The organism is Pseudomonas sp. HP_08, assembly GCF_055284095.1.
This window is the reverse complement of record NZ_JBTOQC010000025.1, coordinates 1-44,842: the sequence shown is the minus strand read 5'-3', so window position 1 is coordinate 44,842 and position 44,842 is coordinate 1. Positions and strand designations below refer to the sequence as shown.

Below are 44,842 nucleotides of genomic sequence, written 5' to 3'. Positions count from 1 at the left end.
CGCCACTCCATCGGGCCGCGCCGATGGGCCGTCCCTGGCCCAGCGGCGCTGGCTCGGCATCCATGCCTCGCTCCCCGACTCCGTGTCGCCTGCACTCGGCCTTGCGCCCAAGTCGCGTTCTGCGGCGCCTGTCACATTTGCGTAGAAGATCAAGATCAAGATCAAGATCAAAAGCTCTTGCTCTGCTTTTAATGCGCGACAGCCCCTGGCGCTCTTCCTGAGCCTCAGAACGCTGTAACGACCGTCACCCCCGCCGTTTCAAACCGGTCCATGTTCACCAGGGCATCGATGGACTGTTCCAGGCTGATGGTTTTGCCCACCAGTTTTTCCGGCGCCAGCTTGCCCGAGGTGATCATTTCGATCATCGCGCCGTAGCGGTGCGCCTGCATGCCGTGGCTGCCGACGATTTCCAGTTCATGCCCGATGACTTTGCTCATGGGAATGGCCGGTGTGCTGTGGTCGGCCAGCATCAGGCCCACTTGCACATGCCGGCCACGCCGGCGCAGGTTGCTGATGGAGTTGAAACAGGTGGTCGGGTGCCCCAGCGCGTCGAGTGACACATGCGCGCCGCCCTGGGTGATTTCCTGCACGGCCTCGACCACGCTGGCGACCTGGCTGGCATTGATGGTCGCCACCGCGCCCAATGAACGTGCCAGTGCCAGCTTGTCTTCGGCAATGTCGATGGCGATGACATTGGCGCCGACCGCCTGGGCGATCATCACCGCCGACAGGCCCACGCCACCACAACCGTGCACCGCCACCCACTGCCCGGCGCTGACCCGACCCTGGTCCACCACCGCGCGGAACGAGGTGACAAAGCGGCAGCCCAGGCTGGCTGCGGTCGCGTAATCCATGTTCTCCGGCAGCGCCACCAGGTTCAGGTCCGCCTGATGTATGCCGACGTATTGCGCAAACGAGCCCCAATGGGTGAAGCCCGGCTGGAACTGCGTGTGGCAGACCTGCTGGTTGCCGCTGTTGCATTCAGGGCACGCACCGCAGCCGCCCACGAACGGCACGGTGATGCGGTCGCCCACGTTCCACTTTCTGACGTCCGAGCCTGTGGCGACCACTACGCCCGCCAGTTCATGGCCGGGCACATGCGGCAACTGGATGTCCGGGTCATGACCTTTCCAGCCATGCCAGTCGCTGCGGCACACGCCGGTACCCAGCACCTGAACGACGACGCCGTGACGTTCGGGCGTGGGGTCATCCACGGTCATCAAGCTGGGTGGCTGGGAAAAGGCTTCGTAGACAACAGCTTTCATGGGGGTCACCTCTGTCTGGAAAACGCCCTGAAAATTATGAATGAGCGGTCTGAAATTACTTTGCAGAATGCAATTGACGCTTCACGAAAAATGAAATTAGGCTTCAGGAAACACTTAATACAAGCAGGATTCTTTCATGAGCACCGCCCTGGATAAGCTGGACATTGCAATTGCCGAACGCCTGCAACGCGACGGCAGGCTGTCGAATGTGAAGCTCGCCGAGCAACTGGCGCTCAGCGAGGCGTCCTGCTGGCGCCGGCAAAAGCGCCTTGAAGAAAGCGGCATCATCGAGGGCTATCAGGCGGTATTGAATCGCAAGCAACTAGGCATTGGCGTCATGGCGTTCGTGCAGATCTCCTGCCATGAGCACAGCGAAGAAGCGACAGCGATTTTCGAGCGGATCATCGAGTCGGCCCCGCAAGTGCTCAGTTGCCACAACACCACTGGCGAGGCGGATTATCTGCTGCAAGTGGTCGCCAAGGACCTGGACGGCTACAGCCGCTTTGTCGAGAAAGTGCTGCGCAAGCTGCCGGGTGTTTCCAGCATTCGCTCCAACCTTTCGTTGCGCGAGCTGAAAACAACCAACAGATTGCCGGTGAGAGAATTGCTCAGCATTTAAACCAGGCTCAGGCGCGCTTGCCTATCTTCACCCACGCCATCAACACGGCTGAAGACAGCACGCCGACGGTCATGAAGATATACGCCGCGCCCGGATTGCCGGTCAGGCCGATCAGGTGGCCGACGATCCACGAGCCGACAAAGGCGCCCAGTGCGCCACAAGCGTTGATCAGACCAATTGCGCCGCCGAACACATTGGCCGGCAGGATCTCCGGGATCAGCGCGAAGAACGGTCCATAAGGCGCATACAGTGCGGCGCCGGCCACGGTCAGCAAGGCAAACGACAGCCAGAAATGGCTCGACCCCAGCAGGTACGAGCAGAAGAACGCCAACGCGCCCAACGCCAGCAGCGGCCAGACAAAGTGTTTGCGCTGTTGGGTCTTGTCGGAGGCCCACGACAACAGCAGCATGGTCGCCACCGCCGCGACATACGGCACCGCGCTCAACCAGCCCACCGTGACGATGTCGGCAGCCGCGGCCTGCTTGATGATGGTCGGCAGCCACATGATGAAGCCGTACACGCCGATGCTCCACAGTGCATGCACGCAGCACAGCTGGATCACCACCGGGCTGGTAAAGGCCTGGCGGTAATTGCGCACCGCCTTGATGCCCTTCTGCTCCTCGGCCAGCACGCTGGCCAGACGGCTTTTCTCGGCATCGGTCAGCCAGGTCACCTGGTCGGGTTTGTCGCGTGCCAGGCGCCACCAGACAAAGGCCCACAACACCGCCGGTGCGCCTTCGATGATGAACATTTCACGCCAGCCCCAGGCCTGGATCAGATAGCCCGAGAGCACCGACATCCACAGCACGGTGACCGGGTTGCCCAGCACCAGAAAGGTGTTGGCGCGCGAGCGTTCCTTGCGGGTGAACCAGTTGCTGATGAAGATCAGCATCGCCGGCATCACCGCCGCCTCGACGATGCCCAGCGACACCCGGATGAACATCAGCATCGGGATGTTGGTGACCATGCCGGTGGCCATGGCGCACAGGCCCCAGAGAATCAGGCTCCAGAACACCAGTTTGCGCACGCTGTATTTCTGCGCATAAATCGCCCCCGGCACCTGAAAGAAAAAGTAGCCAAGAAAAAACAGCGCACCGATCAGCGACGAGGTGCTCTTGGTGATGCCCAGGTCCTGCTCGATGCCGGCCGCACTGGCAAACCCATAGTTGGCGCGGTCCAGATACGCCAGGCTGTAGGTGATGAAAATCAGCGGAATCAGGTACAGCCAGCGCTTGGTCGCAAAGCCCTTGGTCAAGGCTGGCGCAGCGGCGTTGTGCTCGGTGGGCGGCGCCGAGGCATGTTTGAGAGAGGCATGTTTGAGAGTCGTCATGGATTACCCCTGTTGTTGTTGTTTTCAGGAATGGGAAAAGAATTCAGACCACGCTGGTCATGCCGCCGTCGACGAGCAGCGTCTGGCCGTTGATGAAGTCGGAAGCCGGGCTGGCGAGAAACACCGCGGCGCCACACAGCTCCTCGACCCGCCCCCAGCGTCCGGCCGGCGTGCGCTTGCACAACCATTCGGAGAACGCCTGGTCGTCGACCAGCGCCTGGTTCATTTCGGTGGCGAAGTAACCGGGGGCCAGGCCGTTGGCCTGAATGCCGTGGCGCGCCCATTCGGCGCACATGCCCTTGGTAAGCATTTTCACCGCGCCCTTGGAGGCGGCATACGGCGCAATCGAGGGCCGCGCCAGCTCGCTCTGCACCGAGCAGATGTTGATGATCTTGCCGCGCCCGCGCTTGAGCATGTGCCGGGCCACGGCCTGGGACACATGGAATACGCCGTCCAGATTGACCTTCATGATGTCGTGCCAGTCGCTGGCAGCAAACTCATCCAGCGGCGCACGGCGCTGGATACCGGCGTTGTTGACCAGAATGTCGATGGCACCGATGCGCGCCTCGAAGGTGTCGATCGCGTCGAATAACTGTGCGCGATCGGTGACATCGAAAGCGGCGATTGCCGTGTTGATGCCCTCCTCGCGCAGTTGCTCGGCCACCTGTTGTGCCTTGTCTGCATTGCGATGATTGATCACCACCGTGGCACCGGCAGCGCCCAGCCCGCGCGCCAGCTCCAGGCCAATGCCGCGACAGGAACCGGTGATCAGGGCACGACGCCCGTGCAATTGAAAACTATCGAGGGTGAATGCCATGCTGTTGTTCTCCACGCCATTGAAGTGGCAATGCCTTTGCCGCCACTTCAACCCAGCGTGGGAATCACGTCCAATCGTCATTGCTGATCCCGTGATCAAAATCCATGATCAGTGTTTTTCAACCCTTCACTGCCGAGCCTCCGAATGGAAATCAAACACCTGCGCTCGTTCGTCGTCCTCGCCCAAGAGCTGCATTTTGGCCGTGCCGCGCAACGGCTGGCGATTGTGCAGCCGGCCTTGAGCATGCAGATCAAGCTGCTGGAAGAGGAACTGGGCGTGCGCCTGTTCGAACGCAACCGGCATTCGGTGGCCTTGACCGCCGTGGGCGTGCTGTTTCTGCCTGAAGCCCAGGCGACCCTGCACCAGGCCGCGCATGCCGCCGATGTGGCCAGGGCCGGTGGGCGTGGTGAAATCGGTCGTGTGCGTTTGGGATTTGTGTCCTCGGTGCTGGCCGAATTGTTGCCGACGCTGATCCGCACCGTGCATGAACGCTTTCCGCGCATCGAACTGGAACTCAAGGACATGCCCGGCCCGGATCAGGCGGCGGCCTTGAAACAGGGTCAACTGGATTTTGGCCTGATGCGCCTGCCGGCCAGTTACCCCGGCATCCAGACGCTGGCGATGCTGCAGGAAAGCGTGGTGATTGCCCTGCCCCACGACCACCCGTTGGCGGCAAGCAGCACCTTGCAGCCCGCAGACCTGGCGCAATGGCCGCTGCTGGTGCTCGCCCGGCGTTATGCGCCGGGGTTTCATGATGAACTTATGCAGGCGCTAAGAAACCATGACGCGCCGCTGATCATCGCCTCCGAACTTGGCGAGTTCACCACCATGCTGGCGCTGGTATCGGCAGGCCTGGGCATTGGCCTGCTGCCCGCCAACGCCGCACGCGCGCTGCCGGGCAACGTGGTCGCCAGGCCCTTGCTGCTCGGCGATTACCGCGCAACGACAGGACTGGCCTGGGTTGAACTGGACAGCGCAGTGAAAATCACGGTGTTCAACTTGCTCAACGAACAAGCCGACTCAGCACAACCGTAGGAGCGAGGCGGATGGCCGCCCCTTCAAGCTCGCGAAAGGGCTTGCACAGGCGACAGATTTTCCGCCTGACACAACGCCTTCGCGAGCTGGCGCTCGCTCCTACGGATCTTGGGCTGGCCTTGATAGTCAGTACGACACAAACTCCGCAGGAACGAGGCGGATGGCCGCCCCCTTAGCTCGCGAAAGGGCCTGCACAGGCGACAGATTTTCCGCCTGACACGACGCCTTCGCGAGCTGGCGCTCGCTCCCACGGATCTTGGGCTGGCCTTGATAGTCAGTACGACAAAAATTCTGTAGGAGCGAGGCGGATGGCCGCCCCCTTAGCTCGCGATTGAGTGCGAAGCGCTCACAAGAATCGGCGAAACGCTGAAACTTCACGACGGCTAACGCAGCCGGTCGTCCGAGTGCTTGCCGCGGTGTCGTCAGGCCTCTTCTGTCTGGCCATCCACCAGCCGCCGAATCCCCAGCGGGTTGGCGTCCTTGAGAGCCTCGGGCAGCAGGTCATCCGGGTAGTTCTGGAAGCACAACGGGCGCAGGAAGCGCTCGATGGCCAGCGAGCCCACCGAGGTGCCGCGCGCGTCGGAGGTCGCAGGATACGGCCCGCCATGCACCATCGCATCGCAGACTTCGACGCCGGTCGGGTAGCCGTTGAGCAGAATACGGCCGACCTTTTCCTGCAACGCTTCCAGCAGCCAGGCATGGCTGGCCAGTTCCTGTTGTTCGCCAATCACCGTGGCGGTGAGCTGGCCGTTGAGGCCATCGAGTGCCTGGCGCAGCATCGCCTGATCGTCGAGTTCGACCACCACCGTGGCCGGGCCGAAGACTTCTTCCTGCAATACCTCATCGCCCTCCAGCAGCAGTCGCGCCTGGGCCTGGAACAATTGCGCGCAGGCTTTATTGCCCTGTTGCGCCTGCCCGGCCAGATGCGTGATGCCCGGATGCTCGTGCAGGCGTTGCAGGCCCTGCTCGTAACTGGCCAGCGTGCCTGCGTTGAGCATGCTTTGCGGCGTCTGATCGGCAAGTTTGGCGCCCAGTTGCGCAATAAAGGCGCTGAACGCTGCGCTGCGCACACCGATGACCAGGCCTGGACTGGTGCAGAACTGGCCACAGCCGAGGGCGACAGAGCCGGCCAATTCAGCGGCAATGCGCTCACCGTGCAGGCTCAGCGCCTCGGGCAACAGGAACACCGGGTTGATGCTCGACATTTCGGCGAACACCGGAATCGGCCGTGGTCGCTGCGCCGCCAGTTGGCTCAAGGCATTGCCGCCCTTGAGCGAGCCGGTAAAACCGACCGCCTGAATCGCCGGATGGCTGACCAGCCATTGGCCGACGCCGCCGCCATAGATCATGTTGAACACGCCCGCCGGCATGCCGGTGCGTTCGGCAGCGCGAAGGATGGCTTCGGCCACCCGTTCGGCGGTTGCCATGTGCCCGCTGTGCGCCTTGAACACCACCGGGCAGCCGGCCGCCAGTGCCGAGGCGGTGTCGCCGCCCGCGGTGGAAAAGGCCAGTGGAAAATTGCTCGCACCGAACACCGCGACCGGGCCAACGCCGATGCGGTACTGGCGCAGGTCTGGCCGGGGCAGTGGCTGGCGTTGCGGCAAGGCGCGGTCGATCCGCGCACCATAAAAATCACCGCGGCGCAGCACCTTGGCAAACAGGCGCATCTGGCCGCTGGTGCGCGCCCGTTCGCCTTGAATGCGCGCAGTGGGCAAGGCAGTTTCAGCGCACACCAGATCGATGAACGTGCTGTCGAGTGCGTCCAGTTCATCGGCGATGCTGTCGAGAAACTGCGCACGCTGCTCGGCCGGCAGGTTACGGAAAATCGGGTAGGCCGTTTGCGCCGCACGCGCGGCGGCGTCGACCTCGGCTTCGGTGGCTTGCACAAAAGGATGAGCCAGCGGCTCGCCGCTGCTGGCCGCCACGCTGTGCAGCAAGACCGAGCCTTGTGCGCTGCGTTGCCCGTCGATGAATTGTCCGCCGATGAAGTTGTGTCCATTATTCGATGACATGAAAACCCCTTTAGCCAGGACGCCGCCCACTGCGGGCGACGTCGACAGGCGTTGATCACTCGATGATGTTGAATTCGCTCAGGTACTCATCGGAGATTTCCAGGCCCAGGCCGGGCGTGTTGTCGTCGAGCTGGATAAAGCCGTTGACCGGTTGCGGCTCGCCCTTGAACACGTAGTAGAACAGCTCGTTGCCGACCTCGACGTCGAACACCGGGAAGAACTCGGCCATCGGCGAAGCGGTGGTCGACATGGTCAGGTGGTAGTTGTGCATCTGCCCGGCATGCGGGATGACCGGCACCGACCAGGCCTCGGCCAAAGCGTTGATCTTGCGCGCAGCGGTAATGCCGCCGACGCGGTTGGTGTCGTACTGGATCACGTCGACGGCGCGGCGCTCCAGCAGGTCCTTGAAGCCATACGAGGTGAACTCGTGCTCACCGCCGGAGATCGGCATGATGCCCATCTTCTTGAGTTCGGCGTAGCCCTCGATGTCGTCGGCAATCACCGGCTCTTCCAGCCAGCGCGGCTCGAATTCGGCCAGTTTCGGCAACATGCGCCGGGCGTATTCCAGGGTCCAGCCCATGTAGCATTCGAGCATGATGTCGACGTCGGGGCCAGCCAGTTCACGCAGCGCACGGACCTGCTCGATGTTGCGGCGCATGCCGGCCGGGCCGTCCTTGGGGCCGTAGCCGAAACGCATTTTCAGCGCGTTGAAACCCTGGTTCAGGTAGCCCTGGGCTTCTTCAAGGAACAGGTCGATATTGTCGTTGGCATACAGCTTGGAGGCGTAGGTCCAGATCTTCTCTTTGGTACGCCCGCCCAGCAGTTTGAACACCGGCTTGTTGACCGCCTTGCCCATGATGTCCCAGACCGCGATGTCGATGGCCGAGATGGCCGCCATGCCGATGCCTTTGCGGCCCCAGGCGTGACTTTGGCGGTACATTTTCTGCCAGATGTATTCGTTGTCGAACGGGTCTTCACCGATGGCGATCGGCGCCAGATAGGTGTCGATGATCTCTTTGGCGACCCGTGGCGCCAGGGCGCAGTTGCCGATGCCGACGATGCCGGTGTCGGTTTCGACTTCCACCACCAGCCAGCCGTGGAAACGGAACGAGCCCATGGCGTCGCCACGCTCGAACAGGATGTCGCTGGCATTGGTGCAAAAATGCGCCTGTGGCGGAACGACCTTGCCTTTCCACTCGAATACACGGGTACGAATCGCTTTGATTTTCATGCGTCAGGTTTCCTTTTCTAGTGCTTGTTTTAAGTCAGCCGACTTGAGCGGGTTGCGGCTGCGGGGAAGAGGTTCCGGCGTCCTGGCGATTGAGCCGCGCCAGCAGGATGGCGCCGATGATGCCGACCGCCGCCAGGGCGAACATGCCGGCCCGTGGATCGGCGAACTGGGTTTCCATGACCGTCTTGAGGTTCGGCGCCACAAAGCCGCCCAGGTTGCCGATGGAGTTGATCAGGGCAATGCCGCCGGCCGCGGCCGCACCGCTGAGGTAGCTGGTGGGAATGGTCCAGAACAGCGGCTGCACGGCGACGAATCCGGCGGCGGCAAAGCAGAACGCCAACACCACCGGCACCATGCTCGAACCCAATGCCGAGGCGGCAATGCCCAGCGCCGCCATGCCGAGCATGCACACCGCCAGGCGCTGATGCTGGCCGGTGCGGTCGGCGTAACGGGTGATCAGGCGAGTGACGATGAGCGCACAGACCCACGGAATCGCGGTGATCAGACCGACGCTCAGGCCGATGTGCCCGTCGAGCAGCCCGGCGATGCGGGTCGGCAGATAAAACACCACGCCGTAGACGCTCATCTGCACGGTGAAATAGGCCAGGCAGAATTTCAGCACGCGACGGTTACGCAACGCGCTGAGGAACGAATGCGGGCTGCTCTGCTGTTTGCGCGCATCTTCTTGGGCCAGCGCGGTTTGCAGCGCCTGTTTTTCCTCGCTGCTCAACCAGCGGGCTTCGGATGGGCGATTGACCAGGTAGAAGTAGGCGACAACCCCGACCACCGAGGCCATCAGGCCCTCGACCACGAACAGCCACTGCCAGTTTTTCAGGCCGAACACACCGTGAAATTCCAGCAGCCAGCCCGACAGCGGGCTGCCGAGCACCAGCGCCAGCGGCAAGCCGAAATAGAACAGGCCCAGCGCCTGACCACGGCTCTGCGCCGGGAACCAGTAGGTGAGGTACAGGATGATGCCGGGGAAGAAACCGGCCTCGGCGACACCGAGCAAAAAGCGCAGTGCGTAGAAGGTGTAGGCGTCGTGGGCAAACATCATCGCCGCCGACACCAGCCCCCAGGTGACCATGATCCGGCACAGCCAGACCTTGGCGCCGAGCTTGTGCAGCATGTAGTTGCTGGGCACCTCGAAGAAGGCATAACCGATAAAGAAGATGCTTGCGCCAAACGCGAACGCCGCATCGCCCAGCCCGGTGTCGGCCAATAGCGCAGCCTTGGCAAAACCCACGTTGGAACGATCAATGAACGCCAGGATGTACATGAGGATCAGGAAGGGCATCAGCCGCAGGCGGCTCTTGCCGATGGCGCGTTCGAGCGCCGGTACAGTAGCGGAGTGTTCCATCAGAAGTGTTCCTTTTGCCGATGTGTCCCTGCGGTGGAGGGACGGGCTTTTTGTAGTTGTTGTCGACGAATCGATGGGCTGATTTAGCCAGTTACGGGGATGAGCGGCTAATCACTTATCCATATCCAGTGATAGCCACAGGTAATGGCTGGGCGGGGATGTTTGCTGAAGGAGTTATAGGAAGGCATAAAAAAACCGCATGACGTGCAGAGCACGGCATGCGGCAAAAGATAGCTGTTTAAAACGGTGTGCAGCCTGATCAGGCGTTGTTGCGCCCCATCCGGCAGGCGATCTCGAAGGCCTGGCGAATCGCGCCAGGGTTGGCCTTGCCCTGCCCTGCGATGTCGAATGCCGTGCCATGCGCCGGCGTGGTGATCGGGATCGGCAGGCCGCCCTGCACCGTGACGCCACGCGAGAAGCCCATCAGTTTGATCGCGATCTGGCCCTGGTCGTGGTACATGGTCACCACCGCGTCGAAGGCGCTGGCATCGCCTTGCACCTTGAGAAAGATGGTATCGCCCGGATACGGCCCGTCGGCGGCGATGCCCTTGGCCTGCGCGGTGCGCACCGCCGGGGCGATGATGTCGATTTCTTCGCGACCGAACGAGCCGTTGTCGCCGTTGTGCGGGTTGAGGCCGCACACGCCGATGCGCGGTTTGCTCAGGCCGTTGCGCTTGAGCGCGGTGTCGATCAGTTCGATGGCTTGCACCACCTTGTCGTGACTGAGCAGGCTTGGCACCGAGGCCAGCGAGACGTGCGAGGTCACCCGCGAAGTCCAGAGGTTGTCCAGCACGTTGAATTCACAGAACGGCCCGTCAAAACCCAGCTGCTCGGCGAACCAGTGCAGCTCGTCGCTGTGGTCCATGCCGGCCATGTGCAACGAGGTCTTGTTCAGTGGCCCGAACAGCACCGCATCGGTGTTTTTCTCGGCGGTCAGTTTCAGGGCAATCTCGAAGGTATCCAGGCAATAGCGGCCGCCCTTGGCGCTGGCTTCGCTGCGCACGAACTCGCCCTCGGTGTCGCCGCGATAGTTGAAGAACAACGGCGTGTCGTCGCTGAAGTCGAGGTTGTCCACCGAGCTGACGTGGCGATAGGGAAACTCGACGCCGGCGATGCGCATGCCGCGCTGCATCTCGGCCTCGTCGCCGATCAGGATGACCTGCGCCTGGCTGCGCGCCTGGGGTTCGGACAGAAGACGAGCGATCAGTTCAGGACCGATGCCGGCCGGGTCTCCCAGGACCATCGCGATGCGGGGCTTGCTCATAATTGACTCCTCAGGGTTTGTTCAGGCCACGCTTGCTCGGTGGCTGTCTGTTCGGTGGCTGTAGGTTCGCAACGGTAGATGCGCCGTGCCGTGCTGTAGAACAGCCGCTGCTGATCGGCGTGCGGCAAATGCCGGACGATCTGTTTGAAGCCGGTGTAGATGTCGTCGAACGAGCCGCACAGGCTGTCGACCGGAAAGTTGCTGGCAAACATGGCCCGCTCGCTGCCGAACATGGCGATGATTTCGCTGACGATCCAGGCGTTGTCTTGCGCGCGCCAGGCCTTGCCGCGCTGGCCCAGGCCGGAAATTTTCACCACCACATTGGGCTGTTCGGCGAATCGCGACATTGCTGCATGCCAGCCTGCCAGGCCTTGTTCGCTACGGTCGGCCGGCAGTCCTGCATGGTTGAGAATCAGCGTGGTCTGTGGGAAATCACGCGCCAGCCGCTCGGCTTCGGGCAGGTTCCACCACGGGGTCTGCAAATCAAAGTTCAGGCCCAGGCCATGCAGCGCGGCAAAGCCGTGGCGCCAGCGTTCGTCACTCATCAGGCTGCGGCACTGGCCGACCTGCGCCGGCGACTCGGGGCCGCCCGGTTTGTGCCGCACACTGCGCACGCTGGGGAACGCCGCCTGCTCGGCCAGCAAGCCGAGCGCTTCGGGGTGGTCGAGCCAGGCTTGCGCGACCACCGCGTCCGGCACGCCATAGCGGCTGCGCAGTTGCTCGACGAAACGGGTTTCGCCCACTGGATCGTTGGGGTCCCATTCGGTTTCGACATACACCGTTTGCACCACATCGTGACCGGCGGCGTCGGCGAAATATTCAGGCGGCAGATAGCGGCGCTTGATGGCCGAGTAATCGCCGTAGCGAAAGGCGATGTTCGCCTCGGGCGCCAGCCAGGGATGGTAGTTGGTCTGCGGGTCCCAGAAGTGGTGATGGGCATCGACGATGGGGCCGCTCCAAAGCTCATTCATCAAGGGCTCAGACATCGCGCACCTCACGCTGGCCGTCCAGGCTGATGAACAAGGTGGCGACCACGAACAGCGCCGCGCAGATGGCGAAGAACGCCAGTGCCGCACCGAAGCCGCCGAAGTGCTGCAGGATCAAGCCGACCAGAATCGGCACAAAGATGCCGCCGATGCTGCCCGCCAGGTTCATCACCCCACCGATCAGGCCGACCCGCGCCGGGGCTGCCAGCAATGACGGGAAGCTCCAGTACAGACTGCCCCACATCAGGAAGAAGGCAGTCACCGCCAGCAGCGCGACCGCCGCAAACGGGTTGCTCAGGGTCGGCAGCAACAACAGTGCGCCCAGGGCGATGACGCCCGAGAAGGTCAGCAGTCCCTTGACCGCCAGGCCGCGCCGCACGCCTTTGCGAATCAGCCCGTCGCACAGGAAACCACCGGCCAGCGAACCCAGCGCGCCGCAGATAAAGATCGCAAAGGTCGCCGCGCCAATGCCCTTGATGTCAAAGCCGCGCGCCTGGGCCAGATAGCTCGGGCCCCAGGTCAGCAGGCCGAAATACACCATCGCCCAACTGGCGCGCCCGATCAGCAAGGCGCTCAGCGAACGCCGCGCAATCCCCAGGCCCTTGACCGGCACCTGCGCGGCCTCGGCCACCGGGATTTCACGGCCGGCATTGATCTTGTCCAGCTCCTGCGTGTTGACTTGCGGGTGCAGCGCAGGGTCGTCACGCAGGTAACGCCAGGCCAGCCACGACAGGGCCAGCGTGGCGATACCGGCGATCACGAAGGCCAGCCGCCAGGAGTCGAGCACCGCAATCAGATAGGCAATGATCAAGCCGCCCAAGGCCACGCCCAGCGGGCTGCCGCTGTCCATCATCACCGCACCGCGGCTGCGCTCGCTCGGCGCCAGCCACAACGAAATCAGCTTGCCGCCCGAAGGGAACAGCGGCGCTTCGGCGGCGCCCAGCGCGACACGGGCAAACAGCAATGACAGGCCGCCCGTGGCAAAGCCGGCCAGCACCTGAAAGGTGCCCCACAGGCCGGTCGACCAGGTGATCACCCGGCGTGGCCCGAAACGGTCGATCATCCAGCCGCCCGGCACCTGCAACAAGGCATAGGCCCAGAAGAAGCTGCTGAGGATCAGGCCCTGCATGCTGGGCGACAGCGAGAATTCCCTGGCGATGGTCGGCATGGCGATCGACAGCGACACGCGGTCGATCAGGTTGACCATGGTCAGCAGGAAAATAATGGCGAAGATGCGCCAGCGCACACTGCTGGCGCGAGCCACCTGGCTGAGCGCCGGGTTGGCTGAGTCTGGCTGGGCACTTGCCGCTGGCAGGTGCACGTCACCGGGACGGATCATGAGGATTACCTCTATGTATTGTTGTTTTTGTAATGCTGCCGGACAGCCGGTTGAGAACACTTGATCTGCGAAACGCTGAAAATTTACGACTGCTGGCGCAGCCGGTCGCGGGTAAACGCGCTCCTACTGGCATGGTGGGATACGCAAAATCTGCGAAACCCTCAAAAGCTTCAGCCACCCTGCATCAGCGCCTGGGCCGTACTATCGAAGCCGCACCGATAACCGTCTAATCAAATATTGAAATACACCGATAGCCTTGGGTTATAGCCCTGACATCACGCTATCAAGCGGTTACCTATAGCCTCTGGTTATCGGTGTATGTTTTGTTTTGACTAGACGCCCCCGCCTGTTCTTCCCACACTCCCTCTCAGGTTTTGCCCGCACCAAGACGGGCAAGCCGCGATCTTTTCATAACAAATACAATAAAAAGAGGTTTCACCATGCGAATCGCATCGACCCCAGGCGTGTGCCGTCTTCTGCTCGGCTGCACCGTGCTTAGCGCCAGCACACTGCCCGCAGTGGCCCTGGCCTGGCAACCGGAAAAGAACCTCGAGATCGTCGTCGCCGGTGGCCCCGGTGGCGGCACTGACCAGCTGGGACGGCTGATTCAGTCGATCATCACCACCCACAAGCTGCTGGACGTCAACACCGTGGTGCTCAACAAGGGCGGCGGCAACGGTGCCGAAGCCTTTCTCGATATGAAAATGTCCAAGGGCGATGCCGACAAGCTGGTGATCGGCACCAACAACGTCTACCTGCTGCCGCTGGTGGCCAAGCTGGGTTATCAATGGCAGGAACTGACGCCCATCGCAGCCCTTGCCGAAGACGACTTCATTCTCTGGACCTACAAGGACGCGGCCTGGAAAGACGGCGCGGCCTTTTATGAAGCGGTCAAGGCCGACCCGTCGAAGATGCGCATGGGCGGCAGCCAGTCCAAGGATGTCGACCAGACCCTGACCCTGCTGCTGAACAAGACCACTTCCAGCAAGCTGGTGTACATCCCCTTTAAAAGCGGCAGTGAAGCGGCCACGCAACTGGCCGGTAAACACATCGCCGCCAACGTCAACAACCCCGCCGAAAGTATCAGCCAATGGCGCGGCGACCAGGTTCAGCCGCTGTGCGTGTTCAGCCAGCAACGCATGCAATACACCACCAAGGTCGCCGGCGACAAAGCCTGGTCGGACATTCCCACCTGCCATGAACAAGGGCTGGGTATAGACCAGTATCGCTTCCCGCGCACAGTCTTCATGCCCGGCGAAATCACCGCCGAGCAACGCGCCTTCTATACCGAGCTGATGCGCAAGGTCAGCGAAGCGCCGGAGTTCAAGGCGTACGTGGCGCAAAACGCGCTGGTACCAACCTTTCTGGAAGGCGAGCAGTTGACCGCCTATATCGAACAGGACACCGCCCGGGTCACGCCTGTGTTCAAGGACGCCGGCTGGCTGCAAAAGTGAGGGGTGGTTTATGTCTGATACATCGCAAACGCCGGCGCTGATCGCTACGCGCTGGGTAGAGCTGGGCCTGGCGCTGTTTACCTTGCTGATCGGTGCCGTGGTCATGTACGGCAGCCTTGAACAAGGTATCGGCTGGGGCGATTCCGGCCCCGAACCTGGTTACTTTCCCTTTTACATTGGCCTGTTACTGGCCGGCGCCAGCCTGGGCAATGCCGTGCTGGCGCTGATTCGCTGGCAGGCTTTGAGCGTGGCTTTCGTCAGCCGCACAGCGTTCGGCCAGGTGCTGTCGGTGTTCATACCGATTGCCGCCTTCGTGGCGGCGATGCCATTCACCGGTATTTACCTGGCATCGCTGGTGTTCATCGGCTGGTTCATGTGGCGTGACCGCCTGCGCGCCAAACCTTACGGCCCGTTGACCATTGCTGCAGTGGCGGGCGGTGCGGTTCTGGCCAGTTACCTGATTTTTGCCTTGTGGTTCAAGGTTCCACTGGATGCCGGCCCACTGGGCGACTGGCTGGCCATGGCCAGGAGAGCACTGCAATGAGTGAGTTCGATTCGTTGATGCAAGGCATGAGCGTGATCATGACGCCCGGACATATCGGGTTGATGGTCATCGGCGTGCTGCTGGGCATTCTGGTCGGCGTCTTGCCCGGCCTCGGTGCCCCCAACGGCGTGGCGCTGCTGTTGCCACTGACCTTCACCATGTCGCCGGTGTCGGCGATCATCCTGTTGTCGTGCATGTACTGGGGCGCGTTGTTCGGCGGTTCGATCACCTCGATTCTGTTCAACATTCCCGGCGAGCCGTCCTCGGTGGCGACCACCTTCGACGGCTATCCCATGGCCCGCGAAGGCCGCGCCGCCGAAGCACTGACGGCCGCCTTCAGCTCGGCACTGATCGGCGCCCTGGCTGGTGTGTTGCTGCTGACCTTCCTGTCGACGCGCATTGCCGAATTCGCCATGTCGTTCAGTTCGCCGGAGTTCTTTGCGGTTTACCTGCTGGCCTTCTGCACCTTTATCGGCATGAGCAAGAACCCGCCGCTCAAGACCGTGGTAGCGATGATGCTCGGCTTTGCCATGGCCGCGGTGGGCATGGACACGGTGTCGGGCAACCTGCGCCTGACCTTCGACCAGCCGATGCTGATGACCGGTATCAGTTTTGAAGTGGCGGTCATCGGCCTGTTCGGCATCGGCGAGATTCTCTGCACGGTCGAGGAGGGCCTGGTGTTTCGTGGCGAACATGCGCGCATTACACCAATGACCATCCTGCGTACCTGGGCCAAGCTGCCGCGCTACTGGCTGACGATTGTGCGCAGCACGCTGGTCGGCTGCTGGATGGGCATCACGCCCGGCGGGCCGACGGCGGCATCGTTCATGAGCTACAGCCTGGCGCGGCGCTTCTCGAAAAACCGCGACAACTTCGGCAAGGGCGAAGTCGAGGGCGTGATTGCCCCGGAAACCGCCGACCACGCCGCCGGCACCAGCGCCTTGCTGCCGATGCTGACCCTTGGCATTCCGGGTTCGGCCACCGCCGCGGTGATGCTGGGCGGCCTGATGATCTGGGGCCTGCACCCCGGCCCTACCCTGTTCGTGGAGCAACACGATTTTGTCTGGGGCCTGATCGCCAGCATGTACCTGGGCAACGTCGTCAGCCTGATCGTGGTACTGGCCACCGTGCCGTTGTTCGCCTCGATCCTGCGCATTCCGTTCTCGATCATCGCGCCGATCATCATCATGGTCTGCGCCATTGGTGCCTACTCGGTGCACAACTCGATGTTCGACATCGTGCTGATGCTGGGCTTCGGTGCCTTGGGGTATCTGTTCAAGAAGCTTGGCTACCCGATTGCACCGCTGGTGCTCGCCGCCGTACTAGGCGACAAGGCTGAAGATGCGTTTCGCCAGTCGATGCTGTTCTCCGACGGCCAGCTGGGTATTTTCTGGTCCAACCCACTGGTCGGCGGGCTGACCACGGCGGCGCTGCTGATGCTGTTCTGGCCACTGATTTCCAGGGCCATACGCGGTGCTTTTGGCTGGCGTGCAAGCCGCGCCAGCAAGCGTCAGTCAGTGCATTGAGCGTCAGTGCTGGCAGAGCCTGGCATTTCTTGTCAGGCTCTGCGCACCTTTCGCTGCGAGCCAGGCCGATGACCCAGATTCCCGCTGCCCATGTAATCCACAGTCGCCTGCGCCTGCGACAACTGCGGCTGATGCTCACGCTGCAAGAGCTGGGTTCCTTGCGCCGGGCCGCCGACCACATCGGCATGACCCAGCCGGCCGCCACCAAAATGCTGCACGAGGCCGAAGACCTGCTGGGCGTCGAGCTGTTCGAACGCCTGCCACGCGGCATGCGCCCCACGCCGTTTGGCGAGACGGTGATTTACTACGCGCGCATGGTGTTTGCCGAGCTGACCGGCATGCGTGAAGAACTGGTGGCGCTGGAGTCCGGCAACCTTGGCCGGGTCGCGGTCGGCGCCATTCCAGCGCTGGCCTCGGGTCTGCTGACCCGCACCATCGCCAACCTCAAGTCCAGCCACCCGCGGCTGTCGATGAGCATTCAGGTCGACACCAGCGATGTGCTGGTGCAGGCCTTGTTGCAGGACCAACTGGACGTGGTGCTGGGCCGCATCCCCAGCGGCGCACGGGCCGAAGAGCTGATTTTCGACAGCCTGGGCGAAGAGGAACTGTGCGTGATCGCAGGCAAACAGCACCCACTGGCCAGCGCCAGGAGCCTGAGCTGGGCCGAGCTGCAAAACATGACCTGGGTGCTGCAACAACACCCCAGCCCGATGCGCTCGATCATCAATCAGGTGTTCCACAATGCCCGCGTCGACATTCCGGTGAGCATCGTGGAAACCACCTCGATCATGACCCTGCTGTCGCTGATCCAGCAGACCGACATGCTTGGGGTCACGCCGGTGTCGGTGGTCGAGGATTACCCCGGCCGTGAGTTGCTGGCCATCCTGCCGATCAATTTTGAAGCCCGCCTGCCGCCGTATGGGCTGATCACCCGCCGCCATCGCATTCAGTCGTCGGCGATGCAGGCGTTCATTCAATCGGTGAAGGCCGAACAGGCACTGGTCAAGCGTTAAACACGGCCCAGCATCAAGTCCAGGTTCTGCACCGCCGCCCCTGCCGCGCCCTTGCCGAGGTTGTCGAACACCGCCGCCAGCAGCACCTGTTCACCGTTTTCAAAGACCATCAATTGCAGGTCATCGGTGCCGTTCATGCGTTGCGGGTCCAGCGCCGTCATGGCCTTGGCCTGCTGCATCGACACGACCTGCACATGATTGGTGTCGGCGTAATGCTGCTTCAGAGCAGCGTGTAACCGCTGCGCATCGACCCCCGTTGGCAGCAAGCGCAGCTGCAAGGGGATGGTCAGCACGATGCCCTGGCGAAACGAGCCGTAGGCCGGCACGAACAAAGGCCGTTCGCTCAGGCCGCTGTGCTGCCGGATCTCCGGCACATGCTTGTGCGCAAGCCCCAGCCCGTAGACCTGAAAGGCCGCCACCGTCGAGCCGTTGCTGCCCTCGTGCGCCTCCACCGCCGCGCGCCCGCCACCGGAGTAGCCCGACACAGCATGAATGCTGATCGGGTAATCCCGTGGCAGCAAACCCGCCTCCAACAAAGGCCGCAACAGGCCCACGGCACCGGTGGGATAACAACCGGGATTGCTGACCCGCCGCGCACTGGCAATGCGTTGCGCCTGCTGCGGGCTCATTTCTGCGAACCCGTAGGTCCAGTCGTGATGGGTACGGTGTGCCGAGCTGGCATCGATCACCCGCACGGCCGGGTTTTCGATACTCGCCACCGCCTCGCGGGCGGCGTCGTCCGGCAGACACAACAGCGCGATGTCACAGGCATTGATGGCCTGGGCGCGGTGTCTGGGGTCTTTGCGTTGTTCTGGGGCCAGGGTGAGGATCTGGAAGTCGGTACGGCCTTGCAGGCGTTGCTGGATTTGCAGGCCGGTGGTGCCTTGGTCGCCGTCGATGAAGATCAGAGGGGTGGTCATAGAGAAGTGCTCGTCCGTAGAAATCAATGACGAAGATCTTCGATGCCGCAGCAAGATAGTTAAAGTTGAATTTTAAAATGGTTATATTCAGCTTTTCTGAACAAGGAGCGTGTGATGCGCGAAATCAGCCTGGACCGTTTGCGCACTCTGGTCGCCATCGCCGACCTGGGCTCGTTCGCCGAGGCCGCTCGCGTCCTGAACCTGGCGCCACCCACGGTCAGCCTGCACATCGCTGATCTGGAGGCACGGGTCGGCGGTCTGCTGCTGTCACGCACCCGTGGCCGGGTGCAGCCGACGGCCATTGGTGAAACCCTGATCGAGCGCGCCAGGCGCCTGCTGGCCGATGCCGAGCAGGCACTGGAGGATGTGCAGCGTCAGGTCCAAGGCCTGCAAGGACGGGTGCGACTCGGCGCCTCGACCGGTGCCATCGCACAGTTACTGCCGCGGGCACTGGAAACGCTGGGCCAGGACCATCCGGCCATCGATGTACAGGTCGCGGTACTGACCTCGCAGGAAACACTGAAAAAGCTGGTCGACGGCACGCTGGACATCGGCCTGGTCGCGCTGCCACAAGCGCCGATCAAGGGCTTGAGCATCGAGCCGTGGCGGCGTGACCCGGTGATGGCTTTTCTGCCGGCGCGCTGGGAGTGCCCGGACCTGATCACCCCCGGCTGGCTGGCCGCTCAGGCGCTGATTCTGAACGACAACACCACCCGGCTTTCGCGCCTGACCTCCGAGTGGTTCGCCAGCGACGGACAGAATCCTGCGCCGCGCATTCAGCTCAATTACAACGACGCGATCAAAAGCCTGGTGGCCGCCGGCTACGGCGCGACGCTGCTGCCGCACGAAGCGTCCACGCCCTTGCCCGACACAAGGATCGTGATGCGTCCCTTGCAGCCGCTGATGTGGCGCCAGTTGGGCATCGCCCACCGCAGTGGCGAGGTCGAACGCTCTACCCGGCACGTGCTGGATGTGTTGTGGGGCTTGAGTGCCGATTGAGGCCGCCGGCTGACTGTTATTTTCAAGGAGGTTAATTCGTCTTTAAATCACACCCCTCAGCGAAGGCACTGTGCATGACCACGCCCTACGACCTCATTCAGTCCGCCACCCGCCAGCACCAGCAGCAGCACCAATGCGGCGCCTACACCTTCGACGACGGCCCGGGCCTGGTGGCGCTGGTGCAACAGCAACGCCCGCTGCGCGTGCTGGAGCTGGGCACCGCGCTGGGCTTTACCGCCTGCTGCCTGGCCTCGGCCACCGAACAGACCCGCGTCGATACCCTGGAACGCGACCCGGAACACGTGGCACTGGCCCGCGAGCAGGTACGCAGCGTGGGGCTGGGCGAACGGGTCACGGTGCATCAGGGTGATTTTCTCGAGACCCTCGCGCAGTTGAGCGAGCCTTATGATTTGGCGTTTTTCGATGGCTTTGCGCCGGATACGCAACTGTTGGCAGAGCTGCGCCGGTTGCTGCGCGATCAGGGAGTATTGGTGTGCGCCAACCTGGGACTGGCGCGGGATGGGCAGCGTCAGGCGTTGCAGGCAGAGCTGAGTGATGGTGCTCGCTGGAAGGCGGTGAGCAGTCTGGAAGATGGCGGGACGCAGGTGTTCAGGAAGGTTTGACTAAATAAGCGCAGATTAAACGGGTCACAGTGCTTTACTGCAACAGTGCTGCTGACCCTGGCTGGAAGTGAGGAAATGCAGCGACTAGTAAACCAAGCCTATCGCTGAGAAAAACAGAGGCCAAAAAAACACAGCCTCTCAAATAAAATTGAATCCTGCACTCGCACCAAGCTTATGAATTTCCGCAATCGTTTGTTCGGACAAGTACCCGTCCTGAACAAACTCCACTTTAGCAACAGGCAGATTGAAATTAAACTCCAAAAACTCAGGCTTGATTATTTGCTTGACTCGCAAAATGTGTTCCACGCCCCCCAGTCTTAAAAGCAAGGCCGGGATCATTTCGCATAAGTCGATCTGCACGGAAAAGCACATCTCATATATGACATACGACCTGGTCAAACGTGTACGCCCCCCGGCCTAACAAAATCACCTTTGTTTCCAACGTCATCAGTGCCTACCCCTATTAAAGCAATCACCGTCTCAGCATCCTCATCAAAGCCTCTAAAGGTCAGAGACACGGTCTTTATAGCCAATGCATCCATTATTGCTCCTCATTCTGACCACGGAGAATCACGACTAACCTCCAATGTGATACTGAAGACCGCCACACACATTTTTCTTAACGCGAGCGAACACGATCTTCACACACAACTCGCTCAGGCAGCCCATCCTTAAACCTGAAATATTCCACACAGACGCGCCCTTCAACAACTATCGTTCTTCGTGCTATATCACTGGCCAAAAAAATCTCTGAAACATCCGTAGACCCATCGCCATCCCAATCCATTTCAGCCCATGTATAGCCTTGAGCCCAGCTTGAATACAACCAGAAAACCATATACAAACCAGACAATGTGCCAAGCACCGCCACTATGACTGCCCCGCACTTTAATATACCCATCACATACTCCAACCGCCAGACCCTGAACTTTTATCGATGCGCACCTTGGGTATTGCCTCTTGCTACCACCATCGAAAATCCATACCAGCCAGCTCGTAAGATTGAGTCTATTGCTACCAGAAGCGTACACTGGCTGCCAGGTTTCCACCATGGGTTTTCTGTTAAAATCCCTGGTGCGGACTATCGTAAGGCTATTCAAAAAAAGACAGGACTTATGGGAAAATGAAAAACATTCAAGTCATCGATGGTGCTGAAAACTGTGTGTATGACATTTTTGCAGCGACCGAAGAAGAGTTTTATCTAATTTTCCCACACGATACAGACATCGCATTCATTGACGAGGTTTATGAGAATGGCTCTCCATCAATGCTTGATGCCGCGTTCCTGGCGATCTGGAAAAGGCCAATAAAAAAGACCGACGCACATGGTATACATGGGATTCTTTTCTATGAACTGGAAGAAAAAAAGAAATACTACCCTGAACGCAAGGATCGAGAGGCCGTTAATCCGGATGGCTCGTTGCTCAGGTAGTACATCACTCCTGACAAGGGCAGTGGGCGCAATACAAACATCGACAATTTCTGAGAGCACGCTTGAAGCAAAGAGGCACACGGCATGAATATTATTTTACTGGCCATGATAGTGTGGGGCATTGGGCTGTCAGCGTTCATGGCCTTTTTCCCCAAGAAAGTCTTGGATTATGCAGCAGCGAACCGAATGTGGTGCTGGTATTTTAAAGCAGTATTTGGGTATACACCTGAAAAACTGAGAAGTGCTGAATTTGTTTTACGCGCTCAGGTACAAGGGCGCATTATCTTGTTTGTTACGACGATAATTTTTTTGATCAGCTTCCGGCAGCTCACCGGTTTTTGAAGATGTAAACCGCTATGAATATTCGGAAGAACTCTTCGGTCCCTCGTGAAAGATCAGCGTGGTCGCAACACAATTTTCAGCCCTGTGAAACCTATATTCTCAGACAATACCAGGGCTTGCTACATACCCAAGAACCCCCTGCGTTTTTTGAATTCTACTTTTTAAAAACGAATCCACAATATCTTTACCCGTAAAAATTAGCGGCTTACGTATAGAACCCCCCATCACTTATCATTCATATAACCAGCTATTGTTTTAGAATTGAAGAAACTGAAGAATAATAAACTTCACCTCTCGACTTAAAAAAAGAGTAGCACGGAGTCTTTCCTTACAAAAAACATAGCCATCTGCATATGTCATATTTAAAAAGCGCCACCCACTGGATTCAAGTTCCGTCTTATAGTGAGCCAAAACCTCATCAGAAACCAACGATGATGCGTAATGCTTCGAAATAATTTCTGAAAAACCTTTATACCCCTTAAAATCAATGACAAGTGCAGCACCTTGCTCCGGCAATATTTTATTTGACTCTGAACGCAGTACAGACAATGGAATATAACTACCTCTGGGGAAGCTCAACCCTTTGAACCAATACACCATCCCACAGAAAAATAGCACCACATACAGCACCTTAAGCCCTAACATTATTTTCAGGACCAAGATTGCCCCCTTATAACCCAGCCTAAAACTAACATTTATTGCTACAACTGCCTGAGTCATGGATACGTATCCTGCTACCCCATAATAGAAACCTGCCGACACACCATACAACCCAGCAAATTTATTTACTCTCTCAACCCCATCTATTTGGAGACATGTAATATTCAGTAGAAAATTTTACTCTACCCCAGCTATAAGCTGGGTAACTTCTGCCAAGACACATCCCGAACCCGAAAAAACAGTAAAAAACTGTGGAGCACATATACCACTTGGAATCTACTCGCCTGGCCCAGCATCTATGCGCCTGCACCATACTGTAAATTTCTACCCTTCTTTTGTGTAAGGGTAGGCCGCTATTATCACAGCCAAGTCGAGCAAGCTTAAAAGCCGAAAAAAATCGCTATCATGACTTAGCTCCTAACAATAGGACCAGTGCTATGGCTTGGCCCTGTCCCCATACAAACCATCCATAGATACAAAATATGGTGTGTTGGCTGACAAGGTCAATCAACAGATTCAGATGTTTGAACCGGTGCAGAACGCGCCCGGATTGGCGTTGATCGTGGTTTTTCCCAGTCTGCATTTGGTTGATGCACGTCTAAATCGATTGGTCAGAGACGGCGGTGAGACGTGAGGGCTGGGTCAGAATTTTTTCTACTCCAATAATCGTCACCTTGAAGATGGTGGGACATGGGTTCGTAAGGCTTGGGCATTTCTCCATAAATTGCCATATCCAGCAATAAAATAGGCAAGCTGAAACGTTTGACCTACTGGCTATTCGCTTGTATTTGGAGATAATCCCACACAATCAAGCAGGGCAAGAGCGCCTCCCGCGCTTCACTGTGCAGGTGTGTATGAACTCTCCTATCCAGCGTTTCAAAGGCGACGGTTTCTTGCTTGGGCTGTCGCTTTGTCTTGTCCTGAGCGTGTGCGTCACGGCCACATTGATCTGGCTGCCCAACCCGATGCCCGCCCATGGCTATGTAGAAGTTGCCTTGATCGCCCAGACGCTGCTGTTGTTTGCACTCTGTACCTCGACGCGCCACCGTCGGCAACAGTCGCAAGCGCAGTTCAATGAGTTGATTGCACGGAAAAAGCAGATCAGTTTCCTGAACGCTCGATTAACCAATCTGATCAATGCCGCGACCCAGGTCGCGGTGATCACCACCGACACACAAGGCCGGATCCAGTTGTTCAGCGACGGCGCCCAGGCGTTGTTTGGTTTTAGCCGTGAAGAAATGCTCGGCTGCAATAACGTCGAGAGGCTGCATGTCAAAGAGCAGATCGATGCGCGCCGGCAACCGCTGACCGATCCTGCACTGCTGGCGCTAAGCGACAAGCACCTGGTTTGCAGACTCTCAAGCGACGAGAACGGAATCAGTAAAGCCACCGAATGGACTTATCGACGCAAGGACGGTAGCCAGTTCACCGGAGAGTTGCGCCACGCCCGGTTCAGTGATGCCAACAGTGGCGACGTCGAACACATCAGCGTGATCATCGATGTCAGCGAACGTATCGAGTTGCTCAATCGCCTCAAGGAAAGCAAGGCGCTGTTGACGCTGCTGACGCAAAACATTCCGAACATGCTGTACCAGTACCACTTGCGAGCACCGGGCGACGGTTACTTTTCATTTTGCAGCCCTGGCATCGAAGATCTTTTCGAGCTGAAGGCTGACGATGTGATGGGCGTCAACTTTGTCGGCAACCCGTTGTTTCAGCGTATTCATCCCGAAGACCTGCCGCTGATCCGCGACGTGACAATAAAGTCGGTCACCACCGGCGAAGGCTGGATGTGTGATTTCCGTGTAGTGCTGCCCACCAAAGGCCTGCGCTGGCTGCGCGGCGATGCCCATGCCGAGCGTCAGCCGGATCAGACGTTCGTCTGGTATGGCTCGTTCAGCGACATTACCGAACTCAAGGACCGCGAAGAAAAACTGCGCATTCAGGCCATCACCGATGAATTGACCGGTATCTATAACCGCCGTCACTTCGTTACTTCGCTGCAACAGAAGGTTGACACCGCAGAGCGCTACGCCGCCCCGTTCTCGTTGATTCTGTTCGACCTGGATCACTTCAAATCCATCAATGACCGATTCGGCCATGAGGTGGGCGATAACGTGCTGAAGCAGGTCTGCGCCTTGATTGGCCTGCGCCTGCGCAGTAGCGATGTGTTCTGTCGAATCGGCGGCGAAGAACTGGCGATTCTGGGTCCGTTCACTTCACACGAAAGCGCCGAGCAATTGGCCAATGCACTGTGTGAGTCGCTGGCCAATCACGAGATTGCGGTTGCCGGGCGTGTCACCGCCAGTTTCGGCGTCGCCAGCTGGACGCCCGGCCTGAGCGCAGAAGCGTTACTGCGTCGTGCAGACCTTGCCAGTTACAGCGCCAAGCAGAATGGGCGTAACCGGGTTGTCAGCGCTCAGGATGAGGGCCGGGATGAGGTGGCTTTGCAGGTGGCTGGGCAGTGATGCGCGCAATAGAGCCCTGCTGACTGTTCCGGGCACTCGTTGACTTCAGGCTCACCGCGAGGACACAGCGAACAGGCTCATCGTCAGAGGGGCCTTGTTTGAGGCCGTGCTCTCATGGCTGGGTGCCGGGTGTTTTTCCTAAAGATCCCGCCCCATCGTCCGATACCGTCTGGTTACCCTCTCAATTGCGCAACGTGCCAATACCGCACGCAGGCTATTTGGCATTCATCACAGGAGCGCAGGTAATGGGACGTCTCTCCAACACCCTCGAGCAGAGCAAGGTGGCCGCATGAGCGGAGAATTCATTCATTTTCTGGTGCCGTCGCCGGACAGTGCGCTGGAACTGACCTTTTTTACCCTGATCGTGGGCGGCATGCTGGCGTCCTTGATCAGCGCTGAAATATCCGGGCGTATTTCCACCTGGGAGCGCAACTGGAAAGGCGGCGCCAAAAAAGGTGCGCTTGACCTGGAGCATGGCTCGATCAGTGAACTGAGCCACGCCCTGGCCTCGCTGCCCGAGCGCATCGTCGGCAATATGCCGGGGCTGCTGCTGATTTTCGGCCTGCTGGGCACTTTTCTAGGCCTGGGCATGGCGCTGGACAAGGCCTCGGGCGTGCTGCAAGGCAGCGCCGATTCGCTCAATGCCATGAGCGATTCGCTGTCGCAACTGACCGGGATGATGAAAGACCTGGGCTCGAAGTTCAAAACCTCGACCTGGGGCATCATCGCCTTCATCGTGCTCAAGCTCTGGGAGGCGTCGCGCTGGTCCGCCGACAGCCGCCGCACCGACTGGTGCGTGCGGCAAATGAAGCAGGCCATGGACCACAACCGCACCGCGCTGCGTGAGCACAGCGACGCACGCGATCGCCAGGCCCGCGAAGCGCTGGAGCGGGTCGGTGAGCGGCTGGTGCAGGCGATCAATGCGCAATCGCAGTTGCTGGCCGGGGAATTCAAGGGACTCAAGCTGCTGAACATGCAGATGGCCAAGCAGACCCAAGGCCAGCATGAAGCGCTGGTCGAGCAATTCACCGCGCTGAGCAACCAGATCGGCGAAGGCAATCATTCTCTGGCCAGTCTCGATCGACAGGCAGCGGCCTCCGGGCAGCAGCTTGAGCAGCTCACGATTCTGGCCGGGCAGCAGAATCCGCAAGCGCAGGAACAGCATGATCTGCTGATCAGTCATCTGGCGACACTGGCCACCCTGACCGAAGAGAGCAACCTGTCGCTGGACAGCCTCGACCACCGTGCCGAACGTGCCACGCTGCAGCTGGATGAATTGCAGTCGCTGGAGCGGCAACTGGCGCAACAGGCCCAGGGGCATCACGGCATTCTGATCAAGCAGTTAATGACCCTCGGCACCCAGGCCGGCGATGGCAACCGCTCACTGGCCAGCCTGGATGAGCGCACCGAGCAGGTGGTGCAGCAATGGCATGCGGCGACGGCGCAATTGCAGGAATCGGTCGATACGATTGCAGGCAGCGTGAATGGGCTCGCCGATAAAATCGAGACGCTTAACCTGCGTGACCCGGCATGAAAGACAAACCCAATGAATGGGTGTCCATCTCGGACCTGATGGCCGGGGTCATGGCGGTGATCATGCTGATGCTGGTGGTCTCGGTGTTGCAGAACAAGGTGGGTGAAGCCGCCAGCAAAGCCGAGCAACAGGCCACTGAGGCCGCGCGCAGCCAGGGCTTGAACGCCTTGCTGACGGAGATGAAGGCCGATCTTGAACGCACCGGCGAAGCCACGCTGGTCGAGATCGACATTGCCAACCGCCGCCTGACCTTGCCCGATGACGCCTTCGCCCGTGGCAGTGCCTGCATCACCCCGGCCACCCGCGCGGTGCTAGGCAAGCTGAGCGTGCGCATCGCGGCGTTCATTCAGGACTCGGCGCAGGCACAGGTGCTGGTCGAGGGCCATACCGATAACCTGCCGGTGGCGCGTCCGGTCACCGACTTTGCGCGCTTTTGCACGGTGTACGACGACAACTACACGCTGTCGGCGGCCCGTGCCCGCGAAGCACGCAAGCTGCTGGTGCAGACGCTCGATGCACAGCAGGCGATGCGCGTGGTGGTGGCCGGCTACGGCGACTCGCGGCCAAAACCGGGCATCGATCCAGGCAGCGCCTTGAACCGCCGGGTCGAGATTCAACTGGTCATGGCCAGACCCACCACGTATTGACGCAGCCCCTGATCGGTGGTCATATGCCGCCCCAGTTTCAGGTGCCCCATGCCGCCGTGCATGGGGTGAAACGGGAAGCCGGTGCGTCACCTCAAGTGATTAGTCCGGCGCTGCCCCCGCAACGGTAAGCGAGCGAACCCTTCGACAGACCACTGTGCGTCAGCATGGGAAGGTGAAGGTTTCATGATCCTCGCAAGCCCGGAGACCGGCCTGAAGCCCACGTGTGAGGCTCCACTATCACACTCGCTTGGCAATTCCCGCGGTGGGCGGGCGCAGGCCGGTACTCGTGCGCCTGTGCGTGCGATTCCCTATGCGTTATTCCCTCCGGGTTCATTCTTTCCTGATCGAGTTGGAATAGCATGTCCCGTTTCTCCCCTTTGCACCTGCAACGCTCGCTGCAACTGAGCCTGCTGCCCCTGCTGACTTTTTCTGCCGCCGCCCCAGGCGCAGAGTCGGCGCTTACCTTGCCGGCCACCAGCGTCAACGAGGTCGCCGAACACACCACCAGCCCCCTGAACACACCACAGGCCACCGGCTCGCGGCTTGCCCTGACGTCCTTGCAGACCCCGGCCAGCGTCAGCCGCATCGACAGCAAGACCATCGAACAGCGCAATAACCAGAGCGTGCAGGAAGCGGTCAGCCGCGCACCGGGCATTTCCAGCATCGCTGCACCCGGCAATGGCAACACCGCGCTGTCGGCGCGAGGCTTCACCGGCCATGAGTCGGTGATGACCCTGTTCGACGGCTCGCGGCTGTACACCGGTTTCGGCACCCAGACCTTTCCGGTCGACACCTGGATGGTCGATCACATCGATGTGCTCAACGGTCCGGCGTCGGTCTTGTACGGTGAAGGCGCCACGGGCGCGACGATCAATGTGGTGTCGAAAAAACCCTTCGACGGCGCGATCCGCAATCGCCTGCGCGTCGGCTATGGCTCGTACGATCGCCAGCAGACCGCGCTGGACAGCGGCGGCTCGCTGAGCGACAGCCTGAGTTATCGCCTGACCCTCAACCAGCAGCAAAGCAACGGCTGGGTCGACCATGGCGACTCGCGCAGCAATGCCATCAGTACCGCGCTGCGCTGGCAAGCCACGGACAGCCTGAGTTTTACCTTCGCCCACGAGCGCGGCGACAGCGAGCCAGCGGCGTATTTCGGCACGCCGCTGATCGATGGCCGCTACCGTGACAGCCTGCGTGACGAGAACTACAACATCCGCAACGCCGTTCAGCGCTACAACGACGAGTGGACCCGGCTCAACACCGACTGGCAGATCAACGATGCCGTCAGTGCCAGCAACCAGTTGTACTGGATCAAGAGCCGCCGTCACTGGCGCAATGCCGAGGCCTACACCTGGGACAGCAGTCGCAATCGGTTACTGCGCAGCGACTACCTGGAAATCAAACACGACCAGGAACAGATCGGCGACCGCCAGACCTTCACCTTCCAGCATTCGCTGTTCGGCCTGGACAGCCGCACCGTGGTCGGCACCGAGTACAACAAGATCCGTTTCGAGGTCGGCAATAACTCGCCGTACAACGATGTCGGCGGCGACTTCATCGACCCGTGGCAACCGGCGCCGGCGTATTTCCAGAGCCAGTCGCCCTACCAGCCGCTGGCCGATACCCAGACCCGCACCTTCGCCCTGTTTGCTGAAAACCGCCTGCAATTGTCCGAGCGCTGGTCGCTGGTGACCGGCATTCGCCGCGACCAGAATCACCTTGATCGCAGCGACCAACGCGCCGGCACCCGCAGCGATCGCAGCCTGAGCGGCGGCAACTGGCGCGCCGGCCTGGTGTTCGCAGTCACCGATCAACTGTCGCTGTATGGCCAGTATTCGACCAGCGAAGACGGGATCAGCAACCTGATCACCCTCAACCCGACCCAGCAACAGATGGACCTGACCGAGGCGAAGCAGACCGAGTTCGGCTTGAAGCAGCAGTTCTGGGACGGCCGTGGCGAGTGGACGCTGGCGGCCTATCACATCGTCAAGAAAAAGGTACTGACCCTCGACCCGGTCACGCGCCTGAGCCAACAAGTTGGTCAGCAGTCTTCCGATGGCCTGGAAGCCAGCCTCGACCTGCAACTGGGGCATGGCTGGCAGGTCGCCGCCAACGCCTCGGTGGTGCGTGCCGAATACGATGACTTCAATGAAGTGGTCAATGGCCAGGTGGTTTCGCGGGCCGGCAATCGCCCCAGCGATGTGCCAAGGCGTACCGCCAACCTGTGGCTGAACAAGGCCGTCACCGAGCAACTGGACGCCGGCGTCGGCCTGCGTTACGTCGATGCCCGCTATGCCAACACCGCCAATACCGCTCAGGTGCCGGGCTACACGGTGGTCGATGCCAACCTCGACTGGCAGGTGCTGCCCGATGTCAGCCTGGGCCTGCAACTGTACAACCTGTTCGACCGGCGTTATGCGGCCACCGCGCAGAACACCGCTCAGCAATGGCTAATGGGCCAGCCGCGCTCGTTGTTCGTCACCGCCGACTACAGCTTCTGATGCTGACCCTCGACGGTCTTGAATGGGGTTCGACCCGCCAGTTTCGCCTGGCGGGTATCGACCTGCAGGTCGGCAACAACGAGTTTGTCGGCCTGATCGGTCCCAACGGCAGCGGCAAGACCAGCCTGCTGCACTGCGCCTGGCGCTTCAGCCAGCCGAGTGCCGGGCACGTACGGCTGGATGGTCAGGATCTGTGGCAACAGTCAGCGCGCTGGAGCGCCCGGCGCATTGCCGTGGTGCAGCAGGAATTTCCCCAGGACTTCGGCCTGCGCGTGCTCGACGTGGTGAATCTGGGGCGCGCGCCGCACAAGGGCCTGTTCGACGGTGAAACTGCCGCCGACCAGAGCCTCGTCAGCGAGGCGCTGCAACGCACCGGCCTGCATGCGCATGGCGAGCGCCTGTTCGCCAGCCTGTCGGGCGGTGAAAAGCAGCGCGTGCTGCTGGCCCGGGCGCTGGTGCAGCAGCCCGAGCTGCTGATTCTCGACGAGCCGACCAATCACCTCGACCCGCGTTATCAACTGGAGCTGCTGCAACTGTTGCGGCGCCTCAAGCTCGCCACGCTGGCCAGTTTTCATGACCTCAATCTGGCGGCGGCCTTCTGCGACCGGCTGTATGTGTTGAAGGACGGTCGACTGGTCGCCAGCGGCACGCCCACCGAGGTGCTGACTGCGTCGTTGTTGCTGGAAGTGTTCGGCGTCGAAGCGCTGGTCGATACCCATCCGCTGGCCCCTCATCCACGTATTACCTGGATAACCCGATGATTCGAGCGTCTCTTTCCTCATTGAAAAATCACAACCGCAGGAGCGAGCGTGAAGCTCGCGAATACTGCTGGTCAGACGATAAAAATACGTGGGTCATGCGGGCCTCTTCGCGAGCTTTACGCTCGCTCCTACGGTTGTGTTGTCTGGTGGCGCTGGCGGGCGGCAGTGTTGCCCAGGCCAGCGATTACCCGCTGACGGTGCGCAGTTGCGAGCGTGAGGTGACGTTCAATAAAGCGCCGCAGCGTGTGGTCAGCCACGACCTGAACATGACCGACATGCTGTTGGCGCTGGGCCTGCGCGAGCGCATGGCCGGCTTTACCGGCATCAGCGGCTGGAAAACCATCGAGCCCGGGCTGCGGGCGAAACTGGCCGGTTTGCCGGAGATCGCCCCGCGTCATCCTTCGGTCGAGAACCTGCTGGATGTCGGCGCCGACCTGTACTTCGCCGGCTGGAACTACGGCATGCGCGTCGGTGGTCCGGTTACCCCGCAAACCCTGGCGCCGTTCGGCATTGCGGTGTACGAGTTGAGCGAATCGTGCTCGTTCGTCATGAACCAGCGTGAAGCCAGTTTTGGCGATCTGTACAACGATCTGGGCAATCTGGGGCGGATCTTTTCTGTCGAGGATCGCGCGCAGGCGTTGATCGAGCAGACGCAACAGCGGGTGCAACAGGTACAGGCCGCGCTGGGCGCTGACCCCACGCGCCCGCGAGTGTTTCTCTATGACAGCGGCGAAGACCGGCCGATGACCTCAGGCAGGCTGGGCATGCCCCAGGCGCTGATCCAAGGCGCCGGCGGGCATAACGTGATGGATGATGTGCAAGGCAGCTGGATCACGGTCAATTGGGAAAGCGTGGTCGAGCGCAACCCGCAGGTGATCGTGATCGTCGACTACGGCCCGACCTCGTGGCAGGCCAAACGCGACTTTCTGCTCCAGCAGCCGGCGCTGCAAAGCGTCGAGGCCATCAAGCACAAACGCTTTGCGGTGCTGAGTTATATCCAGGCCACGCCTTCGCTGCATAACGCCCAGGCGCTGGAAAATCTTGCCCGTGCGCTGCATCCGCAAGCGTTTGCCGAGGCGAGCCGGTGATCGGTGTAACCCGCTATCGGCTGTTGATTGTTTTGCTGCTGGCATTGCTGGTGCTGTCGTGCCTGCTGGCGCTGGGTTTCGGCCCCGCCCGCCTGTCGCCGACACAAGTGGGCGGTATCGTGCTCAAGCAACTGGGCTTTGCCGTCAGCGCTTCGTGGAGCCTGGGTCAGGAGCAGATCGTCTGGCTGATCCGTGCCCCGCGCGTGGTGCTCGGCGCACTGGTTGGCGCCGGGCTGGCGATGGTCGGCACGGCCTTGCAGGCGGTGACGCGCAACCCGCTGGCCGACCCGCATTTGCTGGGCGTCAGTTCCGGCGCCGCCCTGGGCGCGGTGTTGGTGGTGATGTACCTGGGCCATTTTGCCGGTGCCTTGAGCCTGCCGCTGGCGGCGTTCATCGGGGCGCTGGGCAGCATGGTGCTGGTGCTGGGCCTGGCCAGCCGGCAAGGTCGGCTGGAAAGTGATCGGCTGCTGCTGGCCGGCGTCGCGGTGTCGTTTGTGCTGATGGCGGTGGCCAACCTGCTGCTGTACATCGGCGACCCGCATGCGGCGGGTTCGGTGATGTTCTGGATGCTCGGCGGCCTGGGCCTGGCGCGCTGGGACATGCTCGCTTTGCCGGCCGTGTGCGTGCTCGCCGGCGGGTGTGCGTTGCACACCCTCGCCCGCCCGCTGAATGCCTTGATGAGCGGCGAACAGACCGCCGTGAGCCTGGGCTTCGATACCCGCACGGTGCGCTGGCAGGTGTTTATCTGCACCTCCTTGCTGACCGGCGTGCTGGTGTCGTTGTCCGGCGCCATCGGCTTTGTCGGGCTGATGCTGCCGCACATCGCGCGCTATCTGGTGGGCGCCGAGCACCGGCGCCTGATCCCGGTCAGCGCCCTGCTCGGCGCGCTGTTTCTGGTCTGGGTCGATGTCGCGGCGCGCACCCTGATCGCACCGCAGGACCTGCCGATCGGGATTGCCACGGCGGCGCTGGGCGGGGTGTTTTTCGTGCTGTTGTTGCGCAAGCGGTGAGTGAGGCGGCACAGTGCCCGCCGTATGACACGACAACAGGAATGGAGGCATCCATGGAGTTCGAGATTCTCACCCGCGTCATGTTGCAGATCGGCATCGCCAGCCTGGGCTATGTGGCGGGCCGGCTGTTGCAAATCAAGGCCCAGGACCTGGCCACGCTGCTGATTTATGTGATTTCACCGGTGGCCATTTTCCAGGCCATTTACCTGTCGCCCGCCGACTGGTCGTACCTGAGCTATTCGCTGGTCACCTACCTGGTGGCCTCCAGCGCCGGCGTGCTGGCGTTGCTCAGTGCCCGGTTGTTCTGGAAGGACGCCCGCGCCAACCTGCTGGGCTTTGCCGGCGGCACCGGCAATACCGGTTATTTCGCCCTGCCGATCATCTTTGCCCTGTTTGCCCCGCCGCAGGTCGCCATCGGTATCTTCATCATCATTGGCTGCGCGCTGTACGAGTTCACCGTGGGCTATTTTATTGTTGCCCGTGGCGTGATGACCGCGCGTGAATGCCTGCTGCGCATCGCGCGCCTGCCGATCCTGTATGCGGCGGTGGCAGCCATGGGCCTGAAGACCTTTGGCGTTACGATCAGCCCGATCCTGATCAGCGGGCTGGATACTTTCAAAGGGGCCTACAGCGTGTTGGGGATGATGGCCATCGGCATTACCCTGTCGAGCTTTCGCCGCCTGGAAATCGACTGGAAGTTCATTGCCTTTGCCCTGGGCTGGAAGCACCTGGCCTACCCGCTGTTCGGCGGGCTGGTCTGCTATTGGTTGCTCGACCTGCCGGCCACCACGCTGGCGGTGGTGGCACTGATGCTGTCGACACCGATGGCCAGCAACACCGTGCTGATTGCCAATAACCTCGGCGTGCACCCGGAAAAAGCCGCCATGGCGGTGATGGCCAGCACGCTTATGGCGCTGGTCTCGGTGCCGCTGGCGGTGATCCTGATCAGCTAAACGGTGTTGGCGCTGCGCGACTGCTGCACGGTGGTGCGAATGAACGCGCCGATGAACAGGATCGTGTAGAGCATGACGATGGTCGGCGCCGGCGCGCTGTCGATGAAGAACGACAGGTAGACACCGAGAAATGCCGCCGCAACGCTGATCGCCATGGCCATCAGCAACATGGCCTTGAAGGTGCGGGTCAGCAGCAGCGCAATGGCGCCGGGAGCGATCAGCAGCGAGATGGCCAGGATGATCCCCGCCGCCTTGAGGGCACCGACGATGGTCAGCGAAATCAAGCTGAGCAAGCCGTAGTGCAACAGCTTGACCCGCAGCCCGACCGCCCAGGCGTGCGCGGGATCAAAGGCGTGCAGCAGCAGGTCTTTCCATTTCAGGCCGATGACCAGCAGGGTCAGCGCGGCAATCGCTGCCGAGCCCAGAATGTCCTCAAGGCCAACGCCGAGGATGTCGCCGAACAGAATGTGGTCCAGGTGCACGCTGGACTCGATCTTCACATACAGCACCAGCCCCAGACCGAACATGCCCGAGTAGACCACGCCCATCACCGTGTCTTGCTTGATGCGGCTGTTGTCCTTGAGAAAGCCCGAGGCAATCGCGCAACACATGCCGGCCACGAAGGCGCCGATGGCGTAGGGAATGTTGATGATGTAGGCAATCACCACGCCGGGAAACACCGCGTGCGACACCGCATCCCCCATCAGCGCCCAGCCGCGCAGCACCAGAAAGCATGAGAGCAGCGCCATCGGCAGTGACACCAGCACCGCAACGATCATGGCGTTGACCATGAAGTCGAACTGAAACGGGCCAAGCAGGGTTTCAAACAGGCTCATGGCGTCACGTCCAGAGCGGCCTTGCCGCGCCGGCGCGAGGCGAGCATGCCGTGCTTGGGCGCCAGAAAGAATGCGGTCAAAAAGATCAGCGTCTGCAACACGACGATGATGCCGCCGGTGGCGCCGTCGAGAAAGTAGCTGAGGTAGGCACCGCTGAAGCTGGTCAGCGCGCCGATGCTGACCGCGATGATCAGCAACCGCTCGAAGCGGTCGGTCAGCAGATAAGCGGTGGCGCCCGGGGTAATCACCATGCAGATCACCAGAAAGGCGCCGACAGTCTGCAAGGCCGCCACCGTGCAGGCCGACAGCAAGGTGAAGAAAATTCCCTTGAGCAGCGTCGGGTTCAGGCCGATGGAGCGGGCATGGCTTTCATCGAAGAAGGTCACCATCAAATCCTTCCATTTGGCGAGCAGGATCAGCAGCGACACCACGCCGATGATCACCAGTTGCAGGGTGTCGGTGGGGCTGATCGCCAGAATGTTGCCTTGCACGATGGTCTGGATGTTCACCGAGGTCGGCGACAGCGAGACCATGAACAGCCCAAGGCCAAAGAACGAGGTGAAGATCAGGCCGATGATCACATCCTCCTTGAGCTTGCTGCGCTGGTTGAGAAACAGCATGCAGGCCGCCGCCAGCCCGCCGGAAAAGAACGCCCCGATCGAGAACGGCAGGCCGAGCATGTAGGCGCCGGCCACGCCGGGCACGATCGAGTGCGACAGCGCATCGCCGATCAGCGACCAGCCGCGCAGCATCAGGTAGCACGACAGAAAGGCACACACGCCGCCGACCAGGGCCGAGACCCACATGGCGTTGCGCATGTATTCGTAAGTGAAAGGATCGAGCAGGCCGGCCATCACGGTTTGGACGCTCCATCGCGCCGGGAGGCAATGCCGTCGCGGATCACCAGCGGGCGCTCGTCGTCGGTAAAGATGCCGACGCGCTGGCTCTCATCGCCAATCGCGTGGTTGATCATGAAGTGCCGCAGCACGCCGCCGAAGGCCTGTTCCAGATTGCCTTGGGTAAACACCTCTTCGGTCAGCCCGTAGGCCAGCACGGTGTTTTTCACCAGCACCGTGCGGTCGCAGAATTCCGGCACCGAACCCAGGTTATGGGTCGACACCAGCATTACCCGGCCCTCGTCGCGCAGCTCACGCAACAGGGTGATGATCTGGTCTTCGGTGTTGACGTCGACGCCGGTGAACGGCTCGTCCAGCAGGATCACCCGGCCATCCTGGGCCAGGGCACGGGCCAGGAACACGCGCTTTTTCTGCCCGCCGGACAACTCGCCGATCTGCCGCTTGGCCAGCTCGGTCATGCCCACTCGCGCCAAGGCAGCGGCCACGGCGGTTCTGTCGTCCTTGCGGGCAATGCGCAGCATGCCCATGTGGCCATAACGGCCCATCATCACCACGTCTTCGACCAGCACCGGAAAACTCCAGTCGACCTCTTCGGCCTGCGGCACATAGGCGACCAGGTTACGCTTGAGCACCTCGCGCACCGACATGCCGAGCACGCGGATATCGCCCTTGGCCAGGCCGACAAAGCCCATCAACGCCTTGAACAAGGTGGATTTGCCGGCACCGTTGACTCCGACCAGTGCAGTGATGGTGCCGGCCGGAATGTGAAAGCTGGCGTCGCGCAAGGCCGTGTGGCCATTGCGGTAAGTCACCGTTACATCAGTGACTTCAATGCCGTGTGCGGACAGCGCTTCAGGTGCGCGGGCAAGCGTCGAATCAGTCATGGGGTCTGTCCAGCCTGCAACCCTTTGGTCAGGGTTTCGGTGGTGACACGCAGCAGGTCAATGTAGGTGGGTACCGGACCATCGGGCTCGCTCAGCGAGTCGACATACAAGACGCCACCGTAATGCGCGCCGGTCTCGCGGGCAACCTGGCGGGCCGGTTTATCCGACACCGTGCTTTCGCTGAACACGGTGGCTATCTTGTTTTCGCGTACCGCGTCGATGACTTTGCGCACCTGTTGCGGCGTGCCTTGCTGGTCGGCGTTGATCGGCCACAGGTACAGCTCTTTAAGCTCCAGGTCGCGGGCCAGATAGGAAAACGCCCCTTCACTGGTGACCAGCCAGCGTTTGTCCGGCGCAATCTGTTGCAGTTGCGCACGCAATGGCGTGAGAGCGGCCTGCAGGCGGGCCTTGTAGTCTTCGGCATTACGGCGGTACGCCTCGCTGTTGGCCGGGTCGTACTGAATGAAGGCGTCGCGGATGTTATCGACATAAATCAGCGCATTGGCCGATGACATCCAGGCATGCGGGTTAGGCTTGCCGGTATAAGGCCCCTCTCCAATGCTCATCGGCGCGATGCCGTTGGAGACCACGACGCTGGGCACATCCTTGAGGTTCTGGAAAAACTTCTCGAACCACAGTTCAAGGTTCAGGCCGTTCCACAAAATCAGCTGTGCGCCCTGGGCGCGGCGCAGGTCGCCAGGTGTCGGGGAATAGTTATGAATTTCGGCGCCCGGCTTGGTGATCGACTCCACCGTGGCGGCATCGCCAGCCACATTACGCGCCATGTCGGCGATCACGGTGAAGGTGGTGACCACCTTGAATTTGTCCTGGGCCTGCGCCGGAATCGTCACGATCAACGCCATCACCGCCAATACCGCTCCCGCGGCCAGACGTGTCCATCCCTTGTCGCGATTTAGCATCTACAGCACCTCTTGGCGGATAGAACGAACCCCTTACGCTGCGATGCCAAGACAAATCAATGACCTGCAAAAGCCGGCAACCTAGATAGGATTGATTTTCATTATGATTTCTTCTGGTGCATCCAGCAAGGTGGCGTTGCCATCAGTCTTGGTCTCTCAGGTATAGCGTTGCCAGACAAGGCGTGCACATTACTGGCCACCTGAGCCATGATGGGCACCTGTCCAGACCGACATACGGCCTGATTTTGACCTGACCCCTTGAATACAGTCCCGCTGTGCTCACCGAATCAGCGCAGCGAAATCCAGGAGATTTTCCGGCATGACCGACACCGCTTATGTTCCGCCCAAGGTATGGACGCACCAGGCGCCGTCCGGCGGCAACTTCGCCAGCATCAACCGCCCTGTAGCCGGGCCGACCCATGAAAAAACCCTGCCGGTCGGTAAACACCCGCTGCAATTGCACTCGCTGGCCACCCCCAATGGTGTGAAGGTCACCATTCTGCTCGAAGAGTTGCTCGCGCTCGGGCACACCGGCGCCGAATACGACGCCTGGCTGATCCGCATTGGTGAGGGCGAGCAGTTCTCCAGCGGCTTCGTCGACATCAACCCCAACTCCAAGATCCCGGCATTGCTGGACCGCAGCGTAGAGCCGCCGATCCGCCTGTTCGAGTCAGGCTCGATCCTGTTGTACCTGGCAGAAAAGTTCGGCGACTTCATCCCCAAGGACCCGGCCGGTCGCGCAGAAACCCTGAACTGGCTGTTCTGGCAAATGGGCGCGGCGCCTTATCTGGGCGGCGGCTTCGGGCATTTCTATGCCTATGCGCCAGAGAAACTGGAATACCCGATCAACCGCTTCACCATGGAAGCCAAACGCCAACTGGATGTGCTCGACCGGCGCCTGGCCGAAAACGATTACCTGGCCGGCGACAGCTACACCATCGCCGACATCGCGGTGTGGCCGTGGTACGGGCAACTGGTGCGCGGCAACCTGTACTCGGCCGGCGAGTTTCTGGCGGTGCATGAATACACCCATGTGCAGCGCTGGGCCCAACAGATCGCCGAGCGTCCGGCGGTGGTGCGTGGCCAGCGGGTGAATCGCACCTGGGGCGATGAAGCCAGCCAGGTTGCCGAGCGGCATGAGGCGGCGGACCTGGACTGAGGTTTTGGTGTGCGGAGGTGTATCCCCCGCATGCCAATGCAGGCAACTTTCTGATACCGTGCGTTACACAAATCCTGTGCCTGATCCTGGGGCCTCGATAGAACAGACCTTCCAGGGGAATCTCTCTTGTCTACTGCCGATACTGCCTTGACTCAAGCCATCGAGCGCTGCAGCCAGGAGCCGATCCAGATTCCAGGCAGCATCCAGCCACATGGCTTTGTGCTGGTGGTCGATGAGGCGAGCCTGCACATCCTGCAGGCCAGCGAAAATGCCGGGCAGTGGCTGGGCGTGGCGGCGGCCGAGTTGCCCGGCAGTGATTTTGCAGCACTGTTCGATGATGGCTTCGACCTGAACCAGCACTTGCGCTACCTGCCCGATGAGGAAATCTTCCCTTTTCATATCGGCGACGTCCATCTGCGCCAAGGGCCGCGAACCGAGCAGCGCATGACCGTGCTGGTGCACCGGCATGATCAGGTGCTGATCGTCGAATTCGAGCCGGCCAGCAACGAGCGCGGTTCCATACGCGGCGATTTCTACCCGTTGGTGCGCACGTTCGTCAGCAGCCTGCAACAACTGTCGAGCATCGAAGAACTGCTGCAAAGCTCGATCCGGCAGATCAAGGACATCACCGGTTTCGGCCGGGTCAAGGCGTATCGTTTCGATACCGATGGCAATGGCCTGGTGCTGGCCGAAGAGGCCGATCCCGGTTACCCGCAATACCTGGGCCTGAGTTTTCCGGCCTCCGATATTCCCAATCAGGCGCGCGAGCTGTACCGGATCAATCGTATCCGCCTGATCCAGAATGCCGATTACCAGCCCTCGCCCCTGGTGCCGGCCCTCAACCCGCGCACCGGCAAGCCGCTGGACATGACGTTCACTTCGCTGCGCAGCGTCTCGCCGGTGCACCTGCAATACATGCGCAACATGGGCACGCAGGCCTCAATGTCGCTGTCGATCGTGGTCGGCGGCAAGCTGTGGGGGCTGATTTCGTGCCACCACGATCAACCGCACCCGGTCGACTTCAAGACCCGCACCGCCTGCGAGTTGCTCAGCAGCGTCTTGTCGCTGCAGATCGAGTCGCACGAGTCGCATGCCAACACCCGCCAGTTGCTCGATCAGCGCCAGCGCATCGTGCAAATGCTGTCCTCGATGGCCGACCACGACAGTGTCAGCGACGGCCTGCTGCAACTGCCCAACGTGCTGCTGGCGTTTGCCGATGCCCAGGGCGCGGCGATCATTTCTGCCGAACGCTGCGAACTGATCGGCAATACGCCGCCCGAGTCGATGGTCAATGCCCTGGTGCACTGGCTGTCATATCGCAGCGACGAGACGGTTTTCCATACCGACCAGGTACAGCGCGACATCGAAGACCTGCCGGAGCTGGCCCGCCACTGTGGCGGCGTGCTGGCGGTGGCCATTTCCCAGATCCACTCGCACTACCTTGTCTGGTTCCGCCCGGAGCAGGCGCGCACGGTCAACTGGGCCGGGCGCCCTGCGAAGGATATCGACACGCAGGGCAGCCTCAGCCCGCGGCACAGTTTCGAAAGCTGGCAGCAGGAAGTGCGCGGCTATGCGGCGCCCTGGCACCCTTGGGTGATCGACGGGGTGATTGAACTGCGCAACGCCGTGCTGGGCATTGTGCTGCGCAAGGCTGAAGAGCTGGCGCAACTGACCGGTGAGCTGCAACGCTCCAACAAAGAGCTGGAAGCGTTCTCCTACAGCGTGTCCCACGACCTGCGCGCGCCCTTGCGGCACATTGCCGGCTACACCGAATTGCTCACCGAAATCGAAGGTGAAGTGCTGTCCGAGCGCGGCCTGCGCTTTTTGAAGCACATAGAAGATGCGGCGCGCTTTGCCGGCACGCTGGTCGATAACCTGCTGAATTTTTCGCAAATGGGCCGTTCGGCGCTGCGCATGTCCGATGTCGACCTCAATGCGCTGGTCGAAACCATCCGCGCCGACCTTGCGCCCGACTATGAAGGCCGCGAGATTGTCTGGGACATCGCCACATTGCCCAAGCTGATCGGCGACCCGGCCTTTATCAATCTGGCCCTTAACAACCTGATCGGCAATGCCATCAAGTACACCCGCGGCCGCACGCCTGCGCGCATCGAGATCGGGGCGCACCAAGGTAAAGATGAAACCGTGGTGTATATCCGCGACAACGGCGTGGGGTTCGACATGGCCTACGCCAACAAGCTGTTCGGGGTTTTCCAGCGCCTGCACCGGATGGAAGATTTCGAAGGCACCGGTATTGGCCTGGCCAGTGTCCGGCGTATCATTGAGCGCCATGACGGTCGGGTCTGGGCCGAAGGCCAGATTGACCGGGGTGCCACGTTTTATTTTGCCCTCCCCCGCCACATTTCACCTGAATGACGGAAGTTGTTGAACATGCTTAAACCCATTCTGTTGGTCGAAGACAACCCCAGGGATCTGGAGTTGACGCTTGTCGCGCTGGAGCGCAGCCAGTTGGCCAACGAAGTCATCGTCATGCGCGACGGTGCCGACGCGCTGGACTACCTGCTGCGCCGCAACGCCTTCGCCACCCGCGACGATGGTAACCCTGCCGTCTTGCTGCTCGACCTCAAGCTGCCCAAGGTCGATGGCCTCGAAGTGCTCAAGGTGGTGCGCGAAACGCCGGAGCTGCGCAGTATTCCCACGGTCATGCTGACCTCTTCGCGCGAAGAGCCCGATCTGCTGCGCGCCTATGAGCTGGGCGTCAACGCCTACGTGGTCAAACCCGTGGAATTCAAGGAATTTGTGACCGCCATTTCCGATCTTGGCATTTTCTGGGCCGTGCTTAATGAACCTCCACCGGGGTCGTTGCGTCTGAATCGTCGACGCAATAACTGACGGAGCCTGGAAGTTGTCCAAGCCGATAAAACTACTGATAGTCGAAGACAGCTCGATGGATGCCGAGTTGACCCTGTTACGCCTGGAACGCGGCGACATGCTGATCCAGGCCCGGCAGGTCTACGACCATATCGGCGCACAACAGGCCCTGCAGGAACACCGCTTCGACGTCATCCTGTGTGACTGCGTGCTGCCCGGCTCCAGCGGCAGCGATGTGTTGGTCATCGCTCAGAAACTGGCACCGGACACGCCGTTCATCTTCCTGTCCGGCGTGTACGGCGAAGAACACGCCGTAGAAATGATCCGTCTGGGCGCCACCGACTACATTCTGAAAAAGAACCTGTCGTTGCTGCCCAAGGCGGTCAAGCGCGCCTTGACCGAAGTCCAGGAGCGCCAACGCCGGCGTCGTGCCGAAGAAGCCCTGGCCGATGTCGAAGCCCGTGCGCGCATCGCTATCGATGCCGCGGGCATGGGCACCTGGGATTTCCGGCCACAAGAAGATTTGCTGCTGTGGGACGATCGTGCCAAGGCCTTGTTCGGTTTGCTGCCGGACACCGAAATGAGCCTTGAGATGTTCTATGCCGGCATCCATCCCGACGACCTGCCTCAGGTACGCCAGGGTGTCGAGCAGGCCATGGCGCCCGACAGTGATGGTCGCTACCGGATGGAGTTTCGTTGCCTGACCGCAGGCGAAGAACCGCGCTGGCTGCTCAGCAGCGGTCAGGCACGCATCGTCGACGGCCAGTGCGTACGCTTTTCCGGGGTGATGCAGGACATCCACCAGCAGCGCCAGGCGACGCTGGCGCTCAAGCAGCTCAATGAAATGCTCGGCGAACGGGTCGAACGCCGCACCCGCGAACGCGACCGTTCCTGGGAGTTGTCTCAGGATTTGCTCGGCGTGCTGAACAAGGATCTGACCCCGGTCGCCCTCAACCCGGCCTGGGAACAGGCGCTGGGCTTCAGTCGCCGGGAGCTGGCGCAGATTTCGTTGCTGCAATTGCTGCCCGACGAAGACCGTCACGCCATGCTTGCCGAACTCGCGGTGCTGGCCCATAACCACAGCAGCGTGCGTTTCACCGGGCGTATTCGCCATGCCAGCGGCCGCCAGCGCTGGCTGTCGTGGGTGGTGGTGCCCGAAGACACCTTGCTGTATGTCGTGGCTCGCGATATCACCAGCGAACGTGAAGCGACCCAGGAACTGGCGCAGGCCAACACGCGCCTGCGCGACCAGATTGCCGAGCGCGAGCGCATCGAGGCGGCGCTGCAACAGATGCAACGCCTGGAAGCGGTCGGACAGCTCACCGCCGGCGTCGCCCACGACTTCAACAACCTGCTGACGGTAATCATCACCGGCGCCAGTTTTCTCGAACGCGACCTGAGCAAACAGGACCTGGAAAAAGCCACGCGCCGCCTTAAACACATTCGTGAAGCCGGCGAACGTGGCGCCAAGCTGACCTCGCAGTTGCTGGCGTTCTCGCGGCGCCAGCGCCTGGAGCCGGTCGCGCTGCACCTTAACGACACGCTGCGTGGCCTTGAAGAATTACTGCGCCGCACCCTGGGCGGCAACATCCGGGTGTGCCTGGAACTGGACGAACAGCTCTGGCAAGCGCTGACCGACCCGACCCAGACCGAGATGATCATTCTCAACCTGGCGATCAACGCCCGCGACGCCATGCCCGACGGCGGGCAATTGACCTTGCGTACACGCAATATCCACGTCAGCGACGCGCCCAGGCGCCCGGAAGATCCGGAATGTGGCGACTACGTGGTGCTGTCGATCCGCGACACCGGCTCCGGCATGAGCGATGAAGTGCTGGCCAAGGTCTTCGAGCCCTTCTTCACCACCAAAGACATTGGCAAAGGTTCAGGCCTGGGTCTCGCCCAGGTGTTCGGCTTCGCCAAACAATCGGGCGGCGGCGTGAGCATCGACACCGCGCCAGGACGCGGCACTGAAGTCAGCGTTTACCTGCCGGCCGTGCAGCCGGCACCCGCAGTACACGTTGTGCAGCAACAGCAATCCGCCCGCCCCGCCCTGGCGTTTGCCAGCGGAGATAACCGTTTGATCCTGCTGGTCGACGACGATGAGCCGGTGCGCGATCTGGTCGGCGAAATGCTCCGGGTGCAGGGCTTTCAAGTGCGCGAGGCCAGCAACGGCGAACAGGCGCTGGACCTGCTCGACGAACAGATCGACCTGTTGCTCACCGATTTCGCCATGCCCGGCTTCAACGGCGCACAAATGGCCCACGCGGCACGGGAACGCTTCCCGCAATTGCCCGTGGTGTTTCTGACCGGCTACGCCGAACTGCAAGGCCTGGACCTGCCCGGCAGCCTGGTGCTGCAGAAGCCTGTGAATGCCGAGGATTTGTTCCAGGCCCTGAATCAGTTGCTGGGGTTGCCGTAAACCTGCCGGGACGCATGGCGTATCTGAATCAATGACCCTAAAAAGGAAGCTTCAATGAGTCTCTGGGACGACCTGAAAAAGAAGGCCGTGGACGCCAATCCGGAACTGGCCGCCAAGGCCACGCAGGCGCTGAACAAGGCCCGTGACATGGCCATTGAAGCCGGGCAGAAGGCTGCACCGCTGATCAAGGAAGCCAGCGGCAAAGCCTCGGCCTATGCCCAGGAAAAGACCCCGATCCTCAAGGCCCAGGCGCTCAAGGCCATCGACGACGCCAAGGTGCGTCGTGCCGAACTGCAAGAACGCGCCCGCCACGACAAGGCCGCGCGCGAAGAGATGGTGCGTACCATGTACGACATCAGCCTGAATCCCGACGACGTCAACTTCATCGAAGAGCCGTTCAACCACTACGACCGGCAACTGCGCTTTTTCGTGCTCAGCGGCGAAGTGCTCGACACCCAGAAACGTAACCAGACCCACCTGTACGCCAGCCACTCGCACAGCTCAGGCGGCGGTTTTCTGATTGATGGCACCGGCTCCGTGGGCGGCAGTTCTTCATCGATGCATGTCAGCAGCCATAACACGCAGGAACACGAGTTCTGGGTCAGGCTGCGCGACGGCACCGAAGCCTGCTTCCAACTGGCCAACAGCAACGTGCGCATCCGCGAAGGCCAACAGGTCAGCCTGTTGTTCCTGCGCCCGGCCGACAACCAGACCGGCAAGCTGGTGGCGCTGTACAACCACAGCTCGCGGCAGAACCACATCATCATGAACCCGGCCACGATCAACCAGACGTTCGATATCTATACGAACGAGCCTGGTTTTTTCAACGGCCGGGAAGTGACCAACACCCGCAACCGGCTGTTGCTGGAACTGGAACGCCGGCTGGGGCAACTGGCCAACTGGTCGGCGGTGCATGAAGCACCACGCGGTGATGCGCGAGTGATCGAAGGCTAAGGCGCCACACACCGCGCGTTACGACACGAAGAAGATCTGCGGGCTGGTAGATCGTGCCGCAGATTACGCCACTTACCCGTATTACCCGTATTACCCGTATTACCCGTATTACCCGTATTACCCGTATTACCCGTATTACCCGTATTACCCGTAGGAGCGCGCTTGCCCGCGACCGGCTGCGTTAGCAGTCGTAAATTTTCAGCGTTTCCGAGATTTTGCGAGCGCTGCGCACTCGGTCGCGGGCA

General features: G+C 60.9%; 39 protein-coding genes and 1 riboswitch. Of the genes, 23 read left to right on the top strand and 16 right to left on the bottom strand.

Going from position 1 to position 44,842, the window contains the following annotated elements; translation table 11 throughout:
• Positions 1-224 precede the first annotated feature (224 nt).
• A complete protein-coding gene (locus tag ACYAS9_RS21390) occupies positions 225-1,265 on the bottom strand; it encodes a zinc-dependent alcohol dehydrogenase family protein (RefSeq protein WP_463570308.1) in 1,041 nt (346 codons plus the stop codon).
• A 136-nt stretch (positions 1,266-1,401) separates the two neighbouring features.
• Here ACYAS9_RS21390 and ACYAS9_RS21385 point away from each other — a divergent pair, with 136 nt between their 5' ends.
• Positions 1,402-1,884, top strand: a complete 483-nt coding sequence (locus ACYAS9_RS21385; protein WP_463570307.1) for an Lrp/AsnC family transcriptional regulator — start codon at positions 1,402-1,404, stop codon at positions 1,882-1,884.
• Positions 1,885-1,891: 7 nt separating this feature from the next.
• Here the strand turns inward: ACYAS9_RS21385 and ACYAS9_RS21380 are convergent, their stop codons facing one another.
• Positions 1,892-3,214, bottom strand: a complete 1,323-nt coding sequence (locus ACYAS9_RS21380) for an MFS transporter (protein WP_463570306.1) — start codon at positions 3,212-3,214, stop codon at positions 1,892-1,894.
• 43 nt (positions 3,215-3,257) lie between these two features.
• On the bottom strand, positions 3,258-4,031 hold the full coding sequence (locus tag ACYAS9_RS21375) for an SDR family NAD(P)-dependent oxidoreductase (RefSeq protein ID WP_463570305.1): 774 nt from the start codon (positions 4,029-4,031) through the stop codon (positions 3,258-3,260).
• A gap of 144 nt (positions 4,032-4,175) precedes the next feature.
• Between ACYAS9_RS21375 and ACYAS9_RS21370 the strand changes: the two genes are divergently transcribed.
• A complete protein-coding gene (locus tag ACYAS9_RS21370; protein ID WP_463570304.1) occupies positions 4,176-5,066 on the top strand; it encodes a LysR family transcriptional regulator in 891 nt (296 codons plus the stop codon).
• Between the two features lie 422 nt (positions 5,067-5,488).
• Here the strand turns inward: ACYAS9_RS21370 and ACYAS9_RS21365 are convergent, their stop codons facing one another.
• From ACYAS9_RS21365 to ACYAS9_RS21340, 6 genes are all read right to left on the bottom strand, one after another.
• Entirely contained in the window at positions 5,489-7,078 is a 1,590-nt protein-coding gene (locus ACYAS9_RS21365; RefSeq protein ID WP_463570303.1) for an aldehyde dehydrogenase (NADP(+)), read from the bottom strand.
• A gap of 55 nt (positions 7,079-7,133) precedes the next feature.
• Positions 7,134-8,309, bottom strand: a complete 1,176-nt coding sequence (locus ACYAS9_RS21360) for an L-rhamnonate dehydratase (protein WP_463570302.1) — start codon at positions 8,307-8,309, stop codon at positions 7,134-7,136.
• Between the two features lie 34 nt (positions 8,310-8,343).
• Positions 8,344-9,669: an MFS transporter gene (locus ACYAS9_RS21355; RefSeq protein WP_463570301.1), complete on the bottom strand. Its 1,326-nt coding sequence runs from the start codon at positions 9,667-9,669 to the stop codon at positions 8,344-8,346.
• A gap of 259 nt (positions 9,670-9,928) precedes the next feature.
• A complete protein-coding gene (locus tag ACYAS9_RS21350) occupies positions 9,929-10,933 on the bottom strand; it encodes a 4-hydroxythreonine-4-phosphate dehydrogenase PdxA (protein WP_463570300.1) in 1,005 nt (334 codons plus the stop codon).
• Positions 10,930-11,904, bottom strand: a complete 975-nt coding sequence (locus ACYAS9_RS21345) for an amidohydrolase family protein (RefSeq protein ID WP_463570299.1) — start codon at positions 11,902-11,904, stop codon at positions 10,930-10,932. Before ACYAS9_RS21345 ends, ACYAS9_RS21350 begins: the two co-directional genes overlap by 4 nt.
• Before the next feature lie 7 nt (positions 11,905-11,911).
• Entirely contained in the window at positions 11,912-13,258 is a 1,347-nt protein-coding gene (locus ACYAS9_RS21340; RefSeq protein WP_463570298.1) for an MFS transporter, read from the bottom strand.
• A 440-nt stretch (positions 13,259-13,698) separates the two neighbouring features.
• Here ACYAS9_RS21340 and ACYAS9_RS21335 point away from each other — a divergent pair, with 440 nt between their 5' ends.
• The 4 genes from ACYAS9_RS21335 to ACYAS9_RS21320 all read left to right on the top strand — a co-directional run bounded on the left by ACYAS9_RS21335 (position 13,699) and on the right by ACYAS9_RS21320 (position 17,795).
• Positions 13,699-14,712 carry a Bug family tripartite tricarboxylate transporter substrate binding protein gene (locus ACYAS9_RS21335; protein WP_463570297.1) on the top strand — a complete coding sequence of 338 codons (1,014 nt, stop codon included), beginning with the start codon at positions 13,699-13,701 and terminating at the stop codon, positions 14,710-14,712.
• 10 nt (positions 14,713-14,722) lie between these two features.
• Positions 14,723-15,256 carry a tripartite tricarboxylate transporter TctB family protein gene (locus ACYAS9_RS21330; RefSeq protein ID WP_463570296.1) on the top strand — a complete coding sequence of 178 codons (534 nt, stop codon included), beginning with the start codon at positions 14,723-14,725 and terminating at the stop codon, positions 15,254-15,256.
• A complete protein-coding gene (locus ACYAS9_RS21325; RefSeq protein WP_463570295.1) occupies positions 15,253-16,782 on the top strand; it encodes a tripartite tricarboxylate transporter permease in 1,530 nt (509 codons plus the stop codon). The genes ACYAS9_RS21330 and ACYAS9_RS21325 overlap by 4 nt, the downstream gene beginning before the upstream one ends.
• Positions 16,783-16,850: 68 nt before the next feature.
• Positions 16,851-17,795, top strand: coding sequence for a LysR family transcriptional regulator (locus tag ACYAS9_RS21320; protein ID WP_463570294.1), 945 nt, complete (start codon positions 16,851-16,853; stop codon positions 17,793-17,795).
• Here the strand turns inward: ACYAS9_RS21320 and argC are convergent.
• The gene (gene argC, locus ACYAS9_RS21315) at positions 17,792-18,715 is read right to left on the bottom strand and encodes an N-acetyl-gamma-glutamyl-phosphate reductase (protein WP_463570293.1); all 924 of its coding nucleotides are present in this window, start codon (positions 18,713-18,715) and stop codon (positions 17,792-17,794) included. The genes ACYAS9_RS21320 and argC overlap by 4 nt on opposite strands.
• Before the next feature lie 114 nt (positions 18,716-18,829).
• Between argC and ACYAS9_RS21310 the strand changes: the two genes are divergently transcribed.
• Positions 18,830-19,714 carry a LysR family transcriptional regulator gene (locus ACYAS9_RS21310; protein WP_463570292.1) on the top strand — a complete coding sequence of 295 codons (885 nt, stop codon included), beginning with the start codon at positions 18,830-18,832 and terminating at the stop codon, positions 19,712-19,714.
• Between the two features lie 74 nt (positions 19,715-19,788).
• Positions 19,789-20,337, top strand: a complete 549-nt coding sequence (locus tag ACYAS9_RS21305; RefSeq protein ID WP_463570291.1) for an O-methyltransferase — start codon at positions 19,789-19,791, stop codon at positions 20,335-20,337.
• Between the two features lie 138 nt (positions 20,338-20,475).
• Here ACYAS9_RS21305 and ACYAS9_RS21300 read toward each other — a convergent pair whose 3' ends face one another.
• The gene (locus ACYAS9_RS21300; protein ID WP_463570290.1) at positions 20,476-20,697 is read right to left on the bottom strand and encodes a hypothetical protein; all 222 of its coding nucleotides are present in this window, start codon (positions 20,695-20,697) and stop codon (positions 20,476-20,478) included.
• A gap of 763 nt (positions 20,698-21,460) precedes the next feature.
• Between ACYAS9_RS21300 and ACYAS9_RS21295 the strand changes: the two genes are divergently transcribed.
• On the top strand, positions 21,461-21,769 hold the full coding sequence (locus ACYAS9_RS21295) for a hypothetical protein (protein WP_463570289.1): 309 nt from the start codon (positions 21,461-21,463) through the stop codon (positions 21,767-21,769).
• 84 nt (positions 21,770-21,853) lie between these two features.
• Positions 21,854-22,111: a hypothetical protein gene (locus ACYAS9_RS21290; protein WP_463570288.1), complete on the top strand. Its 258-nt coding sequence runs from the start codon at positions 21,854-21,856 to the stop codon at positions 22,109-22,111.
• A gap of 255 nt (positions 22,112-22,366) precedes the next feature.
• On the opposite strand, the gene ACYAS9_RS21285 is transcribed toward ACYAS9_RS21290, so the two are convergent.
• On the bottom strand, positions 22,367-22,831 hold the full coding sequence (locus ACYAS9_RS21285) for a hypothetical protein (protein WP_463570287.1): 465 nt from the start codon (positions 22,829-22,831) through the stop codon (positions 22,367-22,369).
• A gap of 794 nt (positions 22,832-23,625) precedes the next feature.
• Here ACYAS9_RS21285 and ACYAS9_RS21280 point away from each other — a divergent pair.
• The 8 genes from ACYAS9_RS21280 (at position 23,626) to ACYAS9_RS21245 (ending at position 33,733) form a co-directional block, all read left to right on the top strand.
• Positions 23,626-25,239: a sensor domain-containing diguanylate cyclase gene (locus ACYAS9_RS21280; RefSeq protein WP_463570286.1), complete on the top strand. Its 1,614-nt coding sequence runs from the start codon at positions 23,626-23,628 to the stop codon at positions 25,237-25,239.
• A 289-nt stretch (positions 25,240-25,528) separates the two neighbouring features.
• Positions 25,529-26,773 (top strand): hypothetical protein, encoded by a 1,245-nt coding sequence (locus ACYAS9_RS21275; protein ID WP_463570285.1) that lies wholly within the window; start codon positions 25,529-25,531, stop codon positions 26,771-26,773.
• Positions 26,770-27,420 (top strand): OmpA/MotB family protein, encoded by a 651-nt coding sequence (locus ACYAS9_RS21270; RefSeq protein WP_463570284.1) that lies wholly within the window; start codon positions 26,770-26,772, stop codon positions 27,418-27,420. Before ACYAS9_RS21275 ends, ACYAS9_RS21270 begins: the two co-directional genes overlap by 4 nt.
• Before the next feature lie 22 nt (positions 27,421-27,442).
• Positions 27,443-27,648, top strand: a riboswitch (cobalamin riboswitch).
• A 131-nt stretch (positions 27,649-27,779) separates the two neighbouring features.
• Positions 27,780-29,921, top strand: a complete 2,142-nt coding sequence (locus tag ACYAS9_RS21265; RefSeq protein ID WP_463570283.1) for a TonB-dependent receptor — start codon at positions 27,780-27,782, stop codon at positions 29,919-29,921.
• Positions 29,921-30,682 carry an ABC transporter ATP-binding protein gene (locus tag ACYAS9_RS21260; protein WP_463570282.1) on the top strand — a complete coding sequence of 254 codons (762 nt, stop codon included), beginning with the start codon at positions 29,921-29,923 and terminating at the stop codon, positions 30,680-30,682. The genes ACYAS9_RS21265 and ACYAS9_RS21260 overlap by 1 nt, the downstream gene beginning before the upstream one ends.
• A gap of 95 nt (positions 30,683-30,777) precedes the next feature.
• The gene (locus tag ACYAS9_RS21255; protein ID WP_463570281.1) at positions 30,778-31,770 is read left to right on the top strand and encodes an ABC transporter substrate-binding protein; all 993 of its coding nucleotides are present in this window, start codon (positions 30,778-30,780) and stop codon (positions 31,768-31,770) included.
• Complete coding sequence (locus ACYAS9_RS21250; protein WP_463570280.1) at positions 31,767-32,780, top strand: FecCD family ABC transporter permease; 1,014 nt, start codon at positions 31,767-31,769, stop codon at positions 32,778-32,780. The genes ACYAS9_RS21255 and ACYAS9_RS21250 overlap by 4 nt, the downstream gene beginning before the upstream one ends.
• A gap of 53 nt (positions 32,781-32,833) precedes the next feature.
• Complete coding sequence (locus tag ACYAS9_RS21245; protein WP_463570279.1) at positions 32,834-33,733, top strand: AEC family transporter; 900 nt, start codon at positions 32,834-32,836, stop codon at positions 33,731-33,733.
• On the opposite strand, the gene ACYAS9_RS21240 is transcribed toward ACYAS9_RS21245, so the two are convergent.
• From ACYAS9_RS21240 to ACYAS9_RS21225, 4 genes are read right to left on the bottom strand one after another with little or no spacing between them, the layout of a single operon-like run.
• A complete protein-coding gene (locus tag ACYAS9_RS21240) occupies positions 33,730-34,569 on the bottom strand; it encodes a metal ABC transporter permease (protein ID WP_463570278.1) in 840 nt (279 codons plus the stop codon). The genes ACYAS9_RS21245 and ACYAS9_RS21240 overlap by 4 nt on opposite strands.
• Positions 34,566-35,423, bottom strand: a complete 858-nt coding sequence (locus tag ACYAS9_RS21235) for a metal ABC transporter permease (RefSeq protein WP_463570309.1) — start codon at positions 35,421-35,423, stop codon at positions 34,566-34,568. Before ACYAS9_RS21235 ends, ACYAS9_RS21240 begins: the two co-directional genes overlap by 4 nt.
• Entirely contained in the window at positions 35,423-36,310 is an 888-nt protein-coding gene (locus ACYAS9_RS21230) for a manganese/iron ABC transporter ATP-binding protein (RefSeq protein ID WP_463570277.1), read from the bottom strand. The genes ACYAS9_RS21235 and ACYAS9_RS21230 overlap by 1 nt, the downstream gene beginning before the upstream one ends.
• Complete coding sequence (locus ACYAS9_RS21225; protein WP_463570276.1) at positions 36,307-37,230, bottom strand: metal ABC transporter substrate-binding protein; 924 nt, start codon at positions 37,228-37,230, stop codon at positions 36,307-36,309. Before ACYAS9_RS21225 ends, ACYAS9_RS21230 begins: the two co-directional genes overlap by 4 nt.
• A 319-nt stretch (positions 37,231-37,549) precedes the next feature.
• On the opposite strand from ACYAS9_RS21225, the gene yghU reads away from it, so the two are divergent.
• From yghU to ACYAS9_RS21200, 5 genes are all read left to right on the top strand, one after another.
• Entirely contained in the window at positions 37,550-38,389 is an 840-nt protein-coding gene (gene yghU, locus ACYAS9_RS21220; RefSeq protein WP_463570275.1) for a glutathione-dependent disulfide-bond oxidoreductase, read from the top strand.
• Between the two features lie 126 nt (positions 38,390-38,515).
• A complete protein-coding gene (locus ACYAS9_RS21215; RefSeq protein ID WP_463570274.1) occupies positions 38,516-40,765 on the top strand; it encodes an ATP-binding protein in 2,250 nt (749 codons plus the stop codon).
• Positions 40,766-40,780: 15 nt separating this feature from the next.
• On the top strand, positions 40,781-41,242 hold the full coding sequence (locus tag ACYAS9_RS21210) for a response regulator (protein WP_463570273.1): 462 nt from the start codon (positions 40,781-40,783) through the stop codon (positions 41,240-41,242).
• Between the two features lie 13 nt (positions 41,243-41,255).
• A complete protein-coding gene (locus ACYAS9_RS21205) occupies positions 41,256-43,643 on the top strand; it encodes a hybrid sensor histidine kinase/response regulator (protein WP_463570272.1) in 2,388 nt (795 codons plus the stop codon).
• 54 nt (positions 43,644-43,697) lie between these two features.
• Complete coding sequence (locus tag ACYAS9_RS21200; RefSeq protein ID WP_463570271.1) at positions 43,698-44,597, top strand: hypothetical protein; 900 nt, start codon at positions 43,698-43,700, stop codon at positions 44,595-44,597.
• Positions 44,598-44,842 lie beyond the last annotated feature (245 nt).

Bases quoted from the DNA above. Each gene is read 5' to 3' on its own strand.
- ACYAS9_RS21390 (WP_463570308.1), bottom strand. From the start codon at position 1,265: ATGAAAGCTGTTGTCTACGAAGCCTTTTCCCAGCCACCCAGCTTGATG.
- ACYAS9_RS21385 (WP_463570307.1), top strand. From the start codon at position 1,402: ATGAGCACCGCCCTGGATAAGCTGGACATTGCAATTGCCGAACGCCTG.
- ACYAS9_RS21380 (WP_463570306.1), bottom strand. From the start codon at position 3,214: ATGACGACTCTCAAACATGCCTCTCTCAAACATGCCTCGGCGCCGCCC.
- ACYAS9_RS21375 (WP_463570305.1), bottom strand. From the start codon at position 4,031: ATGGCATTCACCCTCGATAGTTTTCAATTGCACGGGCGTCGTGCCCTG.
- ACYAS9_RS21370 (WP_463570304.1), top strand. From the start codon at position 4,176: ATGGAAATCAAACACCTGCGCTCGTTCGTCGTCCTCGCCCAAGAGCTG.
- ACYAS9_RS21365 (WP_463570303.1), bottom strand. From the start codon at position 7,078: ATGTCATCGAATAATGGACACAACTTCATCGGCGGACAATTCATCGAC.
- ACYAS9_RS21360 (WP_463570302.1), bottom strand. From the start codon at position 8,309: ATGAAAATCAAAGCGATTCGTACCCGTGTATTCGAGTGGAAAGGCAAG.
- ACYAS9_RS21355 (WP_463570301.1), bottom strand. From the start codon at position 9,669: ATGGAACACTCCGCTACTGTACCGGCGCTCGAACGCGCCATCGGCAAG.
- ACYAS9_RS21350 (WP_463570300.1), bottom strand. From the start codon at position 10,933: ATGAGCAAGCCCCGCATCGCGATGGTCCTGGGAGACCCGGCCGGCATC.
- ACYAS9_RS21345 (WP_463570299.1), bottom strand. From the start codon at position 11,904: ATGAATGAGCTTTGGAGCGGCCCCATCGTCGATGCCCATCACCACTTC.
- ACYAS9_RS21340 (WP_463570298.1), bottom strand. From the start codon at position 13,258: ATGATCCGTCCCGGTGACGTGCACCTGCCAGCGGCAAGTGCCCAGCCA.
- ACYAS9_RS21335 (WP_463570297.1), top strand. From the start codon at position 13,699: ATGCGAATCGCATCGACCCCAGGCGTGTGCCGTCTTCTGCTCGGCTGC.
- ACYAS9_RS21330 (WP_463570296.1), top strand. From the start codon at position 14,723: ATGTCTGATACATCGCAAACGCCGGCGCTGATCGCTACGCGCTGGGTA.
- ACYAS9_RS21325 (WP_463570295.1), top strand. From the start codon at position 15,253: ATGAGTGAGTTCGATTCGTTGATGCAAGGCATGAGCGTGATCATGACG.
- ACYAS9_RS21320 (WP_463570294.1), top strand. From the start codon at position 16,851: ATGACCCAGATTCCCGCTGCCCATGTAATCCACAGTCGCCTGCGCCTG.
- argC (WP_463570293.1), bottom strand. From the start codon at position 18,715: ATGACCACCCCTCTGATCTTCATCGACGGCGACCAAGGCACCACCGGC.
- ACYAS9_RS21310 (WP_463570292.1), top strand. From the start codon at position 18,830: ATGCGCGAAATCAGCCTGGACCGTTTGCGCACTCTGGTCGCCATCGCC.
- ACYAS9_RS21305 (WP_463570291.1), top strand. From the start codon at position 19,789: ATGACCACGCCCTACGACCTCATTCAGTCCGCCACCCGCCAGCACCAG.
- ACYAS9_RS21295 (WP_463570289.1), top strand. From the start codon at position 21,461: ATGAAAAACATTCAAGTCATCGATGGTGCTGAAAACTGTGTGTATGAC.
- ACYAS9_RS21290 (WP_463570288.1), top strand. From the start codon at position 21,854: ATGAATATTATTTTACTGGCCATGATAGTGTGGGGCATTGGGCTGTCA.
- ACYAS9_RS21285 (WP_463570287.1), bottom strand. From the start codon at position 22,831: ATGACTCAGGCAGTTGTAGCAATAAATGTTAGTTTTAGGCTGGGTTAT.
- ACYAS9_RS21280 (WP_463570286.1), top strand. From the start codon at position 23,626: ATGAACTCTCCTATCCAGCGTTTCAAAGGCGACGGTTTCTTGCTTGGG.
- ACYAS9_RS21275 (WP_463570285.1), top strand. From the start codon at position 25,529: ATGAGCGGAGAATTCATTCATTTTCTGGTGCCGTCGCCGGACAGTGCG.
- ACYAS9_RS21270 (WP_463570284.1), top strand. From the start codon at position 26,770: ATGAAAGACAAACCCAATGAATGGGTGTCCATCTCGGACCTGATGGCC.
- ACYAS9_RS21265 (WP_463570283.1), top strand. From the start codon at position 27,780: ATGTCCCGTTTCTCCCCTTTGCACCTGCAACGCTCGCTGCAACTGAGC.
- ACYAS9_RS21260 (WP_463570282.1), top strand. From the start codon at position 29,921: ATGCTGACCCTCGACGGTCTTGAATGGGGTTCGACCCGCCAGTTTCGC.
- ACYAS9_RS21255 (WP_463570281.1), top strand. From the start codon at position 30,778: ATGCGGGCCTCTTCGCGAGCTTTACGCTCGCTCCTACGGTTGTGTTGT.
- ACYAS9_RS21245 (WP_463570279.1), top strand. From the start codon at position 32,834: ATGGAGTTCGAGATTCTCACCCGCGTCATGTTGCAGATCGGCATCGCC.
- ACYAS9_RS21240 (WP_463570278.1), bottom strand. From the start codon at position 34,569: ATGAGCCTGTTTGAAACCCTGCTTGGCCCGTTTCAGTTCGACTTCATG.
- ACYAS9_RS21235 (WP_463570309.1), bottom strand. From the start codon at position 35,423: ATGGCCGGCCTGCTCGATCCTTTCACTTACGAATACATGCGCAACGCC.
- ACYAS9_RS21230 (WP_463570277.1), bottom strand. From the start codon at position 36,310: ATGACTGATTCGACGCTTGCCCGCGCACCTGAAGCGCTGTCCGCACAC.
- ACYAS9_RS21225 (WP_463570276.1), bottom strand. From the start codon at position 37,230: ATGCTAAATCGCGACAAGGGATGGACACGTCTGGCCGCGGGAGCGGTA.
- yghU (WP_463570275.1), top strand. From the start codon at position 37,550: ATGACCGACACCGCTTATGTTCCGCCCAAGGTATGGACGCACCAGGCG.
- ACYAS9_RS21210 (WP_463570273.1), top strand. From the start codon at position 40,781: ATGCTTAAACCCATTCTGTTGGTCGAAGACAACCCCAGGGATCTGGAG.
- ACYAS9_RS21200 (WP_463570271.1), top strand. From the start codon at position 43,698: ATGAGTCTCTGGGACGACCTGAAAAAGAAGGCCGTGGACGCCAATCCG.